We start from the raw sequence: 57478 nt of genomic DNA, 5'->3' as shown, positions 1-57478 counted from the left end.
ACCCCGCCCAACTCCACGTCCTCGGTGGCGACGCGCGGGATGCCGACGCCCTTGCGGAAGGGGATGAAGCGCAGGAGCTCCTCGATCGCGGCCGGAAGGGCCGAGGGGCGCGCGCGGAGCGTGGCGAGCACGTCGGGGCGGGTGAGCAGGGTGTACGCGATGTTCCCGAGCTCGTACGTCGTGGTGTCCTGGCCCGTGATGAGCAGCACCATCGACATGACCGCCAGCTCGTCGTCATCGAGCAGTTCGGCACCGTCGCGGGCGGTCGCCAGCGTACTGATCATGTCGTCGCCGGGGGCCCGGCGCCGCTCGGCGCTGAGCCCGGCGAAGTAGGCGCGCAGTTCCGCCTTGGCGCGGACGGCCGCGTCCCGGTTGGCGGCGCCGACGTCCATCATGGTGAGTGCGTGGGCGCGCAGCCGGGGCCGGTCGTCCTCGGGGATGCCGAGAACCTCACAGATCGTCATGAGCGGCAGCGGCGCCGCCACATGTGCGACGAGATCGGCGGGTGAACCCAGGTCCGTCATCCGGTCGAGCATCAGGTCCACGACGCTCTGGGTGCGTTCACGCATCCGCTCCACATGGCGCGGCGCGAAGCTCTTGGCGACCAGGCTGCGCAGCCGGCTGCTGGTCGGCGGGTCCATCAGGTTGATCGACTCGGACTGCACGATGGGCTCCGGCGTCATCCGCGGGAAGTCGCGGCCCTTGACGGCGCTGCGGCTGAACCGCCGGTCGGTGGTCACCGTCCGCACGTCCTCGTAGCGTGTGACGAGCCAGGCCTCGCCCTCGCCGTACGGCATCCGGATGCGGGCCACTGGCTCGGCCTCCAGCATCTGCCGGAGCTGGGGGTCGAACTCGAGGGCCTCCGCGTAGTCGAAGGGACAGCTCCATACGGTGCCGGTGGTCTCCACGTTGCTCCAGACGGTGTGCGATCGATTTCCGACACATCCCCAACCGGTGGGGCGGTCATGTCCCCATGCGGGTTAATTAACCGATTAGAGGGAGATGCGGACTTCAGCGCGAACACTTCGGAGGAGCGACCTGCGGCGACATCGAATTCGGCGCCGCGTGAGCCGGTCGCGACACCGGTCGCGACGTCGGTGGCGCGGCCTTGCGCAGCGGCCGGAAGTAGTGGCCGAGCGCCCAGTCCCCGACGCGGCTGCCGGCGTCGCACCCGGCGATGTCAGCGCTGCGGAAGTGGATTCCGCCCCACACCCGGGCGTCGACCATGTCCTGGTTGAACCGGTCTGCGTGCTCGTAATGCCGTGCGGTCGCGGTGGCTTCGGACCGGACGTGCAGGTCGATGCGTGAGGTGCCCAGAACGCCGGTCGCCGTGCGCATCACGGCGCCGGCGACGGCCGCGTGACCGCTGATGTAGTCGGGGTGCGGAGGCGTGACGAGCAGCGGCTGCCACTGCGGGTCCGGCTCGGTCGCGGGGTTGCCGTCGGTGTCGGCCAGCTGGATGGCGTTGACCGGCCGCCAGAAGCCGTAGCGCAGCTTGGAGTCCCACGCGGTGATCACCGCGTCGGCCGCCGAGGTGTTGACCGCGGCGAACAGCCGCGCCGTGTCGGCGAGGCCGAGGCGATGCCGGTCGGCGTAGTCCCGGAAGGCCGTCTGCAACTGCACCAGCAGATTGCCGCCGAAGAAGAGGGCGGTCTCGGTCTGGTGCGCGGTTCTGCCCGAGCCCGTCTTGGCGCCCATGGCCTTCACCTCGTTCACGTCCCTCGCGTAGCGGGCCGAGGACAGTGCGGGCGGCGGGCCGGGGCGCGCCTGGTCCGGGGCCTCGAGCAGCAACGGGCGCATCGTGCCGAGCCAGATGTCGAGGTAGGGCTGGTGGGCGGGCGGGGTGGGCCGCCAGACGCCGGGTGCGGGCGGAGGGGTGTACTCGACCGGTTCGTAACGGCCGTCGCCCTCACGGAGCTTGACGATGTGTTCGGCGGCGCGCTTCCCGTAGGCCACGCCCTGGTCCTCGGCGCGGCCGTCGGGGATCTTGGCGAGGGACTTGGCGTACTCGGCGTCGAGCCCGGTCCGGGACGCGGGGAAGTAGGTGAGCAGTACGTGGTGCGCGGCGGTCACGGCCGCCGCCTCGGGGGACGCGGTGGCGGGCCCCCGCGCCTGCCACTTGTAGAGGGCGTACTTCCCCTGGATGCCGACGACGGCGTTGTAGACGGCGGCGGAGACGAACCCGTGCCAGACGGCCACCTGCCCGGAGGGGTGCATGGCGCCGAGGTTGGCGCTGATCGTCTGGGTGGTGATGGCGTTCCAGTCGCGGACCGCCGCGGGGTCCGCCGCGGGGTCCGCCGCGGGGTCCGCCGCGGGCGCCCGGCGGGTGTCGGCGGCGGCCGCGGGTCCGGCCACACCGGGAACGGCGGCGAGTGCGAGCGTCGCGAGCATGCCGACGACGGCGCGTACCCCCGACCGGGACGAGCGGGACGGCACAGGGCAGTTCAGGCGCACAGGGACACTCCCTCGAGCGGTATGACCGGATGGGCACCGGATGAGGTGCTGGATCAAGATCAACCGCTGAGTCCGCCCTCCGCAAGCCGGGGGACGCAATGAGGTGTACGCGCCCGTGAAACGCCCGGGGCCCGGCCTGCGGGAGCAGACCGGGCCCCGGAACGGGACAAGGGGCGGAGCGGGGGCGGGGTCCGTCAGACGAGCGGACGGATCGCCGTCGGGGCGTGGCCCGGCTCGGTGGCCAGCTCTTCCCACTCGTTGACGCCATCGATCTGGACGCCCATCGAGATGTTCGTGACACGCTCCAGGATCGCCTCGACGACCACCGGGACGCGGTACTCGGCGGCGAGCTTCTTCGCCTCCTCGAAGGCAGGCAGCAGCTGGTCCGGCTCGGTGACGCGGATCGCCTTGCAGCCGAGGCCCTCGGCGACCTTGACGTGGTCCACGCCGTAGACGCCCAGCTCCGGGGAGTTGATGTTCTCGAACTCCAGGTTGACCTGGAAGTTGATGTCGAGGTTGCGCTGCGCCTGGCGGATCAGGCCGAGGTACGCGTTGTTCACCAGGACGTGGACGTACGGGATGTTGTGCTGCGCGCCGACGGCCAGCTCTTCGAGCATGAACTGGAAGTCGTAGTCGCCGGAGAGCGCGACGACCGGGGTCTCGGGGTCGGCGGTGGCGACACCGAGCGCGGCCGGGATCGTCCAGCCGAGCGGGCCCGCCTGGCCGCAGTTGATCCAGTGGCGCGGCCGGTAGACGTGCAGCATCTGCGCGCCGGCGATCTGCGAGAGGCCGATGGTGGTGACGTACCGGGTCTCGGGGCCGAAGGCGCGGTTCATCTCCTCGTACACGCGCTGCGGCTTCATCGGGACGTTGTCGAAGTGCGTACGCCGCTGGAGCGTGGCCTTGCGCTCCTGCGCGGAGGCGGCCCACTCGGAGCGGTCCGGCAGCTTGCCCGCGGCCTTGAGCTCCTTCGCCACCTCGACGAAGAGCTCCAGCGCGGCCTTGGCGTCGGACGCGATCGCGTAGTCCGGGGCGAAGATCTTGCCGAGCTGGGTGGGTTCGATGTCGACGTGGACGAACGTGCGGCCCTTGGTGTAGACGTCCAGGCCACCGGTGTGACGGTTGGCCCAGCGGTTGCCGACGCCGAGGACGAAGTCCGACTCCAGGAAGGTCGCGTTGCCGTAGCGGTGCGAGGTCTGGAGGCCGACCATGCCGGCGTTCAGCTCGTGGTCGTCGGGGAGGATGCCCCAGCCCATCAGGGTCGGGACGACCGGGACGCCGGTGATCTCGGCGAACTCGACGAGCAGCTCGGACGCGTCGGCGTTGATGATGCCGCCGCCCGCGACGAGCAGCGGCCGCTCGGACTCGAGCAGCATCGCGACTGCCTTCTCGACCTGCTTGCGGGTGGCCGCGGGCTTGTAGACCGGCAGCGGCTCGTACGTCTCGGGGTCGAACTCGATCTCGGTCAACTGGACGTCGATCGGCAGGTCGATGAGGACCGGGCCGGGGCGGCCGGAGCGCATCAGGTGGAACGCCTGCTGGAAGACGCCGGGGACCTGCGCGGCCTCCAGCACGGTGACGGCCCACTTGGTGACCGGCTTGGCGATCGACGCGATGTCGACGGCCTGGAAGTCCTCCTTGTGGATCACCGCGGTGGGCGCCTGGCCGGTGATGCACAGGATCGGGATGGAGTCACCGATCGCGGAGTACAGGCCGGTGATCATGTCGGTGCCGGCGGGGCCGGACGTACCGATGCAGACACCGATGTTGCCCGCCTTGGTGCGGGTGTAGCCCTCGGCCATGTGGGACGCGCCCTCGACATGGCGGGCGAGCGTGTGGTCGATGCCACCGCCCGCCTGGAGGGCCTTGTAGAACGGGTTGATCGCCGCGCCCGGCACACCGAACGCGTTCGTGACGCCTTCGCGCTTGAGGATCTCGACTGCGGCTCGGGCTGCGGTCATTCGAGGCATCGCGTACTCCTGCTCGGCCAGTCGGAGCGACCTCACCGTTGCGGGCCGGTGAGCCTCACTCCATAGTTTCCATAATGCGGAATTTCAATTCTGCTATACGGAAGCAATCTAAGGTGAGGTCCGGCGCGCGTCAAGGGCGGGCATTGGTTGAAGTCCCTCCCCAACGCCTCGCTCTTGGTGGACGATGGGCGGCATACCGCGGTCACAGGTGCGCAGCCGCACGTACCGCGGTCACCCGCACACGCACGTGCGGCACAGGGACACGCCGACGGTCCGAGGGGGACGGTCATGGGAGAGAACGTGCCGGTGCGCTGCCCGGCATGCCGTCGCCAGCACACCTTCACGCCACCGGTCTTCCCGTGCGCGTGCGGGGAGCCGCTGGCGCCGCCGCTGTTACGGGGCGCGGTCCCGGAGCGGATCACGCACCGCACCTGGACCGACGCGTGGGTGACCGTGCTGTGCGGCTCCTGCGGGCGCCAGGACCAGTGGCCGCAACCCGAGCTGGGGTGCGCCTGCGGCGCGGTCCTGCGCATTCCGGTACGCCCCGTACCGCGCTCCGCACCGCCCGCGCCCACCACCGGCGGCGGGCGGACGCCCGCCCCGGCCGGCGGACGTCCGGCGCACATCCCGCTGCCGCCGACCGCGGCTCCCCCGCGTCCGAAGTTCCGCCCGATGACCATCAGGACCGCGCGGGACGCGGTGACCGCAGCGGCGCTCTACCTCAAATGGCTCGGGTTCCGCGACATCATGCAGTCCCCCGAGCGGCCGGCCTCCGGCATCGACCTGCGGGCGCCGGGAATGGTCGCCCAGGTCGACCCGACGACCCGCCCCGCCGCTCTGCGCGATGTCGAGTGCCTGTGGCTGCACGGGCTCAGCGCGTCCGCCGTGAGCGTGTTCTTCTCCCTCGCGGGGTACGCCGACGACGCGCGGGCCCGCGCGGACACCCTCGGGGTGCCGCTCTTCGTCATGGACCTCACGGGCACGCCACAACCGGTCAACCGCCCGGCGGACGAGCTGATCAGTACCGGCGCCTGAGCGGCGACGGCGGCTCGGAGCCCCACGACAAAGACCGCGACGACGACCGCGACCGGCAGCGATACTCGACCATGCGCATACGTCACGCCACTCTCGCCGAACTCCCCCGCCTCCAGGCGATCGAACGCGCCGCCGGTGAGCCCTTCCGCGCCCTGGGCATGGCCGCGATCGCCGACGACGAGCCGCCCGCCCTCGAGGTGCTGGACGGCTACCGGCGGGCCGGCCGCGCCTGGGTCGCCGCCGACGCCGACGACCGCGCCGACGCGTACCTCATCTGGGACGTCGTGGACGCGGCGGCGCACATCGAGCAGGTCTCGGTGCACCCGCGCGCCTCCCGGCGCGGCCTCGGACGCGCGCTGATCACCCATGTCGCGAGCCACGCCACCGCCGACGAGACACTCACGGCGCTCACGCTCACCACCTTCGCGGAGGTTCCGTGGAACGCCCCCTACTACGCGCGACTGGGCTTCCGGACCCTCGCCGACGCCGAGCTGACGGCCGGGCTCCGGAACATCAGGCGCGAGGAGGCCGCGCACGGCCTCGACCGCTGGCCGAGGGTCTGCATGCGGTGCGAGCTGTGACGGGCGGGGAAGGGTGAGCCCCGGCCCCCACCGGGCCGGGACCGTGTCGCCGTAGGCGCCGACCGCCCGTGACCCGGCCTAGCCCTGGAAGCGCTCCCGCAGTTCGATCTTCCTGACCTTCCCGCTGACCGTCATGGGGAACGCCTCCATGATCTCCAGGCGGCGCGGGATCTTGTAGTGGGCCAGCTGGTCGCGGCAGTACGACGTGAGCTCGTCCAGGGTCGGCGGGTCGTCCTGGTCGCGGGGGACCACGCAGGCCAGGATCTCCTCGCCGTAGCGTTCGTCGGGGAGGCCCACCACCTGGACGTCGGAGATCTTGGGGTAGCCGTAGAGGAACTCCTCGATCTCGCGCGGATAGACGTTCTCGCCGCCCCTGATGATCATGTCCTTGATGCGGCCGACGATCTGCGCGTAACCGTCCTCGCGGATCACCGCCAGGTCGCCCGTGTGCATCCAGCGGCCCGCGTCGACGACCTCCGCCGTCTTCGCCGGTTCGTTCCAGTAGCCGAGCATCACGCTGTAGCCGCGGGTACACAGCTCACCCGCCTCACCGCGCGGCAGCGTCACGCCCGTCACCGGGTCGACGATCTTGATCTCGACATGCGGCAGGACCCGGCCGACCGTGCCCGTACGGCGCTCCAGGTCGTCGTCGCGGCGGGTCTGGGTGGAGACCGGGGAGGTCTCCGTCATGCCGTAACAGATGGACACCTCCGCCATGTGCATCTCCGCGACGACCCGCTTCATGACCTCCACCGGGCATGGCGAGCCGGCCATGATTCCGGTGCGCAGCGAGGACAGGTCGTACGAGGAGAAGTCCGCGAGGCCCAGCTCCGCGATGAACATCGTCGGGACGCCGTAGAGCGAGGTGCACCGCTCCTCCTGGACGGCTCGCAGTGTCGCGGCCGGGTCGAACGACGGGGCCGGGACGACGATGCAGGCGCCGTGGGAGGTGGCCGCGAGGTTGCCCATCACCATGCCGAAGCAGTGGTAGAACGGGACGGGCAGGCAGACCCGGTCCTGCTCGGTGTAGCCGACCGTCTCCCCGACGAAGTAGCCGTTGTTGAGGATGTTGTGGTGGGAGAGGGTGGCGCCCTTCGGGAAGCCGGTCGTACCCGAGGTGTACTGGATGTTCACCGGGTCGTCGCAGGACAACTGTGCTTCGTGAGCGGCCAGTTGGGCGTCGGTGACCCGGCTCGCCGCGGCCGGCAACACGTCCCACGAAGCGTCCCCGATGTAGTGGACCGCCCGCAGCCCGGGGCAGTCGGGCCACACCTGGCCGACCAGGGCGCGGTAGTCGCTCGTCTTGTGGGACTGCGAGGCGAAGAGGACCGAGACCCCGGCCTGGTCGAGTACGTACGCCAGCTCGTGCGCCCGGTACGCCGGGTTGATGTTCACCATGACCGCGCCGATCCGGGCGGTGGCGTACTGCACGAGCACCCACTCGGCGCAGTTCACCGCCCAGATTCCGACCCGGTCGCCCTTGCCGACGCCCGTCCCGAGCAGCCCACGCGCCAACTGGTCGACGGCGGCGCCGAATTCGGCGTACGTCAAGCGGGTCCCCGCCGCCACGTCGACGAGCGCCTCCCGCTCCGGGTACGCCGCGATCGCCCGGTCGAGGTTCTGGCCGATGGTGTCACCGAGAAGCGGCGTGTTGCCGGTCCCGTGCGTGTACGAACTTTTGCGCGTGTGCGTGGTCGTGTGCGCGTTCGTCTGCGTGTGCGTGTTGGCGCTCATCCCAAGTCCCCCTCGTCGTACTCCGCCTCCGAGCCCCTCGCCGTGCGCTCGCGCAGCTCGATCCGACGGATCTTGCCGGACACCGTCTTGGGCAGGTCTGCGAACTCGATCCGCCGGATCCGCTGATACGCAGCGAGCACCGACCGCGAGTGGGCGAAGAGCACCCTGGCAGTGTCGGGCCCCGGCTCCCATCCCTCGGCGAGCACGACGTAGGCCTTCGGCACGGCCAGCCGCACCGGGTCGGGCGCGGGCACGACCGCCGCCTCGGCCACCGCCTCGTGCTCGAGCAGTGCGCTCTCCAGCTCGAAGGGCGAGATCTTGTAGTCCGAGGCCTTGAAAACGTCATCGGATCGCCCGATATAGGTGATGTATCCGTCCGCGTCCCGCGCCCCGATGTCTCCGGTGCGGTAGTAGCCGCCCGCCATGGCCTCCGCCGTGCGCTCGGGATCACCGTGATAACCGGTCATCAGCCCGACCGGCGCCGCGGCGAGATCGAGGCAGATCTCGCCCTCGCTCATGCCCGGCTTCCCCGTCACCGGGTCCAGCAGTTCGACGACGAAGCCGGGGCTGGGCCGCCCCATCGAACCGGCCAGGAGCCGCTGCCCCGGGGTGTTGGCGACCTGGACGGACGTCTCCGTCTGTCCGAAGCCGTCCCTGATCGTCACGCCCCACTCGCGCCGCACCGTCTCGATGACCTCGGGATTGAGCGGCTCCCCCGCCGCGAGGGCCTCGCGCGGCGGCGTGCGCAGTCGGCCGAGGTCCGCCTGGATCAGCATGCGCCAGACGGTCGGCGGGGCGCAGAAGCTGGTGACGCCGGCGCGGTCCATCTCGGCCATCAGCGTGGCCGGGTCGAAGCGTGAGTAGTTGTGAATGAAGACGGTCGCCTCGGCGTTCCACGGGGCGAAGAGGTTCGACCAGGCGTGCTTGGCCCAGCCCGGCGAGGAGATGTTGAGATGGACGTCGCCGGGCTTGAGCCCGATCCAGTACATCGTCGTCAGATGCCCGATGGGGTAAGAGGCGTGCGTGTGCTCGACGAGCTTGGGCCGGGCCGTGGTACCGGAGGTGAAGTAGAGCATCAGGGGATCGTCGGCGCGCGTCACCCCGTCGGGCTCGAAGCCCTGCGCACTGTTGTAGGCATCGGAGTACGACAGCCAGCCTGCGCGGCCGCCCGCACCGCCTCCCACGACGATCCGGCCGTAGACCCCCGGCACGTAGTCGAACTTCGCCGCGTCCTCGTCCCGCACAATCACATGCCGTGCCCTGCCCCGCTCGATCCGGTCCCGCAGATCGGCGGCCCCGAGCAGCGGCGTGGCCGGAATGACCACGGCCCGCAGCTTCATCGCCGCGAGGGCGGTCTCCCACAGCTCGGCCTGGTTGCCGAGCATGACCAGGACACGGTCACCCGCCCCGACGCCCTGCGCGCGCAGCCAGTTGGCGACCTGCCCGGAACGTGCCGACAGCTCCTCGAAGGAGATCTCGGTGCGTCGGCCGTCCTCCTCGACGATGTGCAGGGCGGTCCTGCCGTTGCCCTCGGCGATCCGGTCGAACCAGTCGAGCGCCCAGTTGAACCGCTCGGGACGCGGCCAGACGAAGCCGTCGTACGCCGCCTCGTAGTCCTCCCGGTGCTGGAGCAGAAAGTCCCGGGCCGCCCGGAACTGCTCCGTCGCGTCGCCTCGTGCCACCATGCGTCCTCCTCGTTGCCGGACCATTGCCGGACCGCTCCCTGCCATCGTGTAATCAGTGACCTGGTCTCACTACCCCCGTACGGGGGTGAAGGGAAACTCTCGTGGGGGATGTCGCCGAGGCGGTAGAGATGCAAGCGGCACTGTCTCGGATGTGCCGGGCCTCCGGACTGCCCGTCGCCTTCGGCGGTCTGCTGCCCGCCGAAGGCCGTCGGCTGCGTATCGCCGAGCTGAGCGGTGCGGCGACGCGCGCGCTGCACGGACTCGTCATCGCACCGGGCAATGGGCTCGGCGGGAAGTCCATGGCGCTGTCGCGCCCGTGCGCGGTCACGGACTACCACGCGTCGCGGCACATCAGCCACGAGTACGACGTGGCGGTCGCATCCGAGGGCCTGCGCGCGGTGCTTGCCGTGCCCGTGGTCGTCCGCCGGAAAGTGCGCGGCGTGCTGTACGCGGCCCTGCGCGAGGCGCGACCGCTCGGCGACCGCGCGCTGAACGCGGCGATGGACGCCGCGCGCGAAGTGGAGCAGTCCCTGGTCGTACGGGACGAGGTGCGGCGGCTGCTGGCGGCGGCGAGCGAACCGGTGGCGGGCCCCGGGGCGTGGGAGCTCGTCAGGGGTGCGCACCGCGAACTGCGCGCGCTGGCGCCCCGCGTCGTGGACCCGGCGTTGCGCGAGGAACTGCTCTCTGTCTGCGGCCGGCTCGCGGCCGCGGCCGCGGGGGGCCCGGCACCGCGGCGGGCGCACCAGGTGGCGCTGACGCCGCGCGAGACGGACGTACTGGCGTGCGTGGCGGCGGGCTCGACGAACGCGGTGGCGGGGAACCGGCTGGGCCTGCGCCCCGAGACGGTGAAGGGCTACCTGCGCTCCGCGATGCGGAAGCTGGGCGCGCACACCCGCCTGGAGGCGGTGGTGGCGGCCCGCCGCGCGGGTCTGCTGCCGTGAGACCGGCGCGGCCGGGCCTCCCGGGCGGGGGCCGGCGACGCCGACCGGAAGCCCGGCACGCGCGCGGACCACCCGGCGCACGTGCGGGCACCCGCGGCCGGCTCACCCGGCCCCGCCCCGCGCCGGGAGGTCGCCGAACCGTACGTCGCGCGTACCGGCCGATGTCATGGTCGCGAGTACGTACTCGCCCTCCTCCTCCAGCGCCGCCCGCTGCGCCCGCGTGAGCGGGCCGAGGGGCGCGACCGTCAGTGCGGCCGACGCGCCGTCCTTTGTCTCCTCCAGCCGCCAGATCCCCGCCACGAAGCCGTCGACCAGGAAGGTGGAGTGGCCCTGGTTGCCCCTCCAGATGCGTCCCTTGTACTCCGCCGGCACCACCCGCGTACGGTCCGCGTGGGACAGCAGCAGGTTGTCGAACTCCGGCAGGAAGCGCGGCGGCGCCGGGGTGTCCTCGTCGGGCCGGGGCGCGTCCGGGAGGTCGAAGAGCTCCACGCCGTACGGGTCCCTGAAGGTGATGAGCCGGGGCCGCAGCCGTTCGAAGGCGTCCCGCAGCCGCGTCAGCCCGCACCAGGTCTGCGTGTCCTTGACCGACGCGGGGCCGAACGCCGCGAGGTAGCGCAGTACGGTCGCGTCGGGCGCCGGGACCGGCCCGGACTCCCGCCCGAACCACTGCTCGGCGGTGGTCAACGCCACCTGACCGCTCTTCCGCCACAGCCCGCGCGGCGTGACCTGCACCAGCGGCAGCAGGCAGCGCGCCGCGACGCCGACGGCGAGCGGCTCCGCGTCGGGCCACTCCTTCAGCAGCAGCTCGCGGATCTCCTTCAGTGTCCGGGGCCGCTCCTCGACGAAGTCGCGCGTCATCGCCGCCAGCCGCTCCAGGTCCACGCCCGACAGCCCCTCGCGGAACATCTTCAGCTCGCGGTCGCGCGCCGCCTGGACGAGCGGCCGCAGCGTGAGGCAGTCGTCGGCGGTGTGCGTGTGGATGGTGGAGCGCAGGGTGACGAGGCGCCCCACCTCGCGGGAGGCCATCAGCCCCGAGAGTTCCGCGGGGTCGAAGCCGTCGAGGCGGGCGGCGAGCTGGTAGTACGGCGGCTTGGTGTTCTGCGCCTGGAGGCCGACGAGGTGCGCGACGGCGTCCTTCGCGGACATGGCGGTGCGCCGGAGGAGGAGCTGGCGCGCCAGGGTGGCGCGGTTGAGGGCGCGCGTGCTCAGTACGGTCGGCGCCGGTCCCGGGTTCGTCTTCTGCGAGGCCATGCCCGCACGCTACCCACCCTTGCGGACAGGTCCGGTCCGCGGGGCGGAACGATGCCGATGACATGTGGGCCGTATATCCTGCCGGTGCCCGACGGCGCGCCCGTTCTCGCGCGCCCGGCCGACGCGGGAGGTGCGATCCGCCATGACAGAGCGACGCGTCCGCCCCGCACTGCCTCCCATGAAGCGGCGGAAACAGTCACCGCCACCGGTGGGCCCTCCCGCCGGACCGCCGTCGGGCGGCGACGACCCGGCGGCCTCCCCCGACGGTGTACCGCTCAACGGCGCCAGTGTGGTGCACGCCGCGCTCTACCGCGGCGGCCGCCGCGTCTCCACCCCGGACTCGCTCGCCGAGACGTTCCGCCAGCTGCGCGAGTACCCGTCCGGCATGGCCTGGATCGGCCTGCACCGTCCCTCCGAGGACGAAATCCACTCCCTGGCAGCCGAGTTCGACCTGCACCCGCTCGCCGTCGAGGACGCACTGGAGGCGCATCAGCGGCCGAAGCTGGAGCGTTACGGCGAGACGCTCTTCGTCGTGCTGCGCGCGGCGCGCTACCTCGACGCCCCGGAGGAGGTCGACTTCGGTGAGCTGCATGTCTTCGTCGGCCGGGACTTTGTCATCACGGTCCGCCACGGCGCCGCACCCGATCTCTCCGTCGTACGCCGGCGCATGGAGGACAGCCCCGAGCTGCTGGCGCTGGGGCCGGAGGCGGTGCTGTACGCGATCCTCGACGCCGTGGTCGACGGGTACGCCCCGGTCGTCGGGGGCGTACAGAACGACATCGACGAGATCGAGACCGAGGTCTTCAGCGGCGATCCCGAGGTCTCGCGCCGCATCTACGAGCTGTCCCGCGAGATGGTCGAGTTCCAGCGCGCCACCCGGCCCCTGGTCGCCATGCTGCACAGTCTGATGGCGGGCTTCGCGAAGTACCGCACGGACGAGGAACTCCAGCGTTACCTGCGCGACGTGGCCGACCACGTCACGCACACCAGCGAACGCGTCGACGGCTTCCGCCAGGCACTGGCCGACATCCTCACGGTCAACTCGACGCTGGTCACGCAGCAGCAGAACGCGGAGATGCGGGCTCTCGCGGAGGCGGGCTTCGAGCAGAACGAGGAGATCAAGAAGATCTCGGCCTGGGCGGCGATCCTCTTCGCGCCGACGCTCGTCGGCACGATCTACGGCATGAACTTCGACGACATGCCGGAACTCGGCTGGACCTTCGGCTACCCCTTCGCGGTCGGCCTGATGGGAATCGTCTGCGTCAGCCTGTACATCATCTTCAAGCGGCGCGACTGGCTCTAGGCCCGGCTGATGACGGGTCCGGACCATTGCCCGGCCCCGGCTGACGAGGCCGGCTCACTCGGGCACGAGTTGTCCCCCCGCCGCCGTCACGAGCGGGGTTCGGACTTTTGGTGTTCCGCGTCTGCGTCCGCTTCCGGTTCGTACGCCGAGCAGTCCGGGTTCCGGCAGGGGCCCGGGTGCCAGACGGGTACGAAGACACCGAGGGATTTGTGCCGTTCTATTTCGGACGTGACGGGTTGCTTGCAGACCGGACACACATGCCGGGCCTGCGTTCGGTCTCACGCTCATTACTGCCCATGTCTCCACGTTGTGCCCGCCCCGCCGAATACGACAGGACCGGGATGATCAGCCCGTGGGCCAGGTAGTCGTTGATAGGACTAGACCTACGGATTTCGTTGCTGGGACCCTGCTGCCCCCTCCCCCAGCATTTCGGTCACCCAGCCGTGAAAGGCCCCGATGTGGTGTTCCGCCGGGACCAGGACCCCGCCCTTGCGGTACGCCCGCGACGCCATCGCCGGCTGGGTCCGCTCGCAGGCATCGAAATCCTGGACGTTCACGCGGTGGAACAGCTCGACGGACTTGTCCAGGTCCGCTCCCGATGCCACCACCCCGGGGGCGTACAGCCAGTCGCACTCCACCACCGTGCGGTCGACGGCCAACGGGAACATCCGGTGGACGATCACGTGGTCGGGCACCAGGTTCACGAAGACCTGCGGCCTGATGGTGACCGCGAAGTAGCGGCGGTCCTGCTCGTCGGTGATGCCCGGCAGCCGGCCGAAGCCCGCGCTGCCGTCGACGGTGAAGCCCTGCGTCTCCTCGCTGAACTCCGCGCCGTGCCCGACGTAGTACTGAGCCGCCAGGCCGTCCGCGAACTCCGGCAGTACGTGGGTCAGTTCGGGGTGGATCGTCGCGCAGTGGTAGCACTCCATGAAGTTCTCGACGATCAGTTTCCAGTTGGCGGCGACGTCGTAACGGACGCGCCGCCCCAGGGTCAGGCCTTCTGTCTCGTACCGCTCGATCGTCACGGTGTCGCCGAGCCGCTCCACGACGGCGCCGATCACGGTGTCCTCGAAGGACGGCGGCTCGTCGGCGAGGCAGATCCACGCGTAGCCGAGCCATTCCCGCAGCGCGACCTTCACCAGGCCGTATTCCGTACGGTCGATGTCGGGCATCTTCTGGAGGTTCGGGGCGGCGACCAGTGTGCCGTCCAGTGCGTAGGTCCAGGCGTGGTAAGGGCATTGGAGGTTGCGCCGGACCTGCCCCGCGCTCTCGGTGCACAGCCGGGCGCCGCGATGGCGGCAGACGTTGAGGAAGGCGCGCAGCTCGCCGGTGCGTGTGCGTGTGACGAGTACGCTCTCCCGGCCCGCCTGGACCGTACGGAAGGCGCCGGGACGGTCGAGATCGGCGCTGCGTACGGCGCAGTACCAGAGCGACTCGAAGATCGCCTCCTGCTCGCCGCGGAAGATCTCGGGGGCGGTGTAGAAGTGCCCGGGCAGGGTGGCCAGCAGGCTGGCGGCCGTGGTGGTGGTCATGGAAGCGGGCTGCCTCTCGGCTCAGGCGATGGGCGCGGCGGTGAGCCGCCCGGGGTGGAAGAGCTCGATGGGGTGCTCGGTCTCGCCGGTGAGCGCCAGGTCGGCGACGATCTCGCCGACCACGGGCACGAACTTGAAGCCGTGCCCGGAGAATCCGCAGGCGACGGTGACGGAATCGGTGTGCGCCGGGTGCCGGGCGATCACGAAGTGCTCGTCGGGGGTGTTGGAGTACATGCAGGTGGCGGCCTTGAGGAAGGTCCCGGGCAGATCGGGGATGTGGCGGGAGACGCGGCTCGCCATGGCGGCCACCTCGTGGCCGTGCACGGTCCGCTCGATCGTCTCCGGCGTGCAGACCGTGCCCTTGCGGAAGAACGCCACCTTCGCGCCGAGCGACGGGCCGTCGATCGAGGGGAAGCCGTAGACCTGCTCCCCCTCCGCGTCCTCCCAGATGTAGATGGGGTGGTTCTCGGGGAGGAAGGGCTGGACGCCGCCGGTGGGCTGGAACCAGTACATGACCTGCCGCTCGATGGTGAACGGCACCCCGATGTCGGTGAGCAGCCGCGGCGCCCACGCGCCGGGGCAGACGACGAGGTGCCCGGCCGTGTACGAGTCCTCCGCGGTGTGCACCCGCACGCCCCGGCCGCCTTCGAGTGCCTCCCAGCGGATCATCGGCTCCTCGAAGTGCAGGTCGGCGCCACCCTGGGTGGCGAGCTGGACGTGCGCGGCGACGGTGTTCTCGGGCCGGACGAGGCCGGCCCGCTCCTCGTGGAGCGCCACCTCGTCGTCGCGGGGGGTGAGGGTGGGGAAGCGCCGGCGGATCTCGGCCGCGTCGAGCATCTCGTGGGGCAGGTCCCACTGCCGGGCGGAGAGCAGCGAGCCCGCGACGGTGCGGGATTCGGGGCGGCCGACCATGACGCCGCCGCAGAGGGTGGCGACGTCGCGGCCGGTTTCGCGCTCGAGCTGCTCGTAGAGCTCGTACGAGCGCAGCAGGAGCGGTACGTACGCCGGGTCCTCGAAGTACGACTGCCGGATGATGCGCGAACCGCCGTGGCTGGACCCCTTGTTGTGGACCGGGCCGAACTTCTCGAGTCCCAGCACGCGGGCGCCGCGCGCGGCGAGATGGTGGGCGGCGGCGCTGCCCATGCCGCCGAGGCCGACGACGATCACGTCAAAGGTGGGTGGCATCTCGCGGGACCTCGCTCACTTCAGGATGTGGGTCATCTGCGGATCGAAGAGCGGCTCTTCGGCGACGGTCGCGGCCGTCTTCCCGCCGAAGTAGGCGATGTGGACGGGTGTGCCGGGGGCGAGGGCCGGCAGCCAGGCGTAGGCGATGCAGCGGCCCAGGGTGTAGCCGTAGCCGGCGCTGGTGACGTAGCCGGCGGGGCGACCGGTCCCGTCGGCGAACACGGGTTCCTTGCCGAGCACTACGGCACCGGGGTCGTCGAGGGTGAGGGCGGTGAGCCTGCGGGCCGGCTCACCGAGTGCCGTGAGCGCTTCGAGAGCCGAACGGCCGGTGAAGTCGCCCTTGTTCATGCGGACGGCGAAGCCGAGGCCCGCCTCGTACGGGGTGTGTTCGGCGGTCATGTCGTGGCCCCAGGCCCGATAGCCCTTCTCCAGGCGCAGGCTGTTGAACGCCGAGCGGCCCGCCGCGACGACGCCGTACCGCTGTCCGGCCTCCCAGAGGGTGTCCCAGAGCCTGAGGCCCAGGTCGGCGGTGGTGTAGAGCTCCCAGCCGAGCTCGCCGACGTAACTCAGCCGCATGGCGGTGACGGGGACGTGGCCGATGTGGGTCCGGCGGGCCTTGAAGTAGCCGAGGCCCTGATGGGAGAGGTCGCCCGGGCTCAGCGGCTGGACGAGGTCCCGGGCGAGCGGGCCCCAGACTCCGATGCAGCACGTGCCCGCCGTGATGTCGCGGATCTGTACGTCGTCGGGGGCGCCCCGGAGCAGCAGGTCGAGATCGGCGGGCGAGTTCGCGCCGATCTGGAAGTGGTGTTCGGCGAGGCGGGCGACGGTGAGGTCGGAGAGGATGCCGGCGGCTTCGTCGAGGAGCAGCGTGTAGGTGACCGCACCGGGCTTCTTGGCCAGGTTGTTGGTGGTCGTCCGCTGGAGGTATCCGAGGGCGCCGGGACCGGTGACTTCGAGGCGCCGCAGCGGCGTCATGTCGTACAGGGCCACCTTCTCGCGGGTCGCCTTCGCCTCCGCGGCGGCGACCGGCGACCAGTGGGTTGCGGACCATTCGTCGCGCGCGGGGAGGGTCAGGGAGGCGGCGAGGGGGGCGTTTGCCTCGAACCAGTGCGGGCGTTCCCAGCCGCCGCCCTCCAGGAAGTGGGCGCCGAGCTGGAGCTGGCGGGCGTAGAAGGGGCTGACGCGCAGGGGGCGGGGCTGCTCCGGAGGCTGGAGCGGATGGATGATGTCGTACACCTCGACGAACTGCCGCGCCGCCCGCTCCTCCACGTACGCCGGTGAGCGCTGCGCCGTCTCGAAGCGGGTCAGCTCGCATTCGTGCAGGTCGATCGAGGGCCTGCCGCCGGTCATCCACTCGGCGAGCGCCTTGGCGACACCGGCGGAGTGGGTGACCCAGACGGCTTCCGCGAGCCAGAAGCCGCGCAGTTCGCGGGTCTCGCCGAGGACCGGCATGCCGTCGGGGGTGAAGGAGAAGACGCCGTTGAACCCTTCGTCGACACGGGTGGCGGCGAGGGCGGGGAGCAGCGCCTTGGCGTCCTCCCAGCTGGGGGCGAAGTCGTGCTCGGTGAAGGGGTACGAGGACGGCATGACGGGGGCGTCGTCGTAGCGCGGGACGGTGAACGGGTCGACGGGCAGCGGGCGGTGGGCGTACGAACCGATGCCGATGCGGTCGGCGTGCTCGCGGAAGTACAGGTCGCGGTCCTGGTGGCGCAGGATCGGCCGGGTGGCTTCCCGGACGGCGCCGGCCAGCTCGTCGAGCGGGGTCGTCCGTGCGTACTGGTGGGCGAGCGGCAGCAGCGGGACGTCCACACCGGCCAGGCGTCCGATCACCGGGCCCCAGAAGCCGGCCGCCGACACGACATGGTCGGCGGGGAAGGTGCCCCGGTCGGTGACGACGCCGGTGACGCGGCCGCCGCGCTGCTCGATGCCGGTGACGGTCGTACCGCCGAGGAAGCGGGCGCCGCGCGCGGTGGCCGCTTCCCGCTGTGCGTGGGAGGCGGGCAGGGCCCGGGCGAGGCCGTCGCCCGGGGTGTGGAAGCCGCCGAGTACGAGGTCCGGATCGAGGAAGGGCCACAGCTTGAGGCACTCGTCGGGGCCGACGACCTCGCCCTCGACACCCCAGGAGGCGGCGAGTCCGGCCCTGCGGTGGAGGTCGGCGAGGCGGGCGGGGGTGGTGGCGACTTCGAGGCCGCCGACGGCCTCGAAGCAGGCCCGCCCGTCCCGCGCCCGCAGCCCGGTGAACTTCTCCACCGTGTAACTTGCCATTTCTGTGAGGCACTTGGACGGGTTGGTGCGGAAGACGAGCCCCGGCGCGTGCGAGGTGGAGCCTCCGGGGGCGGGCAGCGGGCCCTGTTCGAGGACGGTTACGTCGGTCCACCCCCGGGCGGTGAGTTCGTCGGCGAGCGAGCAGCCGACGATTCCGGCGCCGACGACGACCACCCGCGGAACGGCTCCGGCCGGCGCCATCAGAGCACCACCACCGAGCGGAGCACTTCGCCGCGCCGCATCTTGGCGAAGGCCTCCTCGACGTCGTCGAGGCCGATCGTCTCGCTGACGAACGCGCCGAGGTCGAGCTTGCGGCTGAGGTACTGGTCGATGAGGATCGGGAAGTCCCTGCTGGGCAGACAGTCGCCGTACCAGGACGACTTGAGTGCGCCGCCGCGCGAGAACAGGTCGATGAGCGGGATCTCCAGCCGCATCCCGGGGTCGGGCACGCCGACCTGGACGAGCACCCCGGCGTGGTCGCGCATGTAGAAGGCCTGGCGGTACGTCTCGGGGAGGCCCACGGCGTCGATCGCGACGTCGACGCCGAAGCCCCCGGTGAGTTCGCGCACCGCCTCGACGGCGTCCGTGCCGCGGGAGTTGACGGTGTGGGTGGCGCCGAAGCGGGTCGCGCCGTCGAGTTTGGCGTCGTCGATGTCGACGGCGATGACGCGGCGGGCGCCGGCGAGCGCGGCTCCTGCGACGGCGGCGTTGCCGACCCCGCCGCAGCCGATGACGGCGACGGTGTCGCCGCGGCCGACGCCGCCGGTGTTCACGGCGGCTCCGTACCCGGCCATGACGCCGCAGCCGATGAGACCGGCGGCTTCGGGGCGGGCGGCGGGGCTGACCTTCACGGCCTGGCCGGCGGCGACGAGCGTCTTCTCGGCGAAGGCGCCGATGCCCAGGGCCGGGGTGAGGGGTGTGCCGTCGAGCAGCGTCATCGGCCGGGCCGCGTTGCGGCTGTCGAAGCAGTACCAGGGGCGGCCCCGGCGGCAGGAGCGGCAGTCGCCGCAGGGGGCGCGCCAGGCGATGACGACGTAGTCGCCGGGGGTCAGGTCCGCCACGCCCTCGCCGACGGCTTCGACGATGCCGGCGGCCTCGTGGCCGAGCAGGAACGGGAAGTCGTCGTTGATCGCGCCCTCCCTGTAGTGCAGATCGGTGTGGCAGACCCCGCATGCCTGGACGCCGACCAGGACCTCTCCCGGGCCGGGGTCGGGGACGGTGATCGTCTGTATCTCGACGGGTGCGCCCCTCTTGGTGGCGACGACCGCACGGACCTCATGAGGCACGATCCGACCCCTCTCTTGTTGCGCATTGCACGACTGGTTGCGCGATGAGAGACATACTGGGAACGCGATCCCCGGGCCGTCAAGGGGGCGGAGCGACCACGGGCCAGCCCGCCGTCCCGCGGGCTGGTCCGCACACGCCGGACGGGCTGAATACCGCCTCGAAGAGGCGGTATTCAGCCCGTCCGGTGCTCAGCGGGGGACCCGAGGTGGAGTGACGTCAGGTCCGGTACCCCATGCGGTACGAGAGCTCCCCGGCCGCGTCGACCGCCAGCTTCGCCAGTTCCTCCAGCCGCGCCTCGCTCATGCGGTACACCGGCCCCGACACGCTCACCGCGCCGATCACCTGGCCGTCGTGCGCCCGCACGGGCGCCGCCACCGCGCTCAGTCCGACCTCCATCTCCTCGGCCACGACGGCGTACCCCTCCGACGAGATCTCCGCCAGCTGCGCCCGGAGTTCGGCCGCCGAGGTCACGGTGTGCTCCGTGAATCTCGGCAGCCTGCGGGCCAGGAAGACCTCCTGCATCGCCGTCGGGAGTCCGGCGAGCAGCACTTTTCCGCTGGACGTGGCGTGCAGCGGCGTACGGCGCCCGAGCCAGTTCTGCGCCGTGACGGACGCCGCGCCGCGCGCCTGCATGACATTGACCGCAGCGTCGTCGTCGAGGACGGCGATGTTGACGGTCTCCCCCGCCTCGTCGGCGAGTTGACGCACGACGGGCGCGCTCTCCTGCGAGATGTCCAGCCGTCCCGCCGCGGCACCGGCGAGTCTGAGCACTCCGGCGCCCAGGTAGTACTTCCCCCGGTCCTTCGCCTGCCCCACGAGACCACGGTTCTCCAGCACCCCGAGCAGCCGGAACGCGGTCGACTTGTGCACGTCCAGCTCGTCGGCGATCTCGGTGACCCCCGCCTCACCGAGCCGCGCCAGGATCTCCAGCACACTCACCGCGCGGTCCACCGACTGAACGGAACTCGCGCCTCCCTTGGCCCTCTTCGCCTCGTCCGGCTCCCCCGGCTCCCCCGTCATCTTCCTTGTGCTCGCCATCTGTCCGCTCTCACCACCTGACGGCCGATTCACGGCCGACTTCCATGGGGCCCTTGACGCAGCGGCTCCCGATCCGGATTGTGTTCCGCATCTGTTGCGCATCACGCGCCTCGATGCGCCATCTGGAACATCATGTTACCGAAGAGCGAACTCAGGGGGCTGTGGTGATTCCTGTCTGCCACCTCGACGACCTGCCCGAGGGCAAGTCCGTACGTCTCTCCACCGAGCCGCCGATCGCCGTGTTCCGCACCGGGGGCGCGCTCTACGCGATCGACGACACCTGCTCCCACCAGGACGCCTCCCTCTCCGAGGGCTGGCTGGAGGGCTGCTTCGTCGAATGCCCGCTGCACGCCGCGATGTTCGACCTGCGCACCGGCCGACCGAGCTGCCTGCCCGCCCGCCGCCCGGTCCGCACCCACCGGGTCTCGGTCGACGACAGCGGCTTCGTCCACGTCCAGCTGGCGGCCGACGCCGAGGCGGCCAGGGAAGGCAGCGCCGCGTGAGGACCGTGGCCGTCGTGGGAGCCTCGCTGGCCGGACTGTACGCCGCGCGGGCGCTGCGCGCCCAGGGGTACGACGGCAGGCTGGTGATCATCGGCGATGAGATCCACCGGCCGTACGACCGGCCCCCGCTCTCCAAGGAGTTCCTCACGGGCGCCATGGACGAGGACCGACTCGCCCTGTCCGACCCCGAGGAGGAGGCGGAACTGGACGCCGAGTGGCTGCTCGGCGTACGCGCCCGGGGGCTCGATGCCGGGGGCCGCACACTGCTGCTGGACGGCGGCCGTACGGTCGCCGCCGACGGCGTGGTCGTCGCCACCGGCGCCGCGCCGCGCCGGCTGCCCGGCGCCGCCGGGGTGGGCGGCGTACACACCCTGCGGACCCTCGACGACGCGCGGGCGCTGCGCGCCGCACTGACGGGGCCGCAGCCGGTACGCGTCGTGGTCGTCGGCGGAGGGTTCATCGGCTCCGAAGTCGCCTCCTCCTGTATCGCGCTGGGCCACCACGTGAGCGTCGTGGAGGCCGCGCCACTGCCGCTCCTGCCCCAACTGGGCGAGACCATGGCCACCGTCTGCGCGTCGCTGCACGCCGACCGGGGGGCCCGTCTCATCACCGGTACGGGGGTGGCAGCCCTGCGCGGCGCCGGCACGGTGACCGGCGTACAGCTGGCCGACGGCCGCCTCCTGCCCGCCGATGTGGTCGTCGTCGGCATCGGCGCCGTACCCGGCACCCGTTGGCTGGAAGGCTCGGCGCTCGCCGTCGACGACGGTGTGCTGTGCGACGACGGCGGTGTCACCACCCTGCCGCAGGTGGTCGCGGTGGGCGATGTGGCGCGGGTGGGCGGCACCCGCGCCGAACACTGGACCAGCGCCACCGAGCAGCCCGCCGTGGCCGTACGCAACCTGCTCGCGGGCCGCACGGTGGAGTCGGCCCGCGCGCTGCCCTACTTCTGGTCCGACCAGTACGGCGTCCGCATCCAGTTCGCCGGCCGGCGGCTGCCGGACTGCACGGTACGGATCACCGACGGTTCACCGGAGGAACGCAGCTTCCTCGCGGTCTACGAACGCCCCGACGGCACCCCGGCCGCCGCACTCGCCCTCAACCGCCCGCGTTCCTTCATGCGCCTGCGGAGGGAGCTCGCCTCGGGCGTACCGACAACGCCGGGAAGCCGTTCGCGCTGAGCGTTCGCGCCCGGTCAGTGCGGCATGATCTCCGGGGTCGCGAGCCGGACCAGCTCCACCGCCTGCTCGGGGAACCACACGCCCGCCTTCGGGTCGACCGCGCCGCGCTCGGGGTCCTCGGGCCCGGCCGTGCCGCGCAGGCACTCGCCGTCGGACTCCCCCGGGGTCTTGATCCACAGGTTGGCGTCGTTGAGCGGGTCCCCGGTGCGGGTGGTGGGGCGGGCGCCGAGGCCGCGGGCCGGCGGGTTGCACCAGTCCTGGGCGTCGCGGTACTTGCCGACGGGCGGGGTCCAGGGGCCCTGGCCGTTGCGGCTGGTATCGGTGACGAAGTGCTTCATCCGGCCGGCGGCCAGGGGCACATGACGGTCGAGCCAGCGCTGGGCGTCGCCGCGCTGCCACTTCTGGGTGGGGCAGGCAGCCGCCTTCCCGCCCTTGTCGACGAAGGCGAGGCAGGACGAGACGAGCTTGCCGTACCAGGCGTTGGCATCGTCGGTGCTGTAGTTGGACACGTTCACGGAGAAGCCAGCGGCGCGTTCGACCCCGCCCTTGATCAGCCGGGGCACGATGCTGTCCACGGTGTGCCAGGCGGGGTGCCCCGCGTCGACGTACACCTTCGTGCGGGGCAGCGCGGCGAGGGTCGTGACCGCGTCGGAGAGCTGGGCGTAGCGTGCGGCGGTCGCGGTGGCCCTGGCGGCTTCGGCGTCCTTGGCGTCCTTCGCGTCCTTCGCGTCCTTCGCGTCCTTCGCGTCCTTGGCGCCGCCGCCGGGGCAGTCGGACGGCACCAGCGCCAGCGCGTCGGGTTCGAGGACCACGAGCGCCGGGCTGTCGCCGACGCCCTTCGCCACGGCGCCGACCCAGGCCCGGTACTCGGTGGTGTCGCGCAGACCGCCCGCCGAGTACAGGGAGCAGTCGCGGCCGGGGACGTTGTAGAGCACCAGCGTGGGCGTCGCCCTGCGGCGGGCCGCGTCGCGGACGACATCGCGCGTCTCGGTTCTCACCTCGTCCGGCGTACGGCCGGCCAGCCAGACGGCGTGCGGCGTACGGGCCATGGCCCGCAGACCGGCGGCCTCCCGCGGCTGCTTCTCCCGCGCCAGCTCGTCGGCCTGGCGGTACGCCTCCGGGTTGGCCTCGGGGACGTAGAGGCCGACGGCGTCGACGGGGTCTTCGGTCGCCGTGGCGGTGGGCAGGGCGCCCAGGAGCCACGCCGACGCCAGGCCGGTGGTCACGGTGAGGGCCAGAGAGGTGACGACGATCGGTCTTCTGCTGCGCACGGGTTCACTCCTGGGTCGCGGGGCGGCGACGGCGGGCTGTGAGAGAGCTGCCACAGCCGCTTCGCCCGGCCTCGTGGGTCGTGGTCCAAGGCGTGGCCGGCGGCTGCCGCGTCACTACGCGTGGCGCAGGCCGTCCGGCCGGGGCACCACGGTGCGTATGAGGAGGAAGAGGCCCGCACCCACGGCGTACCAGAGCAAATCGGGGGCGTTGAAGGTCGAGCCGAGCACGAGCCGGGCGAGGACACTGCGTTCGGCCAGCTCGGCGGGCACGCCGGTGAGCTGGGCGCATTCGACGGCCCAGCTCAGAGCGAGCCCGATACCGCCGGCCACCCGCGGGCCCGTCGCGGGTGAGAGGAGGACGACGAGCGTGCACAGCAGGATGGTGTAGAGCGCGTCACCCGCGTACTTGGCGGCCTCGCCGTCCGCGACACCCCGCACGGCGAGCCCCGCACACAGCACGAAGCCCGCGGCCACGGCCGCGAGCAGGCGGGTGCGGGCCCGGGCCCGGCGCAGGGGGTCGCTCACGCCCGACACTGTACGTCCGTACCACGGTCAGGCGACGGAACCTATCCGGCCGGCCGGTGCCTGCGGGCCCTCGTGGTGGATCGGAATGTGCGCGCCGGTGAGGGACACGCCGCTGCCGCCGCGCCGGGCCGCGACGATCTCCGCGGCGATGGACAGCGCGGTCTCCTCGGGCGTGCGCGCGCCGAGGTCGAGGCCGATGGGGCTGCGCAGGCGGGCGAGTTCGAGTTCGGTGACTCCCACGTCGCGCAGCCGCCTGTTGCGGTCCTCGTGGGTGCGGCGGGAGCCCATCGCACCGACGTACGCGACCGGAAGGCGCAGTGCCCGCTCCAGCAGGGGTACGTCGAACTTGGCGTCGTGGGTGAGGACGCAGAGCACCGTACGGCCGTCGGTCCCGGTGGACTCCAGGTAGCGGTGCGGCCACTCGACGACGATCTCGTCGGCCTCGGGGAAGCGCGCGGCGGTGGCGAAGACGGGCCGGGCGTCGCACACGGTCACGTGGTAGTTCAGGAATTTGCCGACGCGCACCAGCGCGGAGGCGAAGTCGATGGCACCGAAGACGATCATGCGCGGGGCGGGGACGCTCGACTCGACGAGGAGCGTCAGCGGACGGCCGCAGCGCGAGCCGTCCTCGCCGATCAGGACCGTTCCGGTCCGGCCCGCGTCGAGCATGGCGCGGGCCTCGCCCGCCGCCGTACGGTCCAGCTCGGGGTGCCCGCCGAGGGCGCCCTCGTACGAACCGTCGGGGCGGACGAGCAGAGCGCGGCCCATGACTTCGGCCGGCCCGTCGGTGATCCGCGCGACCGCCGCCGCATCCCCACACGCGGCGGTGGCCAGCGCTGCCGCGAACACCTCCCCGCCGGGAGTGTGCGCGCGTACCGGGGTGACGAGGATGTCGATCACGCCGCCGCAGGTCAGACCCACGGCGAACGCGTCCTCGTCGCTGTAGCCGAAGCTCTCCAGGACCGTTTCGCCGTCCTCGAGGGCCTGCCGGCACAGTTCGTACACCGCGCCCTCCACACACCCGCCGGAGACAGACCCGATCGCCGTGCCTTCGGAGTCGACCGCTAGGGCCGCTCCCGGCTGCCGGGGCGAGCTGCCGTGTGTCGCCACGACCGTGGCGACGGCGAAGTCGCGTCCCTGCTCGACCCACCGGTTGAGTTCTTCGGCGATGTCCAGCATGACTGTCTCCTTACGGGGTGCGGAGGGCGGGCTTCGGGATTAACCGACGCCCAGCCAGGACTCGATGGGATGGATCGCGAAGTACACGATGAAGATCGCGGTCAGGCCCCACATGAAGGCGCCCACCTCGCGGGCCTTGCCCTGCGCCACCTTGATGACGACGTAGGAGATGACACCGGCGGCCACACCCGTGGTGATGGTGTACGTGAACGGCATCAGGACCACGGTGAGGAACACCGGGATGGCAACGGCGCGGTCGCCCCAGTCGACGTGCCGGGCGTTCTGCATCATCATCGCGCCGATGACGACCAGGGCCGCGGCAGCGACTTCCTGCGGCACGATCGCGGTGAGCGGGGTGAAGAAGAGACAGGCCGCGAAGAACGCGCCGGTGACCACCGAGGCGAGACCCGTACGGGCACCCTCGCCGACGCCGGTGGCCGACTCGACGAAGACGGTCTGGCCGGAGCCGCCGACGCCGCCGCCGATGACACCGCCCGCGCCGTCGATGAAGAGCGCCTTGGACAGGCCGGGCATGCGCCCCTTGTCGTCGGCGAGCTTGGCCTCGCTGCCGACACCGATGATGGTGGCCATGGCGTCGAAGAAGCCGGCCAGCACCAGGGTGAAGACGATCATGGTAACGGTGATGTAGCCGACGTCACCGAGGCCGCTGAAGGACACCTCGCCGATCAGCGAGAAGTCCGGGGCGGACACGGCGCTGCCGTCCAGCTCGGGCGCGCCGGAGAACCATGCCTTGCCCGGGATGTCGGCGACCGCGTTGAGGACCGCCGCGATGACGGTGCCCGCGACGATGCCGATGAGGATGGCGCCGGGGATGTTGCGGGCCTGCAGGGCGAAGATCAGCAGCAGGGTGACGGCGAAGATCAGGACGGGCCAGCCCGCCAGTTCACCGACCGGGCCGAGGGTCACGGGGCCGCCGCCGGGGGACGGGTTCTCGTGCACGAACCCGGCCTTGACCAGGCCGATCAGCGCGATGAAGAGGCCGATGCCCATGGTGATGCCGTGCTTGAGGGCGAGCGGGATCGCGTTCATGATCAGCTCACGGAGGCCGGTGACCACCAGGAGGCAGATCACCGCACCGTAGGCCACACACATGGCCATGGCCTGCGGCCAGGTCATGACCTGGATGACCTGCGACGCGAGCACACCGGAGACGCTGAGACCGGCCGCGAGGGCGAGCGGGACCTTGCCCCAGAAGCCCATGAGCAGGGTGGTCGCGGCGGCGGCGAGAGCAGTCGCGGTGATGAGGGCGGGCTGGCTGAGGACGTTGCCGGCCACATCCTTGCCGCCGAGGATCAGCGGGTTCAGCAGCAGGATGTACGCCATCGCCATGAAGGTGGTGATGCCGCCCCGGACCTCGGTCGCGACCGTGGATCCTCTGTCGGTTATGTGGAAGTACCGGTCGAGCCAGGACCGGCCGGCGGGCTGGCGCGTTCCCGCGCCGGCGTCCTCCGCCGTGGTCGTCGGCTCTGTGGACTGCTGGGTCATGGTGCCTGTCTCCCAAGGTTCAAAGGGGCACCCGCATGAAGATTGGAGACGCGGGATTTGGGATGCTGCGAGGGCTGCACGACCCGGGGGACGGCCCGAGACGAACTGAATTGTGATGCTGTGAGCGGAAACTGCGGATACTGCGAGGACCGCGAGCGGTGCGGTACTTGAAGACCCCGGGCGGTGTCAGGCGGGGGAAGTGTGACGTTCCTTGGAGGCACGGCACCGCCCGGGGAGCTGGAGGGAACTCAGGTACCGGTGAGGTGCTCGGGCCGCACCGGCGTCCTGTTGAGTTCCAGACCCGTCGCGTTCCGGATCGCCGCGAGGACGGCCGGGGTGGACGACAGGGTCGGGGCCTCGCCGATGCCACGCAGACCGTACGGCGCGTGCTCATCGGCAAGTTCGAGTACGTCGACGGGGATGGTCGGCGTATCGAGGATGGTGGGGATCAGGTAGTCCGTGAAGGAGGGGTTGCGCACCTTCGCGGTCTTCGGGTCGACGATGATCTCCTCCATGACCGCGACGCCCAGGCCCTGGGTGGTACCACCCTGGATCTGGCCGACCACGGACAGCGGGTTGAGCGCCTTGCCGACGTCCTGCGCGCAGGCCAGCTCGACGACCTTCACCAGGCCGAGCTCGGTGTCCACCTCGACGACCGCGCGGTGCGCGGCGAAGGAGTACTGGACGTGGCCGTTGCCCTGTCCCGTACGCAGGTCGAACGCCTCGGTGGGGCGGTGCCGCCACTCGAGCTCCAGGTCGACCGACTCGCCTTCGAGTACGTCGACCAGGTCGGCCAGTACCTCACCGCCGTCGGTGACGACCTTGCCGCCTTCGAGCAGCAGCTCGGCGGTGGCCCAGGCGGGGTGGTAAGAGCCGAACTTCGCGCGGCCGATCTCCAGGACCTTCTCGCGGACGTTCTCGCAGGTGTTCTTGACGGCGCCGCCCGTGACGTAGGTCTGGCGGGACGCGGACGTGGAGCCCGCCGAGCCGACCTGGGTGTCCGCCGGGTTGATCGTCACCTGCGTGACGCCGAGCTCGGTGCGGGCGATCTGCGCGTGGACGGTGACACCGCCCTGGCCGACTTCCGCCATCGCGGTGTGCACGGTCGCGACCGGCTCGCCGTTGATGACCTCCATGCGCACGCGGGCGGTGGAGTAGTCGTCGAAGCCCTCGGAGAAGCCGACGTTCTTGATGCCGACCGCGTAGCCGACACCGCGTACGACGCCTTCGCCGTGCGTGGTGTTCGACAGGCCGCCGGGCAGCGCGCGGACGTCGGCCTGCTCACCGGCCGCCAGCCACTGCTGCTCGGGCGGCATCGGCATGGCCTTGATGCGACGCAGCAGCTCGGCGACGGGCGCCGGGGAGTCGACCGGCTGGCCGGTCGGCAGGAGCGTGCCCTGCTCCATGGCGTTGAGCCGGCGGAACTCCACGGGGTCCATGTCGAGCTTCGCCGCGAGCTTGTCCATCTGCGCCTCGTAGGCGAAGCACGCCTGGACCGCGCCGAAGCCGCGCATGGCGCCGCAGGGCGGGTTGTTCGTGTAGAGCGCCAGCGCCTCGATGTCGACGTCTTCGATGACGTACGGGCCGACGGAGAGGGACGACGCGTTGCCGACGACCGCCGGGGAGGCCGACGCGTAGGCGCCGCCGTCCAGCACGATCCGGCACTTCATGTGCGTGAGCTTGCCGTCCTTGGTCGCGCCGTGCTCGTACCAGAGCTTCGCCGGGTGGCGGTGCACGTGGCCGAAGAAGGACTCGAACCGGTTGTAGACGATCTTGACCGGCTTGCCGGTGCGCAGGGCGAGCAGGCAGGCGTGGATCTGCATCGACAGGTCCTCGCGGCCGCCGAAGGCACCGCCGACGCCGGAGAGCGTCATGCGGATCTTCTCCTCGGGCAGGCCGAGGACGGGGGCGATCTGGCGGAGGTCCGAGTGCAGCCACTGGGTGGCGACGTACAGGTCGACGCCACCGTCCTCGCCGGGTACGGCCATGCCGGACTCGGGGCCGAGGAACGCCTGGTCCTGCATGCCGAAGACGTACTCGCCGGAGACGATGACGTCGGCGCGCTCGGCGGCCTCGTCGGCGTTGCCGCGGACGATCGGCTGGCGGTGCACGATGTTCGGGTGCGGGACGTGACCGATGTGGTGGTCGTCGCGGCCCTCGTGGATCAGCAGCGCGCCGGGCGCGGTCGCCGATGCCTCGTCGGTGATGACGGGGAGCTCGGCGTAGTCGACCTTGATCTTGGCCGCGGCGCGGCGGGCCGTCTCCGGGTGGTCGGCGGCGACGATGGCCACCGGCTCACCGTGGTGGCGGACCTTGCCGTGGGCGAGCACCGGGGTGTCCTGGATCTCCAGGCCGTAGTTCTTCACCTCGGTGGGCAGGTCGTCGTACGTCAGCACGGAGTAGACGCCGGGCAAGGCGAGCGCCTCGGACGTGTCGATCGACCGGATCTCGGCATGCGCGGTGGTGGAGCGGAGCGTGTAGCCCCAGAGCATGTCCTCGTGCCACATGTCCGAGGAGTACGCGAACTCGCCGGTGACCTTCAGGGTGCCGTCGGGGCGGAGCGTGGACTCGCCGATGCCGCCCTTGGTCTTCGAACCCTGGTTGATGCTGGTGGGGGTACCTGTGACGCCCATGGATCAGACCGCGCCTTCCTGGAGTCCTTGGCGGTCCTGGCGCGCGGCCGCGAGGCGGACGGCGTCCAGGATCTTCTCGTAACCGGTGCAGCGGCACAGGTTGCCCGAGAGCGCCTCGCGGATGTCCGCGTCGGACGGCTCGGCGTTGCGCTCGAGCAGCTCGTCGGCCGCGACCAGCAGACCCGGGGTGCAGAAACCGCACTGCACGGCGCCGGCGTCGATGAACGCCTGCTGGATGGGGGCGAGCTCCTCGCCCTCACCGGTCTGCGAGTCGGTCCCCTTCTGGGCAGGACGAGCCTGCCACTGCTGGGCCTCCTGCAGGGAAGTACCACCGCAGGCACCCGTCGCGCAGCCCTCCTCGCGCTGCTTGGCGAAGTCGGCGAGGCCCTCGACCGTGACGACCTCGCGGCCCTCGACCTGGCCGGCGGCGACGAGGCACGCACAGACGGGGACACCGTCGAGGCGGACCGTACAGGAGCCGCATTCGCCCTGCTCGCACGCGTTCTTGGAACCCGGGAGGCCCATGCGCTCGCGCAGGACGTAGAGCAGGCTCTCGCCCTCCCAGACGTCGTCCGCTTCCTGCTTACGGCCGTTGACCGTGAAATTCACGCGCATTGCTATGCAGCTCCTTCAAGCGTGCGGCCGGTGCCGCGGTACTGCTCCCAGGTCCAGCCCAGCGTGCGGCGGGCCATGATCCCGACCGCGTGGCGGCGGTACTTCGCGGTGCCGCGCACGTCGTCGATCGGGTTGCAGGCCCCGGAGGCGAGCTCCGCGAACTGCTTGGCGATCGAGGGGGTGATGATCTTGCCGCTCTCCCAGAACCCGCCCTCTTCTAGCGCGGCGTTCAGGAAGTCCTCGGCGGCGCGGGCGCGCAGCGGCGTCGGGGCGGCCGAACCGATGCCCGTCTTCACCGTGCGGGTCTGCGGGTGCAGCGCGATACCGAACGCGCAGACCGCGATGACCATCGCGTTACGCGTACCCACCTTGGAGAACTGCTGCGGTCCGTCGGCCTTCTTGATGTGGACGCGCTTGATCAGCTCGTCCGGCTCCAGGGCGTTGCGCTTCACGCCGGTGTAGAACTCCTCGACCGGGATGAGACGCGTGCCGCGCACCGACTCGGCCTCGACCTCGGCGCCCGCGGACAGCAGGGCGGGGTGCGAGTCACCCGCCGGGGAAGCGGCACCGAGGTTTCCGCCGACGGAGCCGCGGTTGCGGATCTGGGGCGATCCGACGGTGTGGGCGGCGAGCGCGAGGCCAGGGAGTTCCGCCCGCAGGTGGTCCATGATCTGGGTGTACGGGACGGAGGCACCGAGCTGTACCGTCTCCTCGCCAACCTCCCACTCGCGCAATTCGCCGATGCGGTTCAGATCCAGGAGGTACTCGGGGCGGCGGTGGTCGAAGTTGATCTCGACCATGACATCTGTGCCGCCCGCGATGGGCACAGCCGTGGGGTGCTCGGCCTTGGCGGCGAGCGCCTCCTCCCAGCTGGCGGGGCGAAGGAAGTCCATGAGGCTCTCTTCTTCTCAATCGGGTGGTTCGCGTATCGCTGGGGCTGGAGACGGCCAACCGCCGGCTGTCGACCTGGTTGTTCTAAGCCGTTCTGGGTCGCTCTGGGGCGTTCATCTGCTGTTCACGTGGCTTGGCCCAAGTACACCTCCGGGGCTTCGCCTGGTGCAGTCACCGAAACCATGAAGGAGTTGGCTGGTGGCCGCTCACGTCTTGTAGATTCGAACGAAAGGCGGGGCTCGGCACCCCCACGGTTTCCTTTGGAAAACCACAAGCACGGCCCTGCGGGAACCGCAAACACATTCCATCCACATCTAGAGACAGATCGGCGGCGACCACCCATGCGGCTGCGCGCACTGCTTGAGACCGACGCGCTGGGCCTGCGGCTGCTCGGCGGCGAGGAAGAGCTCGACCGCACCGTGCGCGGTGTGATGACCACCGACCTGCGGGACCCCAGCCGCTATCTGTCCGGCGGCGAGCTGGTGCTGACCGGTCTCGCCTGGCGGCGCACCGCCGAGGACTCGGAACCGTTCGTACGCCTCCTGGCCGGCGCCGGCGTCGTGGGGCTCGCGGCGGGCGAGGCGGAGCTGGGCGCGATCCCGAGCGACCTGGTCGAGGCGTGCGTACGCCACCGGCTGCCGCTCTTCGCGGTCAGCGAGGCCGTCGCCTTCGCCACCATCACCGAGCACGTGGTGCGCCAGGTGTCCGGCGAACGGGCCGGTGACCTCGCCGCGGTCGTCGACCGGCACCGCAGGCTGATGACGTCCGGCCCGGCGGGCGGCGGCCCCGAGGTGGTGCTCGACCTGCTCACCTCCGACCTCGACCTGCGCGCCTGGGTCCTCTCGCCCACCGGCCGCCAGATCGCGGGCGCCGGCGACCCGCTGCCGCCGGCCGTGGGAGCCGTCCTCGCGGGCGAGCACCTTGCCGCGAGCCGCACCGGGCGCCGGGCGCCGCACCGGGCCGCCGTGCACGGCACGACGTACTCGCTGTTCCCGATCAGGAGCGCCGGACGGGGCGCCGCCGCCGCTTCCCGCGACGTACGCGAGAGCGTGCTCTCGGACTGGCTGCTGGCCGTGGAGGCGGACGCGGGCGACTGGCCCGCCGCCCGTCTGGACCTGCTCCAGGGGGTGACGCAGCTGATCGCCGTCGAACGCGACCGGCGCGACGCGGCCCGGACGGTACGCCGCCGGCTCGCCCAGGAGGTCCTGGAGCTGGTGCAGACGGGGGCCGCGCCCGCCGAGATCGCGGCCCGCCTGAGGGTCGCCGCGCCGGTGCTGCTCCCCGGGCTCGGGTCGGCGCCGCACTGGCAGGTGGTCGTGGCGCGGGTGGACTGGCTGGAAGGGGGGCCCGGCGGGGCGGGCGGCCCGGTCGGTTCGGCCGCCGCCATCCAGTCCGGGCCCGTAGCACAGACACTGCTGGAGGAAATACTGGTCGACCCGGCGGTGGCCGGTTCCGACTCCTCGGACCGGATCGCGGTGGCGCACGCGGGCGACGAGGCGATCGCGCTCGTACCGCTGCCGGCCGTCGCGCCGGACGGGGACGGCGAGGACGGCGAGGACGGGGCCGACGCCGCTTCCCGTGCGGGTCTGCACGCCGACGTACTCCTGGAGGCGGTGCGCGCGCCGCTCTCCAGCGGCCTCGCCGACGACGGGCGGCTGACACTGGGTGTCAGCGCGGCCGTGCACTCGGCGGAGGGGCTGCGCGGAGCGCTGGAGGAGGCCCGGCACGCCCGCCGGGTGGCGGCGGCGCGCCCCGGGCGGGTCTGCGCGGCGGGCCACCACGAGCTTGCCTCGCATGTGCTGCTGCTGCCCTTCGTGCCGGACGACGTGCGCCGGGCGTTCACCGCGCGGCTGCTGGATCCGCTGCGGGACTACGACCGGCGCCACCGGGCGGAACTCATCCCCACCCTCGAAGCGTTCCTCGACTGCGACGGTTCTTGGACCCGCTGCGCCGCCCGGCTGCATCTGCACGTCAACACCCTGCGCTACCGGGTGGGCAGGATCGAGCAACTGACGGGTCGTGACCTGTCGCGTCTTGAGGACAAGCTGGACTTCTTCCTCGCCCTGAGGATGAGCTAGCGCGGGCAGGAAGAGGTCTCCTCCATGAGCCAGGGCACCAGCCACGGCAAGCGGTCCCTTTCGGTCACCGAGGTCGTCGGCGCGGCGCCGCAGCGGATATTCACGCTGCTCGCCACGCCGGCCAGACACGCGGAGCTGGACGGTTCGGGGATGCTGCGGGGCCGGCCGCAGGGGCCGGATCTGCTGACCGGGCCGGGTGACCGCTTCTCGATGGGCATGAGTCAGCGCGGCATCGCGTACCGGTCGGTCAATGTCGTGGTGGAGTACGAGAAGGACAGGCTCCTCACCTGGGAGACCTGGGGCGAGGTGGGCGGGCGCCGGCTGGTGGGGGGCCAGCGCTGGCGGTACGAGCTGGAGCCGGAGGGTACGTCGTCGACCAGGGTCACCCACACGTATGACTGGTCGCGGGCGCGCTTCCCCCGACTGGTGGTAGAGCTGTCCGGATTCCCCAGGCGGATGGGGACGGCAATGACCGCGACTCTCGGCCAACTGGCCGCCCTGACCGGCCGATTGTGAATTCATTCACCTGAGCTCTTGGCCCGGAGTGCCATTCCGTGCTGAGATTCGCCCACTGCGCACGACCGATAATCAGAGCTCGATCACTCACGGCTCCATCACTCACAGCTCAATGACGTGCTGCTCGGGGAGGGCAATGTGGCGCATTCCGCCATGTCTGGTTCCGGAACGACCGCAGGGGACGGAAGCCCACTCCAGACCGCGGTATGGCGGCTTCGCTCGCGCGGCTGCTGGACCGACGCGGCGGCCCTGCTCGAACCACATGGGGGCGCCGCCCCGACGCCGGCGGCCGCACTCCAGCGGGCATCGCTGCTCGTGGAGCGCTGTCTGTTCACGGAGCGGGGCTGGGCGGAGGCCGAGGACGCCCTGCGGACGGCGGAAGCGGTCGCCCAGAGCGACGACGAGCGGGGCGCGGCGGCGTGCGAGCGGGGCCAGCTGGCGTACGCGTCGACGGTGCTCGGCGCCCGCGACCGCGCCGACGAGGCCCGCTCCGCGCTCGGCAGAGCGGCGGCGCTGCTCGCCCCGACGGCCCCGGGCCGCCCGCTCCTCGACTTCCGGCGCGGACTGGTCGCCGAGCACATCTCCGACTCCCCGGAGTCCGCCCGCGCCGCCTACCGCCGCGCGCACGCGGGCGCGACGGCGCACGGCGAGACACTGCTGCTGTCCTTCACGTGGCGCCATCTGGCCGGACTCTCCCTGCGCGAGGGCGAGTTGGCGGACGCGCGGCACGGCTTCGCGGAGTCCCTGCGGATACGGGAGGAACTGGGCTACCTGGTCGGCACGGCCCCGGCCCTGGCAGCCCTCGCCGACGCGGAACCGGAACCGGAGGCGACCCGCCTGCGCGCGGAGGCGGGCCGCCTCTTCCGCCTGCTGGACGGCGTACCGACGTGGCTGGCGGCCCAGCTGGCACCGTCGGCGGTGTGAGGCGGGCCTGACGACCACCGGCGGCGAACTCGCTCTCCCGGTCGCGCAGACGGTCGAAGCACTGGGCCGCCGCACGGCCGCGGTCCACCGCTTCCACCGGGCCACGGCGGCGATCGTCGCCGCCCCCGGTCAGCGGTCCGCGCCCGCGAAGTGCTCGCGGACCAGGGACTGAACCACCGTCAGGTCCTGCGCCGCCAAGGCGTCCAGGAGGGCCAGGTGTTCGGCCGCGTCCGCCAGGAGGTCCGCACGGCGGCCCAGGGGGTCGCCGGTGAGCAGGGGCCACTGGGAGCGGCGGTGAAGGTCGTCGGCGACGGTGACCAGCTGGTGGTTCCCGGCGAGGGAGAGGACCGCTCGGTGGAACGCGCGGTCCGATTCGGCGTACGCGGCCCGGTCGCCCGTCGCCGCCGCCGCCGTGGTGGCTTCCGCCAGTGGACGCAGCTCGCACCAGCGGGCGGCCGGGACCGTACGGGCCAGCCGGAGCATGACCGGCACCTCGATCAGGGAGCGCACCTCCGCCAGCTCGGCCAGTTCCGTCGCGCTGCGGACCGTGACGCGAAAGCCCCGGTTCGGTACGACCTCCACCGCGCCTTCCAGCGCCAGCTGCTGCATCGCCTCGCGCACCGGGGTCGCGGAGACGCCGAAGCGGGCGCCGAGGGCGGGGCCGGAGTAGACCTCGCCGGGGACCAGCTCGCCGCTGACGAGGGCGGCGCGCAGGGCATCGAGGATCTGACCGCGGACCGAGTGGCGCTGGACGAGGCGGGGGGCCGGGGGCTCGCTGTGGGTGTGTTCGCCGCGCACCTGCTCCGGAAGGCGCATGAAAGGCGGCGCCTGCGCGGCGGCGGGCACGTGCCCGTACGCCGCCTCGCGCGGTCTGCCCTGCTGCTCCATGGATCCCTCCGGTGCTGTGTCCCATATGCACGATAGGCGGGCAGGGGCACAGTTCAAACATCGCGCCGATCGGGTAAGGTAAGGCTTACCTGCCAACGATCGCGATTCGGTGGTCCCCTGCATGACCGTCCCCGCTCCTTTCCCCGGTGTCGCCGCTTCTCCCTTCGCGGCCTCGTACGCCCGCCTCACCGAGGTCTTCTCCGGACTGCGCATCGACGAGCAGGCAGACGGCGAGCAGGCACCCCGGGGCGGCGGCTGGGTCGGCGCGGCGGAGCTCGCGGCCGGCGGCGCCTCGCTCGACGCCTTCCTCGCCTGGGACAACGCGCAGGTCCTGCGCGACTACGGCCGGCAGGCCCGCCCGGACGTCGTCGCCAGTTTCGGTCTGCACCGGTACGCCTGGCCCGCCTGTCTGCTGGTCACCGTCCCCTGGTTCCTGCACCGCCGGGTGCCGCGCGTGCCCGTCGAGGACGTCGCCTTCCAGCGGACCCTGGGCCGCATGACCGTCCGGGTGCGGGAATTCGCCTGCCTGCCCGGCGACCCGGCCGCCGCTCTGCCCGGCGCCCGCGTCGTACCGGACGAAGAGGCTCTTCGCGGTGAGGTTCGGGACGCCGTCGCCCAGCACCTCGGGCCCGTGCTCGACGGCTTCGGCCCGCGCATGCGGCGCGGGAAGCGGGCACTGTGGGGCATGGCGACGGACGAGATCGTGGAAGGGCTCTGGTACATCGCGCACCTGCTCGGCGAGGAGCGCCGCGCCATGCGGGAGCTGGAGGAGCTGCTGCCGGGCACGACCAAGCCGTACGCCGGAACGGCCGGCTTCCGCGAGCTGAAGGGGCCGAACGGCGAATCACTGCCGACCCGTGACCGCGCCAGCTGCTGCCTCTTCTACACGCTGCGCCCCGAGGACACCTGCGTGACGTGTCCGCGTACGTGCGACGCCGAGCGCGTACGGAAGCTGAGCGAGGAAGCCGCGGCGACCGCGGCGTCCGCCGTCGCCGCTGTCTGACGCGGAGCACCGGCACGCCACCCGATCAGGTGGCAAAAATCGAACTCGGCAAGCCGTCTCCGTACGGTGGTTCGACCAGATCGCACCTATTCGCGTGCCGCAGCACTCCCTTGGCGTCCTCTTGCACCGAAAGCCTCTGTGGGCCACTTGGATTCCGCCAATATGGCGCCCGATACGCCCTACCGCGATGCAAGGGACACCGCAATGAGACTGACCGACATATCGCTGGACTGGCTGCTTCCGGGTGGCGTGATGCTCGCGGGGGTCCTGGCGGCGGTTGCGGTGCTCGCGCGCGGCAAGCGCGCCGGTGGCAAGGCCGCAGCCGACGACTCCTGGGAACGTACGGAGGAGCGGCGCAGGCGAAAGGAAGCGGTTTACGGCACCGCTTCGTACATGCTGCTCTTCTGCTGCGCCGCGGTCGCCGCCGCCCTCTCCTTCCACGGGCTGGTCGGCTTCGGCCGGCAAAACCTCAGCCTCACCGGCGGCTGGGAGTACCTCGTCCCGTTCGGCCTCGACGGCGCCGCCATGTTCTGCTCGGTGCTCGCCGTGCGCGAGGCCAGCCACGGTGACGCGGCGCTCGGCTCGCGCCTGCTGGTGTGGACGTTCGCCGGTGCGGCCGCCTGGTTCAACTGGGTGCACGCGCCCCGGGGTCTGGGCCACGACGGCGCCCCGCAGTTCTTCGCCGGGATGTCACTCTCGGCCGCCGTACTGTTCGACCGGGCGCTGAAGCAGACTCGCAGGGCCGCGCTGCGTGAGCAGGGCCTCGTGCCCCGCCCGCTGCCGCAGATCCGGATCGTCCGGTGGCTGAGAGCGCCCAGGGAGACCTTCGGTGCGTGGTCGCTGATGCTCCTGGAGGGCGTGCGGACGCTGGACGAAGCGGTCGAGGAGGTCCGGGAGGACGTCCGCGAGAAGGAGCAGAACCGTACCCGTCGGCGCGACCACCAGAAACTGGAGCGCGCCCAGTTGAAGGCCATCAACCGGCAGCACCGGGCCTGGGGGCGCGGTCGTGGCGGCCGGCAGGTCGTCGAGGTTTCCGCCATCGCGTCCGGCCCGGGCTCCGCACCGCCGCAGGCGGTCGCGGAGCCCGCCATAGCAGAACCCGGACAACTGCCGCTTCGACAAAGGCCCTCCCTTCAGGCCGTGAAAGGCGCTGAGAGGTCGATGACCGTCGATCTCACCGCCGAGGACGACACGCAGGCTCTGCCACGGCTGGACTCGCTCGAGCGCAAACTCAAGGACCTTGAGCAGCAGTTCGGCTGAGCGGCGGGGACGTCGTGATGGCGGCGGGCCGGGTGAATTACGCCGGCCCGCCGCCGCACATGTCGAGTTCGAACCAGACCACTTTTCCTACGCCTTGCGCCCGTACGCCCCAGGCGTCCGAGAGTGCCTGCACCAGGACGAGGCCCCTGCCGTGCGTACCGTCGTGGGCGATCGGTACGCGCAGTTGCGGGTGGCGGGCGGCGAAGTCCCGTACCTCGACGCGGAGCCGGGAGGCGGCGACGGTGGCGGTGATCTCGGCGTCGTGCTCCGTGTGAACGAGGGCGTTGGTCACCAGCTCGGTGGTCAGGAGCTCGGCGACGTCCGTACAGCTCTGGCCTCCCCGTTGCCGCAGGAGTTCGCGCAGAGCGCGCCGCACCTCCGGGACCGCTGTGAGATCCGCATGGCCCAGTCTGCGCCGCAACTGAATGAGTGCCCCGTCCCTGTCCGTCTCCCCCTCCCCCTCCGTTGCCGCCGGTGCCCCCGACGGTCCTCGCGCGGCGGCACCACGTCCGCTCGCCTGCTGCCCTGTCATAGCCCCCACCCGCACGCTGGATCGGCCCTTCCTCTCGAACAGGTTCACGGGATGCATGCCCCGCAGGCGCAATGGCACTCATGTCCAATAGTCAATTAAGCGGAGTGGGCGGTATTTCCGGATCCGCGTGAGCGCCGGCGGCCGCCGGCGCGCCGGCCGATGTCGTTCACCGGCCGGCCAAGGGCCTCTCGTCATGCCGTGCCGGAGCGATGACGTACGAGAAGGCGCCGACCTGACGATCAGCCCTGGCGGCCCAGGGCATGTCGCGGGACCAGTTGGGGTTCGCGAGGGAACGCACGCGCAGGTACCCCAGGGGGTCCCGCCAACGGCGGTTGTGCCACTTGGGCGATTCGGCCGGCGGCAGGCCGGGAGGCAGATCCTTCACCCGGCCCGTCCTGCCGGGCGTCGGCATCCGGGACTACGGGGTTTCCGCCCGGACCGGCTCGAGTCGAGTCGGCCAGGCCTGTCTCTCGGCCGGCCGCCGTTCCGGTCACACCGCCGCCCGCGCACCACCGGGTCCGGGGCTCGGCTCAAGGCCCAGCTCCGCGTCCAGGCCCAGCGCGAACGCGAGGTCGACGTCCAGGTCCACGTCTGCTTCGAACGTCGCGTCGATGCCCGTACTGCCCGCACGCGCACCTGCACCTGCTCCCGCTCCCGCGAACACCTTCACCCCCAGCCCACTGTCGATCCGCGCCCCCGCCGCCTCGTCCAGCACCAGTCGCCCGCCCATCGCGATGTTTGCGCCGCCCGGCCCCGTGCGCGGGAGGAGCCTCGTCGTGGTGCCCTGCAGTACGCCGATCCGGGCAGGGGCCCTGCCCTCCCCGACCGTGGCAGTCACGACGTGCGTCCTGAGATCCACGGCGAAGCCCTTGACGGTGACGGCGGCCCTGTCGCCCTTCGAGAACCGGACGCCGCCGTCGAGCGCGACCTTGCCGCCCAGCAGTTCCCTGCCCCCGTGCGCGATCCGGCCACCGTCACGGGCCGCGAGGCCGACCGCGCCCGGGGCCGGCTGGACCGCCCCCTCGACGGGAGCCACCGCGACGCCTTGCCCCGCCGGGCCGAGCGCCGCGCCCAGGTCCAGCCTCAGCAGCCCGGCCCTGATCGGGGTGCCGGGCGCCGGGGCGCCCGCCTCGGCCCCGGGGGGCGCCTTCGCGGCCTCCTGCCGGGTCACGGAGCCGAAGACCGAGGTGACCGCGTCCGGGAGGGCGGCGATCGCGGCGGGCGTGGCGATGACGACGGCCGCCGCGACGGCGGCGGAGATACGGCCGCGGCCGACGCGGCGAGGGAAAGACATGCGCGAAGACATGCGCGTCACAGGCCCTTTCGCTGGCTGGGGTGGGTAGCAGTCGGTCGTCGTGACACCTTCCGCGACACGCCGCGTGCGCCTCGCTCCGGCCGCTCATTCCACTCGTACGGACCTACGGTCTCGGCACATTGCGCAGGTTCGAGCGGGCCATCTGGAGCATCCGTCCCACGCCTCCGTCCAGCACCATCTTGCTCGCCGACAACGCGAAGCCGCTCACCATCCCGGCGCGGATCTTCGGCGGGATCGACAGGGCGTTCGGGTCGGTGACCACGTCCACGAGCGCCGGGCCCTTGTGCTTGAAGGCGTCCTTGAGCGCCCCGGCCAGGTGCTTGGGCTTCTCCACCCGTACGCCGTACGCCCCGCAGGCCCGCGCGACCGCCGCGAAGTCCGGGTTCTTGTTCGCCGTCCCGAACGACGGCAGGCCGTCGACCAGCATTTCCAGCTCCACCATGCCGAGGGAGGAGTTGTTGAAGAGGACGACCTTCACCGGCAGGCCGTACTGCACGAGGGTGAGGAAGTCGCCCATCAGCATGCTGAAGCCGCCGTCGCCGGACATCGCGATCACCTGGCGGCCGGGGTCCGTGAACTGGGCGCCGATCGCCTGCGGCACGGCGTTGGCCATCGAGCCGTGGGTGAAGGAGCCGATGATGCTGCGGCGGCCGTTGGGGGTGATGTAGCGGGCCGCCCAGACGTTGTTCATGCCGGTGTCGACGGTGAACACGGCGTCGTCGTCGGCCAGTTCGTCAAGGACGGAGGCGACGTACTCGGGGTGGATCGGGACCCGCTTGTCGGCCTTGCGGGTGTAGGCCTTCACCACTCCCTCAAGGGCGTCGGCGTGCTTCTTCAGCATCCGGTCGAGGAACTTGCGGTCGGACTTGGCCTTCACGCGCGGCGTCAGGCAGGTCAGCGTCTCGCGTACGTCGCCCCAGACGGCCAGGTCCAGCTTGGAGCGCCGGCCGAGGCGTTCGGGCCGTACGTCGACCTGGACGATCTTCACGTCGTCGTCGTTCGGCAGGAAGTCGTAGTACGGGAAGTCGGTGCCGAGAAGGATCAGCAGGTCGCATTCGTGCGTGGCCTCGTACGCCGCGCCATAGCCGAGCAGCCCGCTCATGCCGACGTCGTACGGGTTGTCGTACTGGATCCACTGCTTGCCGCGCAGCGCGTGCCCGACGGGTGACTTGACGCGCTCGGCGAACTGCATGACCTGCGCGTGCGCGCCTGCCGTGCCGCTGCCGCAGAACAGCGTGACGCGTTTGGCCTCGTCGACCATGCGGGCGAGCTTCTCCAGTTCCGCCTCTCCGGGGCGTACGACAGGGCGCGACGTGACCAGCGCGTGTTCGCCCGCCCGTTCGGGGACCTGCTCGGACGCCACGTCGCCGGGCAGCGCCACGACGCTGACGCCACTGCGCCCGACGGCGTTCTGGATCGCGGTCTGGAGCACGCGCGGCATCTGCTTGGGGCTGGAGATCAGCTCGCAGTAGTGGCTGCACTCGCGGAACAGCTGGTCGGGGTGCGTCTCCTGGAAGTACCCCAGGCCGATCTCGCTCGACGGGATCTGCGAGGCGAGGGCGAGGACCGGGGCCATGGAGCGGTGGGCGTCGTACAGGCCGTTGATCAGGTGCAGGTTTCCGGGGCCGCAGGAGCCCGCGCAGGCGGCGAGCCGCCCGGTGATCTGGGCCTCCGCGCCGGCGGCGAAGGCCGCGGTCTCCTCGTGCCTGACCTGGATCCAGTCGATCCCCGGGGTCCGGCGGACGGCATCGACGACGGGGTTGAGACTGTCGCCGACCACACCGTAGAGGCGTTGCACGCCGGCTTTGACGAGGATGTCGACGAACTGCTCCGCCACCTTCTGCTTGGCCATGGGATGCGCACGCCTTTCGGGAGACGGTCGACCGGTCGCGCACGGTGCTGGGCCCGTGCTGTGCCGAGTCCATCAACCCACGCGGTACGCCGTTACGCCTCCCAGACCGCCACCGCCGTACGGTCGTCGGCGTACCCCTTCACCCTCAGGCTGGTGTCCGCGAGGTACTCGGCGAGGCCGGGCGGTTCGGCGGGAGCCCAGCGTTCGGCGAGTTCCTTGGCAAGGGCGGGCTCGCCGCGCAGCGGGTCGGCGAGGCCGCCGGTGCACAGCAGGAGAGTGTCACCCGGGCGGGCCACCGAGGCGCGGAAGCGGAAGGGCTCGGTGGGCGGCGGGACGCTCTCGACGTACGGGGAAGGGGGCGTCGGGATGCCGAGGTCCATGGTGAGGCGGTCGCCCTCGGGGGTCTCGGACGGCACCGCGCCGAGGCCGCCGGACGGGACCGACCCGAAGCCGACCACGGGCGCGCCGGTCACGGCGGCGGGCTCGGGGACGGCGGGCTCGATGTCCTGCCAGGCGCCGCCGCGCAGCCGGAACAGGCCGCCGCCGCCGATGCCGAAGAAGACCCTGGTGCGGCACTTGGGGTCGGCGGGGAGGAGGAGGCAGCGCAGGCTGACCGTGTACTCCTCGGGCCGCAGGCCGAGCTCGGACGCGCGGGCGCGCAGCTTGCCGTAGCCGCGGTCGGTGAGGCGGTGCAGGCCGGACTTGAGGTCGCCCCTGCGACCCGCCCTTATGTCGTCGGCGAGACGGGCGTGGCTGCGGCCGACGGCTTCGCCGATCCAGCGGCAGGCGTCGGCGGCGGCCAGGTGCGCGCTCTCGGCGGCCCGCGCCCCGCCGGCCACCGCGACCAGGACGAGGGCGTCCTCGCCGCGGCCGAAGCGGGCGGTGAGCAGGGCGTCGCGGCGGGGTTCGCCGCGGTAGCGGGCGGAGTCACCGCGGACGGAGGCAGCGCGCAGGGCGTACGTGCCGTACCGGGCGCCGTCGAGCACGGTGTCGGCGACCAGCGCGCCGAGCTCGTGCGGGTCGGCGGCGGGCAGCGCGGTGGGCTCGGCGTCGTAGGTCGGCGGCCGGTCCCCGACGAAGCCGGCGCGGGGCGGGTGATGAACCTGGCCTCCCGCCCTCGCCCCGCTGCCGTCCGCCGCTGCCTCCGATGCCTCCGCCGACCCGGCGTACGGGGGTGCGGACGGCGGCTCCGACGGCTGATCGGGGTACGGGGGCGCGGAGTGCGGGGACTGGGGAGGTACGGGTGCCGAGGGTGCTGCGGCGTCCCGCGGGCTGCGGGACTGTGGCGTGCGGGGGAACCGGAACGCCTCCCGGGGCTTTCGGCCGTTCGGGGGCTCTGGGGCCGGCTCACGGCGGGCGGAAGGCACTTGGGGCACGTCGGGCGGCTCCCAGGGGGCGCGTTGGGGGGCGATGACGGGCGGCGGCGCGGGCGGCGACACCGGGGCGGATTCCGGCGGAGCCGGTGGGGGCACCGCTGGGGCGATCCGTGGCTCGGGCGGCTCGGCCTGCCGTGGCCGGGGCGGACTCGGGTCGGGCCCCGGCGCCGACGGAGCCCGCCGCTCCGGGGGCCGCTCTCCCGGTGAACCCGGACCCCGGTCCGGCGCCGGAAGCCGCGGCCCCGAGTGGCGTGTCTCCGGTGCGCCAGGGGGTGGTTCGGGGGCTGCCGTCGGCGGCGGGAGCGGGGGCCGCGGGGCCGGGGGGCGTTTCGAGGCTGCGGTGGGCCGGTCCCTGTCCCACCAGGGCGGCGGCTCAGTGGGGGCCCTGGGTGCGGCTGTTCCCGGGGCCGGTTCGGGGTCCCGCGCGGCCGACGCGCTCGCCTGAGGGGATGCGTCCGTCGGGGCGGTCACCCCCGGCGCCTCCGGACTCCGGTCCTCCGCCCCGAGCGTCGGCCGTGCGGGCGCCGGTGGCGGTGGCGGTGGCGACAGCGTGTCCGCCGCCGAGTCGAAACGGGCGTCCAGCGTGTCTTCCCCCCGCGCGCCGCCCGTGCCCGGGACGGCCTCGTCGTCGTACAGCCGGCTCCACCACTCGTCCTCGTTCGTGGTGCGCCTCTCCCCCTGCTGGCTCATGCCCCTATTGTCCACCTCAAGGGCCGTACGAAAACGGGGCATCGGGAAAAATAAGTCCGCCGGGCGACCCCACCCCCCACGGGAAGGACGCCCGGCGGACAGTCTTCGGCTGCCGCGGCCGGCTAGCGCACGTCGTACGCCCGCGCCACGACCTGCGTGACGGAGTTGCCCTTCGCGTCCGTCAGTTCGGTCCTCAGCGTGACCGGCTTGCCCGCCGCGCCCGCGTGGTCGACCGTCGCAGTCCAACTTCCGGATTTCTGGCCGACCTTGGCGTCGGTCCAGGTTTCACCGGCGTCGTACGAGTACGACAGCTTCGCGGCGGTGAGCGCGCCCGGCGTGTAGCCCGAGTGCCCCGTCGCGCTGAGGCCAATCTTCTGGCCGTCCGCGGCAGGCAGCGTCTTCAGCCCGTCCTCCGGGAGGTCGTAGCGGGGGAAGAGCAGCGCGATGCCCTGCGAGTACACGCTCTCGTCGAGCGCGGACCGGAACGTCCAGCTGGTCCGCACCTCCTGCGAGCGCATCCAGACGTCGGCGGGCTGGCCGACCTTCATGGTGTTCATGGTGAGTTCGTACGTGCCCTCCCGCGCCGGGACCTCGAACACCCCGAACGGGTAAGGACTCTGGCCGAGCGTCTCGCCGTCGCGCTTGAGCGTCATGTTGCCGATGTCACCGAAGGACCCGGCCGTGCCGCCGTGCTCGCTGTCGGCCCAGAAGGCCGGGGCGGCGCCGATCAGATTGCCCTGGCGCTCGGCCGCGAGGCCCGCCCTGCCGGAGGCGTCGCGCGGTGCGGCCGGGGCGAGCACACCGCCGTACCACGTCTCCTCGCGCTGCTGCCCCGCGACGTACTCGCGCTTCTTGTCGTCCAGGAACTCGCCCCAGGGGAAGCTGGACGAGATGTAGTGCTCCCAGCCCGTGCTGTCCGCCGAGTAGTACTCGGTACGGGTCCCGGGGACGCCGACCACGTCGAAGGGGCCGGCCGAGAAGCGCCCGCCGTGGGGGCGGTTGAGGACCAGGCTGTCGACGTAGTCGGAGGCCACCCCCATCGCCCGGTACGTCGCCGTGGTTTTCCCGAGCCGGGAGTCCCGTACGCGGTAGGTCCGGTCGGAGGTGACCGGGCCGTTTTCGGGGAAGGCCAGGGTGTAGACGAACGGGCTCTTGGCCGTGGCCTTCCAGCGCAGCGTCACCGGACCGGCGGCCAGCGCGTCGAGCAGCGTATCGGCCTCGCCCGCCTCGACGGCGACGGCGGGCAGCGGCGCGGACCCGTACCCCACGGAGGGCAGCCAGCGGCCGGCGGCGGCGCGGTGGGCGACGATGCCCTTCGCGCCGGCGGCCGCGGCGGCCAGCGCCTGCTGGCGTACGGACGTGCTGTCGTCAGCGAGCCGCACCAGCGCGATCCTGCCGCCGACGTCGGCCTTCTTCAGCTCCTCGGGGGTTCCCGTCCCCGCGTCGGCCAGCCTCGCCTCACCCGTGCCGTCGAAGTTGACGGAGCCGAGGCCTGCGGTGACGGGGTGCAGGTCGGCGCCGCCGACGACCGAGAACTTCTCGATCTGCGGGGCGTACGCCCGCCAGTGACTGCCGAACTCGAACTCGCCCTCGTGCGCGCGTCCTTGGACGTCGGCGTAGTACTCCTCGATGATCCGGGAGCCGGAGACGGACCCGGAGTGCAGCCAGGTGTCGTCCCAGCTCCGGCCGAAGGCGAGGGTGGCTCCGCGCGTCTCGGACGTGCGGTCCGTCGTCTTCACGGAGAGGCGGCCGGCCTTGCGGGCGTCCAGGACGACCGTGGTGTCCTTCTTCAGTTCCACCTGCGGACGGCCCAGGTAGGCGACCGAGCCGACGAGCCTGCCGGTCGCGTCACCCGTGTCGGGGGAGATCACGAAGGAGGAGAGGAAGTACGAGCCGGGGCGCAGCCGGTAGACCTGGTCGGCCGCGCCTTCGTTGAAGCGGCGCTCGCCGGTGGCGTCGTCGGTGCCGATGACGTCCAGGGACGACGAGCCGTCGGCGGGTTTGCCGGTGCGGTCGACGAGCTTGACGCGCAGGGTGACCGTCGCGGGCTCGACGTAGAGGGCGAAGGGGGTCGAGACACTGACTCCCCTCGCCGTGGCGAGGACGCGGCCCGTGACATCGCCGTACTGGCCGCGTTCGAGCCGCGCCGCCGGGTCGATGGCGAGGGGCACCTCGACGGTGGCGCCGGCCGGGACGGTGACGCTGCGCGCGCCGAGCTTCGCGACGGCGGAGCGCACGCGCGAGCCGTCGTTGCCGGTGACGCCCGCGACGGCGAGGTCCAGCCGTACGGGCCGGTCGCCGGTGTTGGTGTACGGCACGTCGACGGTCGTACGGTCGCTGCTGTCCTGCGGCCAGTCGAAGGTGCCGCCCTGGACGGCGGGGGCGCCGGTGACCGTCGTGGTGACCGCCGCCCCGAGGTCGAGGCGGCCGCCGCCGGTCTCCCGTACGTCGCCGGGGGTCCGCGCGGCCGAGGAGACGAGCGCGGCCTTGATCTGCTGTGCGGTCCAGTCGGGGTGGCGCTGCTTGAGGACGGCGGCGGCGCCCGCGACGTGCGGGGTCGCCATCGACGTACCGGACATGGACCGGTACGCGTAGACGCCCCTGCCGCCTGCCGCGGCGGCTGAGATCGCGACTCCGGGGGCGGCGATCTCGGGCTTGAGGGTGTGGGTGCCGACGGCCGGGCCCCGGCTGGAGAACTGCGCGGTGGAGTCGTCGCGGTCGACGGCTCCGACGGTGAGGACGCCCGGCGCGCAGCCGGGCGAGGAGACGGTGTTCAGGGACGGGCCGGTGTTGCCCGCCGCGACGACGAACAATGTGCCCTTGTTCTGGGCGAGTTCCTCGGCGGCGACGCTCATCGGGTCGGTGCAGTCCGTGGGGACGGGGCTGCCGAGGCTCATGGAGACGACGTCGGCGTTCTGGTCGACGGCCCACTGCATGCCGGCGATGATCCACGAAGCGGCCCCGGAACCACCGTCGTTGAGGACCTTGCCGTTGAGGAGGTCCGCGCCGGGTGCGACGCCCTTCTTCCTGCCGTCGCTCGCGGCTCCGCTGCCGCCCACGGTGGAGAGGGTGTGGGTGCCGTGGCCCTGGCGGTCGTCGGTGTCCGGCGAGTCGGTGAAGTTCTTGGCTGCGGTGATGCGGCCCGCGAGGTCGGGGTGTCCGGTGTCGGCGCCGGTGTCGAGTACGGCGACCTTGGTGCCCTTGCCGTCGTAACCGGCGGCCCAGGCGAGGCCGGCGCCGACCTGCTTCGTCGAGCGTTCGAGATTCGCTTCGACCTTGCGGTCGAGCCAGAGCTTCTCGAGGCCGGAGGCGGCGCGCGAGCGGGAGCCAGTGATGTCCTGCCAGAAGTCGGCCGTCTTCTTCTTGTCGGCCTTGAGGGCGAGACCGTCGACCGGTTTCAGTACCAGTCCGCGCTCGGCGCCGCGCGGGAGGACCGGGGCGCTGCGGGTGACGTCGCCGCCGTACACCGCGATCAGCGGCAGGGACTGAGTACGGGAGTCGTCGTAACCCTGGCGGATGAGCCCCGTGACGTTGAAGAGTTCCTCGTCGACCTTGCCGGAGGCGAGGGCCCGCGTCGCGCTCTGCGGGTAGACGTACAGGTCCCGGCCGGACTGCCGGGTCTGGACGAGGGGTACGGTGCCGTCCTCGCGGGGCAGGGCGACAGCGGCGGCGGTCCCCGAACCGTCCGTGCTGACCAGTACCTTGTCGCCGGTGACGAGGGTGACCGTCCTGTCGCCCTTCGCCCCCGCCCTCCCTGCGGCCTCGCTGCCGACCAGCGGTCTCTTCCCCGTCGTGTCGTCCTGTGGCCGGGCCACGGACGGCGCGACCGCGGTGACGGCGAGGACGGCGGCGGTCGCCGCCCCCAGTGCCGTGCGCGATATCGGGCGCATCGCTCTCCCCTGATGAATCCGGCACAAAAGTGCTGTTGCCGGAGGCTGTTGGTGCTGCGGTGGCGCCACATTGGCAGAGTGACGGGTGGTGCAGGGATGATGCGTCCGGCGGGTTTACGCCGTGGCCGCTTCCCGCCAAGTGCCAGTGGGCAAGATCGGGGCGCGGGTGCGGAACCGAAGCGTCCGGGGAGGGGTGTGGAGGGGTGCTGGGAGCCATTGGTCTCGACGAGGCCCAGGAGTCGACGTACCGTGCGCTCGTCGCGCTCGGAGCCGCGGAGGTCCCCGACCTCGCGCACCGACTGACGCTTCCGGAGGCGGATACGGAGCGCGCGCTGCGGCGCCTGGAGCGGCAGGGGCTCGCGGCCCAGTCGTCGGCCCGGACGGGCCGCTGGGTGGCCGCGCCGCCGGGGGTCGCGCTGGGCGCGCTGCTGACCCAGCAGCGGCACGAGCTGGAGCAGGCGGAGCTGACGGCGGCGCTGCTCGCGGAGGAGTACCGGGCGGAGGCGGCCGAGCCCGCCGTGCACGATCTGGTCGAGGTGGTGACGGGCGCGAGCGCGGTGGCGCACCGCTTCGTACAGCTTCAGCTCGGCGCCACCGAGGAGGTGTGCGCGCTGGTCACCGGGAATCCGATCGCGATCAGCGGCATGGACAACGAGGCGGAGGAGCGGGCGGCGACGCGGGGCGTGACGTACCGGGTGGTGCTCGAACGTGAGGTCCTCACGCTGCCCACCGGGATCATCGAGCTTTCGGCGGCGCTGGGGCGCGAGGAGCAGGTGCGGGTGGTGGAGAAGGTGCCGACCAAGCTGGTGGTCGCGGACCGGACCATCGCGATGGTGCCGATGACGGGGCGCGGCGCGGAGCCGGCGGCGCTCGTGGTGCACGCGAGCGGGCTGCTGGAGTCGCTGACCGGGCTCTTCGAGGCGGTGTGGCGGGAGGCGCTGCCGCTGCGGCTGGGGGCGGACGGGGTGGTGTCGGAGGAGGGCCTTCCGGGCCCCGACGCCACGGACCTTCAGGTGCTGTCGCTGCTGCTGGCCGGGATGACGGACGCGAGCGTGGCGAAGCAGCTGGAGCTGGGGCTGCGGACGGTGCAGCGGCGGGTGAAGGGCCTGATGGAGCTGGCGGGCGTGACGACACGGCTGCAGCTCGGCTGGCACGCGTACGAACGGGGCTGGGTGGCCAGACGCTGACGGACTGGGCGGGGGCCGGGGGTGCGGTTGCCGGGGGGGTGCTCGGAGCCCGGGTGGTCCGAGGCTGGGCCGTGCCGTCGCGGTGTTCGCCTCGGGCGGTCCCTCCGACCTGCGGTGCCAGGCGACGTCCCGCACGCTGGACAGATGGGCGTGTGGCAGCTCCTTCTGGTCGGCTTCGTCATGCTGCTCGGCCTGGTCGGCGTACTCGTGCCGGGCGTGCCGGGGCAGGCGATCGTCTGGGCGGTCGTGCTGTGGTGGGCGCTGGAGGACAAGACGGTGCTCGCGTGGGGCGTGCTGATCGGCGCGACCGCCCTGTTGCTGCTCAACCAGGCGCTCAAGCCCCTGCTGCCGGCCCGCCGCCGCCAGGAGTCCGGTGCCCCGCTGCGGACCCTCATGGTGGGCGGGATCGCGGGGATCGTCGGGTTCTTCCTGCTGCCGGTGGTGGGCGGGATCGCCGGATTCGTCGGCGGGATCTACGGGCTGGAGCGGGCGCGGCTCGGCAGCCACGGAGGCGGCTGGGCCTCCACCCGTACGGTCATGCGGGCCATCGGATACCCCCTGCTCGTGGAGCTGTTCGCGTGCCTGCTGGTGGTCGGCACGTGGGCGGGCGTACTGATCTGGGGCTGAACGCCTCCCGCGAGGGAGCCGTGCGACGGGGCGCTCACTGCGTCGCGGCGAGCACGGGGCGGGGCCGCACGGCGCCACACGGCACCGAGGTGGCCGCCCGACGGTCCGGCCCGCGCACCGGACGGAAGCGCTCCACGCCGGGGGCTTCGCGTTCGAAGTCGCGCGCCGTCCTGCGGAAGTCCCAGGCCCTCGTGCCGATGTGCGGGGCGGGTCGCGCGTGTGAGGCTGGCGGCATGACCGCATTCAGCGATGCCGAGCGCGCGTACCTCAGGACGCAGCGCCTGGGACGGATGGCGACCGTCGACCCGAAAGGCATGCCGCAGGCGAACCCCGTCGGCTTCTTCCCGCAGGACGACGGGACGATCCTGATCGGCGGTCACGCCCTCGGTACGACGAAGAAGTGGCGCAACCTCCAGGCGAACCCCAGAGTCGCGCTGGTGGTCGACGACATTGTGAGCCTGAAGCCGTGGGCGGTGCGCGGCGTGGACATCCGGGGCGAGGCGGAGCTGCTGAGCGGGCCGCACGAGCTGGGGCCGCACTTCAGCGAGGAGCTGATCCGGATCCATCCGCAGAAGATCCACAGCTGGGGTCTGGGCTGAGTCCCGGAGGCGGTACGTCCGCGGGCGTGCGCGGGTGTGCGCGGGTTACGCCGTCCAGAGGTGCCGCACGGCGTACGACCGCCAGGGCCGCCGGCTGCCGGCCGCCGCCTCCCCCTCCGCCTCACCGGCCGGTGCCACATCCGGGTCCCCCAGCGCCCGCATCCGGATCAGTCCCGCCGTCCTGGCGGTGATCCCCGGCAGCGCGCGCAGCGCCCGCTCCGCCTCGTCGCGGTCCGCGCCGGGATCGAGGCGTACGTCGCCGTCGGCGAGCGCGGCCGCCAGCGCCCGCAGCGCGGGGTCCCCGGCCCCGGTGAGGGCGCCCGGCTCGGGGAAGACGTGCGTCAGCGTGCCGCACGGCTGGTCGAGGACCTTCCCGTACGCCTCGATGAGCCCGGTTGCGGTCTCCCGGCCCACCAGCGCCCGTACCGCGTACTCCTCGGGGTCGGCGGCGCCCGGTGAGCGCAGCCCCGGCCGGGCGGCGACCAGGGGCGCCAGCGCCGGGTCGGCGGAGAGCCGCTCGTCGACGGCGTACGGGTCGGCGTCCAGGTCGAAGAGCCGCCGCAGCCGCTGGACGGCTGTGGTCAGGTCGCGCAGGTCGGTGAGGTGGATGCGGGCGTCGAGCCAGCCGCTGTGCGGCGCCTCGTCGACGGCGGCGATGCCCGTTCCGTACGGCAGTCGCAGGGTGCGCCGGTACGTGCGGGCGCCTGGCTCGCCGGCCATCTCCTCGACGCGCGGCACGGCCTCGCTCGCGAGCAGGTCGAACATCTCCCTGGCGGCGTAGGTCCCACGATAGGCCAGTCGCAGCGGGATTCCGGCGGCGAGGGCGGGGCTCGCACCGCTGCGGGGGCGGGCGCCGGAGCCGATGCCGGTCGCGGCGCCCGTGCCCGCCGTCCTGGTTCCGGACTCCGTCCGCAGCAGGCTGGGCGTGCGGGCGTAGATCTGGCGGATCGTGTCGTTGAACTGCCGCACGCTCGCGAAACCCGAGGCGAACGCGATCTCCGTGACAGGCAGCCGCGTGGTCTGGAGCAGCACACGGGCGGTGTGCGCGCGCTGGGCGCGGGCGAGGGCGACGGGGCCCGCACCCAGCTCGCCGGTCAGCTGGCGCTGCACCTGCCGGGTGCTGTAGCCGAGCCGGCCCGCGAGGCCGGGCACGCCTTCGCGGTCGACGATTCCGTCGCCGATCAGCCGCATCGCGCGGCCGACGACGTCGGCGCGGGCGTTCCAGTCGGCGGATCCGGGTACGGCGTCGGGGCGGCATCGGCGGCAGGCCCGGAAGCCGTTGCCCTGGGCGGCGGCGGCGGTGGGGTGGAAGCGCACGTTCTTGCGCTTGGGGGTGACAGCGGGGCAGCTCGGCCGGCAGTAGATGCCGGTGGTGGTGACGGCGAAGAAGAACTCGCCGTCGAAGCGCGCGTCGCGGCTGGCCACCGCCTCGTACATGCTCTCTTCGTCCATCACACCGCCCAGTGTGCGCCGGCGGTGTGACGGCGGGCTGGCGGAATTCGGACATGGCGGCCGGGCGTGAGTCCGCGGAAGGATCGACGCGGTCCGGCGATCGAGAACGGGGGGCGCGGGGCAGCGCCCCCCGTCGCGGCGGAGCCGCCCGGCCACGGTCCCGTCCGCTAGCGCCGGCCGCCGCCGCGCTTCGCCTCCATGCTGGCGCGCCCCTGGGCGCTCTTCAGCCGCCACTCGCGCCCGATCTCCGCCCGCAGCCTCGCGTCGGTCTTGGCGACGATGCGCCGGTTCTCCCGCAGCAGTTTGCGGTAGCTCTCCAGCCGCCGAGCCGGGAGCGAGCCTTCCTCCAGTGCGGTCAGCACGGCGCAGCCCGGCTCCGTCTCATGGGCACAGTCGTGGAACCGGCACTGGGACGCCAGCTCCTCGATCTCGGAGAAGACCTGTCCGACACCCGCCTCGGCGTCCCACAGCCCGACCCCCCGCAGCCCGGGCGTATCGATGAGGACTCCCCCGCCGGGCAGTGCGAGGAGGTTGCGGGTGGTGGTCGTGTGCCGGCCCTTGCCGTCGACGTCACGGATGGCTTGCACATCCATGACGTCCTCGCCGAGCAGTGCGTTGGCCAGCGTCGACTTGCCCGCACCGGACACCCCGAGCAGCACGCTCGTACCGCCCGAGACGACGGCGCTGAGTACGTCGATGCCGTCGCCCGTCGCGGAACTGACGGGCAGTACCTGCACGCCGGGCGCGGTGGTCTCCACGTCGTCGACGAGGTACGACAGCCCGGTGGCGTCCGGCACCAGGTCCGCCTTGGTCAGGACGACCAGCGGCTGCGCACCCGACTCCCAGGCCAGTGCCAGGAAGCGCTCGATCCGGCCGAGGTCCAGCTCGACGGCGAGCGAGACCGCGATGACCGCGTGGTCGACGTTGGCCGCGAGGATCTGCCCCTCGGACCGGGTGGAGGAGGTGGAGCGTACGAAAGCGGTGCGGCGCGGCAGGTACGCCCGGACGAACTGCGGGTCGCCGACGGGGTCGACGGCGGCCCAGTCACCGGTGCAGATGACCCGCAGCGGATCGTGCGGGGTCACGTAGGTGGTGTCGCCGCGGATGACGCCGTCGGCGGTGAGGATGTCGCACTGGCCTCGGTCGACCCGTACGACACGGCCGGGCAGCAGACCCTGCGCGGCGTACGGAGCGAACTCCGCTTCCCACGCCCCGTCCCAGCCGTAGGGGGCCAGGGGGTGCCGAGCATCAGAAGTGGTGGAAAGCGATGTGTTGAGCGAAGCGTTGAACAAGGGAGACCCTTCGAAGGGCGGCCCCGGCGGCGCGCTGTGCGCGCGGAAGTCGAGTGAGTGTCAGCCGGAAGCCACAGGGGTGGAAACGATGATGAACTCCTGAATGCGGGCAGCGCCCGTCACCGTGACAGTCATCAATGTCCTCACCTCCTGCTTCCTCAACGGACCGACATGTCCCCGTCGGACGCGGCGCACGGCCGCGTCCCCGGAACGAGCAGAACCATAACCCCGCCGTGGAAGGCGGCGCCAGCGATTAATGCGTGGCAGGGACGGCACACGGGTGGGTGACGACATGTCAGGAACCGTCGAGTGGTTCAACGTCCGGGCATCATGCCGTCGGAGGGAAGGCCTGTTCGGTCCAGATCGTCTTGCCGGAGCGGGTGTAGCGCGTGCCCCAGCGCTGGACGATCTGGGCGACGATGAACAGGCCGCGGCCGCCCTCGTCGTCGTCGCCGCTGTGGCGCAGGTGCGGTGAGGTGTGGCCGGTGTCCGCGACCTCGCACAGGAGCGTGCGGTCGCGGATGAGGCGCAGGTGGAGCGGTCCGGCGGCGTATCTCACCGCGTTGGTGACCAGCTCGCTGACGACCAGCTCGGTCGTGAACGACAGGTCCTCCAGGCCCCAGTCGTTCAGCTGCCGCGTGGCCAGCTCCCGGGCGCGGCTCGCGGCGACCGGTTCTGCGGGCAGTTCCCATTCCGCGACCTGCGAAGTGCCCAGTTCGCGGGTACGGACCAGCAGGAGAGCCGTGTCGTCGGCTGTGGTGCCGTCGGGCAGGAGCCGAGCCACCGCGCGGTCGCAGAGCTCTTCGAGCGAGGCATCGCGGTCCGCGAGTACCTGTCCCAGCGTGTCGAGTCCCTTGTCGATGTCGCGGTCGCGGGCTTCGACGAGGCCGTCGGTGAAGAGCGCCAGCAGGCTGCCCACCGGCAGCTCGATCTCCATGGACTCGAACGGCAGGCCGCCGAGGCCCAGCGGCGGGCCGGCCGGCAGGTCGGGGAAGGACAGGCGGCCGTCCGGGTGTACGACCGCCGGCGGCAGGTGCCCGGCCCGCGCCATGACGCAGCGTCGTGAGACCGGGTCGTAGACCGCGTAAAGACAGGTCGCCCCGGTGGTCACGTCGTCGAAGCTGCCGTCGAGGGTGCCGAGCTCGCCCCACTGCTCCTCCGCCGACTGTCCCACCAGGTCGTCGAGCCGCGTCAGCAGCTCGTCCGGGGCCATGTCCAGCTGGGCGAACGCGCGCACGGTCGTGCGCAGCCGTCCCATGGTGGCGGCCGCCTGCAGGCCGTGGCCGACCACGTCACCGACGACGAGTCCGACCCGGGTTCCGGACAGCGGGATGACGTCGAACCAGTCACCGCCGACCCCGGACAGGTCGTCCGCAGGCAGGTAGCGGTACGCCAGCTCGACCGCCGACTGCTGCGGCACGTGCTGCGGCAGCAGCTGGCGCTGCAGGGCGAGGGCCGCGGTGCGTTCGCGGGTGAAGCGGCGGGCGTTGTCGATGGACACGGCCGTACGGGCGACCAGCTCGTCGGCCAGCGCGATCTCACCGTTGTCGAAGGCGGCCGCATCGGTGCCGCGGACGAAGGTGACCAGTCCCAGCGTGCTGTTCCCGGCCCGCAACGGCACGACCAGGGTCGCGTCGTCCATGACGAGTCCGCCCGAGGCGAGGCTGCGTTCCTGCGGCGAGTCCGGCGGGTAGGCGACGACGGGAGGCGGCCCCTGCCCTTGCCACTGCGGCTCCTCCGGCCCGGCAGAGCGGCGGGCGACCCGTACGAGAGGCATCCCGAGAGAGCCTCCGGTGCCCGGCACCTCGCCCTCCAGTACCGCCGTCGCGACGTCGACCGTGACGGTGCCCGCGAACTCCGGCACCGCCATCTCGGTGATCTTCTCGGCGGTGACCCGCACGTCGAGCGTGGCGCCGATGCCGCGGCCCGCCTCGACGAGCAGGGCCAGGCGCTGCTGGGCCTTGTAGCGGTCGGTGATGTCGAAGGCGTCCTCGCACACCCCGAACACGTGTCCGTCGGCGTCCTGGAGCCGGTAGTAGGAGCAGGACCAGAGGTGGTCCTGCTCCGGGTCGCTCGGGGGCCGGCCGAGGAAGTGCAGGTCGAGAATGGGCTCCCCGCTGTCCAGCACGTGGTGCATGACCGCGTCGAGTGTGCGCCGATAACCCTGGGTGACGAACTTGCCCTCGGAGTACAGCTCGTCGGCCCTCATGCCGCTGAACGCGGCGAACGGCTGGCCGATCTCCCGTTCGTACGCCGCGTTGCACCAGGTCAGGCGCAGAGTGGTGTCGTAGATGGCCAGGCCGACGGGTGACTGGGTGGCCAGTCCGTGCAGCAGCGCCAGCCGGGTCTCCCACTCCCGGAGATCCTTCAGCTCCGTCGCCACGATGACGCGCTCCGCCGTGCCGGGGCCGGGCAGCGGGCACACCGCGGTCGCGACCAGCACCTCGTGCCCGTCCCGGTGCCGGGCGACGCGGATCTCGTTGCCCCGGAACGGCGGGACCAGCGCCGCGGCGGGCTCCTCCCCCACAGGGGGAGGGGAAACCGGCCGGGACGGCAGGAACGTGCCCAGCGGCTTCCCGACGATCTCGTGCGGCGGGTAACCGAGGAGCTCCTCGGCCCCGGGACTCCATCCGATGACCGTGTCGTGGGCGTCGACGATCGCCGTGGCCGCCCTGGTGACGTCGAGGGGACCACGGAAGTCGGCACTCTGTGCCGCGTTCCACGCACTCATGGCGCCACACCAGCCCGGTTCATCCCCTACAGAATCCGCCGTGCCGGGGGACCGCACAACCGCGGTGCGCCCGCACAACGGCCCGCGCGGCGGCGGGCTCGCCGCAATATACGACGCCCTGCCACGGGTCCGCGCCCGTTCCGACGGACGCGATCAGCCGGTTCAGCCGGTACGGCCGACTATCAGCCACTGCGCGGGCAGCTCGATGCGGCTGCCGTCCGCCCGGAACTCCGTCTGGGCAAGAGTGGTGCGGCCGTCCGCCAGGACGGTGAGTCCGCAGGCGCGCAGCAGATCCGGTACTTCGCTGTCCTCGGACTCCGCCGGTTTCAGCCCGTGCGCGAAGACCCGGGCGAGCTTCGGCGGCGGTCCGCCCGGCTCCCGCGCGATCTCCCGCAGTACGGTCTTCGCCCCGGCGGTCAGCTCCGCCACGAAGGCACGCCCACGCTCCCCCACCAGCTCGGCAACGGCCGCCGCGACCAGTGGCCGGTCCGGCGGATCGCTCTGGTGGATGACGGCCCGCAGGTAGACGTTGCTGTCACCGAGCCGCTCGTGCAGCTCGCGCACGGCGAGGGCGTCGGTCGCGTCGAGCTGCCGGAACTCGACCGTCCCGGCGGTGTCCGCCCGCCGCGCGTGGGCCGTCGCCGCGTGGGAGACGTCGAGGCCCACCGCCCGGGCGAAGTGGCGTGCCAGGTAGCGGGTCTGCGTGCCGTTCCCGCATCCGATGTCGACCACGGGCAGCTCCGCGTCGGCGTGCGGCGCGAACAGCTCGAGGTGGGGCGCGGCGGACAGCGATGGATCGCTGTCCCAGATCGCTTCCCCCGGGGTGTCCGGGGTGTCCCCCCAGTAGCTCTCCCATGCGTGCACGTAACGGCCGGTCAGAGTCATCGCATGCCCCCGGTGCGGACGGAAGGACGTGGAATGGCGGAACGACGTACGGACGGGTGAACGACACGGTCGTACCGCCCGGGCGCCGCGATGCGCCTCACGCCCGGTTCCTACCCCGGTGCCACCCTCCCGGACACCCCGGACGGCGGTCATCCGCTCCGTGTGCCGCAGCGCGCTCGTGCCGGCAGTGCCTGCTCGAACCAGACCACCTTGCCCGGGCCGAAGCGGCTCGCTCCCCACCGGTGGGCGAGCCGGCTCACCAGGCGAAGGCCCCGCCCGCACTCCTCCTCCGGCGCCGCGTCCCGCAGTACGGGCAGCCTGTGGTCCTCGTCCGACACCTCGCAGAGCAGGGTGTCCGCGCGGACCAGACGCAGTTCCAGGGGGCGTCCGCCCGCGTGGAGTACCGCGTTGGTCACGACCTCGCTCACCAGCAGCCGGGTGGTGTCGGTCAGCTCCGGCAGTCCCCAGCGCGCCAGCTGGCCGGCCACCAGCCGCCGGGCCCGCCCCACGTCGGCCGGCGTGGGCTCCAGCCGCCAGGTCGTCGTGTCCTCGGCCGGCATGCCGTTCAGCCGGGCCATCAGCAGTGCGAGGTCGTCCTTGCGCCCACCGGACTCCGCGGCCGCCGGGCCGGCCAGCGTGCGGACGACGGTGTCGCACGCCTCGTCCATGGAGGCGGCCGGCCGCGCCGCCGACACGCACAACGCCGCCAGGCCGGTCGCGATGTCCTCGCCGCGCACCTCGACCAGCCCGTCCGTGCACAGCACCAGCCGGTCCCCCGGCGACACCCGTACCCGCGCGGTGGCGAACGGCACACCCCCGACGCCGATCGGCGCGCCGCCGGGCACGTCGAGCAGCTCTCCGCGACCGGTCTCGGCCCGTACGAGCACGGGAGGCAGATGGCCCGCACTGGAGATCAGCAGCTCGCAGGCGACCGGGTCATAGACCGCGTACAGGCAGGTGGCGAGATAGTGGTCGCCGAGCCGGCTCGCCAGATCGTCGAGATTGCGCAGCAGTTGCGCCGGGGAGATGTCCAGCACGGCCATGGTGTGTACGGCGGTGCGGAGCTGGCCCATCATGGCCGCCGCGTTCAGTCCGTGCCCCATGACGTCACCGACGACCAGGGCCGTACGGGAGCCGGGCAGCCGGATGGCGTCGAACCAGTCGCCGCCGATCCGGCCCAGCGCGGTGCCCGGCAGGTAGCGGGTGGCGATGTCACAGCCGGCCATTCGGGGTTCGACCTGCGGGAGCATGCTCTCCTGCAAAGCCTCGGCCGCCTGCTGCTGGTGGGTGTACATGCGGGCGTTGTCCAGGACGAGGGCGGCCCGGGCGGCGAGCTCGGCACCGGTTCTGCGGTCCATGTCGGTGAACGGCTCGCGGCCCGGGCGGCGCATCAGCACCATGAAGCCCAGAACCACCGTGCGCGCCGTCAGCGGGACGACCAGCAGCGACCGGCCGCCGATCAGGGGGCGCAGGTCCCGCTTCTCGAACTGGGCGGAGATGCGCTCGCTCAGCTCGGTCCCGATGTGCGGGATCAGCACCGGTTCACCCGTCACCATGCACTGGAAGAACGGCGTCTTGCCGGGGAACGTCATCTCCTCCCCGACGGGGACGGTGTCGTCCCAGCGGCCCGGCTCGTCGTTGTGCTCCACCCAGACCCGGCGCCAGGCGGTGGTCGCGTCCGGCGGACCGTCAGGGAACCCCTCCCCGGCGAGGATCTGCACCCGCAGGTGGGTGCCCGCGAAGTCCGCGAAGCGGGGTACGGCGGCGCTGGTGACCTCGCGGATCGTGCGGGCCAGGTCGAGTGAGCTGCCGATGCGGC

At 72.1% G+C, this 57478-nt stretch carries 45 protein-coding genes (2 of these 45 only partly in view); 14 read left to right on the top strand and 31 right to left on the bottom strand.

Features of this window, described 5'->3' with window-relative positions:
* From ACWIHY_RS01625 to gcl, 3 genes are all read right to left on the bottom strand, one after another.
* Nucleotides 1–908, bottom strand: the 5' portion of a protein-coding gene (locus ACWIHY_RS01625) for a cytochrome P450 (RefSeq protein ID WP_454373538.1). It extends 298 nt beyond the left edge of the window; the window shows 908 of its 1206 coding nt (coding positions 1–908); it begins with the start codon at nt 906–908; its stop codon lies beyond the left edge, outside the window.
* A 103-nt stretch (nt 909–1011) separates the two neighbouring features.
* Nucleotides 1012–2454: a vanadium-dependent haloperoxidase gene (locus ACWIHY_RS01620; RefSeq protein WP_454373537.1), complete on the bottom strand. Its 1443-nt coding sequence runs from the start codon at nt 2452–2454 to the stop codon at nt 1012–1014.
* Nucleotides 2455–2648: 194 nt separating this feature from the next.
* The gene (gcl, locus tag ACWIHY_RS01615) at nt 2649–4424 is read right to left on the bottom strand and encodes a glyoxylate carboligase (RefSeq protein WP_454373536.1); all 1776 of its coding nucleotides are present in this window, start codon (nt 4422–4424) and stop codon (nt 2649–2651) included.
* A 288-nt stretch (nt 4425–4712) separates the two neighbouring features.
* On the opposite strand from gcl, the gene ACWIHY_RS01610 reads away from it, so the two are divergent.
* Together ACWIHY_RS01610 and ACWIHY_RS01605 are read left to right on the top strand one after the other, a co-directional pair.
* Nucleotides 4713–5459 (top strand): hypothetical protein, encoded by a 747-nt coding sequence (locus ACWIHY_RS01610; RefSeq protein ID WP_454373535.1) that lies wholly within the window; start codon nt 4713–4715, stop codon nt 5457–5459.
* A 71-nt stretch (nt 5460–5530) separates the two neighbouring features.
* Nucleotides 5531–6040, top strand: a complete 510-nt coding sequence (locus tag ACWIHY_RS01605; RefSeq protein WP_454373534.1) for a GNAT family N-acetyltransferase — start codon at nt 5531–5533, stop codon at nt 6038–6040.
* A 78-nt stretch (nt 6041–6118) separates the two neighbouring features.
* On the opposite strand, the gene ACWIHY_RS01600 is transcribed toward ACWIHY_RS01605, so the two are convergent.
* Nucleotides 6119–7774, bottom strand: a complete 1656-nt coding sequence (locus tag ACWIHY_RS01600; protein WP_454373533.1) for an AMP-binding protein — start codon at nt 7772–7774, stop codon at nt 6119–6121.
* On the bottom strand, nt 7771–9459 hold the full coding sequence (locus ACWIHY_RS01595; RefSeq protein WP_454373532.1) for an AMP-binding protein: 1689 nt from the start codon (nt 9457–9459) through the stop codon (nt 7771–7773). The genes ACWIHY_RS01600 and ACWIHY_RS01595 overlap by 4 nt, the downstream gene beginning before the upstream one ends.
* 128 nt (nt 9460–9587) lie before the next feature.
* On the opposite strand from ACWIHY_RS01595, the gene ACWIHY_RS01590 reads away from it, so the two are divergent.
* On the top strand, nt 9588–10400 hold the full coding sequence (locus ACWIHY_RS01590) for a response regulator transcription factor (RefSeq protein WP_454373531.1): 813 nt from the start codon (nt 9588–9590) through the stop codon (nt 10398–10400).
* 102 nt (nt 10401–10502) lie between these two features.
* Here the strand turns inward: ACWIHY_RS01590 and ACWIHY_RS01585 are convergent, their stop codons facing one another.
* Nucleotides 10503–11651: a winged helix DNA-binding domain-containing protein gene (locus tag ACWIHY_RS01585; protein WP_454373530.1), complete on the bottom strand. Its 1149-nt coding sequence runs from the start codon at nt 11649–11651 to the stop codon at nt 10503–10505.
* 142 nt (nt 11652–11793) lie between these two features.
* Between ACWIHY_RS01585 and ACWIHY_RS01580 the strand changes: the two genes are divergently transcribed.
* Complete coding sequence (locus ACWIHY_RS01580) at nt 11794–12954, top strand: magnesium and cobalt transport protein CorA (RefSeq protein ID WP_454373529.1); 1161 nt, start codon at nt 11794–11796, stop codon at nt 12952–12954.
* A gap of 383 nt (nt 12955–13337) precedes the next feature.
* On the opposite strand, the gene ACWIHY_RS01575 is transcribed toward ACWIHY_RS01580, so the two are convergent.
* The 5 genes from ACWIHY_RS01575 to ACWIHY_RS01555 all read right to left on the bottom strand — a co-directional run bounded on the left by ACWIHY_RS01575 (nt 13338) and on the right by ACWIHY_RS01555 (nt 20243).
* On the bottom strand, nt 13338–14486 hold the full coding sequence (locus ACWIHY_RS01575) for an aromatic ring-hydroxylating oxygenase subunit alpha (protein WP_454373528.1): 1149 nt from the start codon (nt 14484–14486) through the stop codon (nt 13338–13340).
* A 21-nt stretch (nt 14487–14507) separates the two neighbouring features.
* A complete protein-coding gene (gene solA / locus ACWIHY_RS01570) occupies nt 14508–15671 on the bottom strand; it encodes an N-methyl-L-tryptophan oxidase (protein WP_454373527.1) in 1164 nt (387 codons plus the stop codon).
* A gap of 15 nt (nt 15672–15686) precedes the next feature.
* Nucleotides 15687–18137 (bottom strand): GcvT family protein, encoded by a 2451-nt coding sequence (locus ACWIHY_RS01565; protein ID WP_454373526.1) that lies wholly within the window; start codon nt 18135–18137, stop codon nt 15687–15689.
* On the bottom strand, nt 18137–19222 hold the full coding sequence (locus tag ACWIHY_RS01560) for an S-(hydroxymethyl)mycothiol dehydrogenase (RefSeq protein ID WP_454373525.1): 1086 nt from the start codon (nt 19220–19222) through the stop codon (nt 18137–18139). Before ACWIHY_RS01560 ends, ACWIHY_RS01565 begins: the two co-directional genes overlap by 1 nt.
* Before the next feature lie 217 nt (nt 19223–19439).
* The gene (locus ACWIHY_RS01555) at nt 19440–20243 is read right to left on the bottom strand and encodes an IclR family transcriptional regulator (RefSeq protein ID WP_454373850.1); all 804 of its coding nucleotides are present in this window, start codon (nt 20241–20243) and stop codon (nt 19440–19442) included.
* Between the two features lie 182 nt (nt 20244–20425).
* On the opposite strand from ACWIHY_RS01555, the gene ACWIHY_RS01550 reads away from it, so the two are divergent.
* Together ACWIHY_RS01550 and ACWIHY_RS01545 are read left to right on the top strand one after the other, a co-directional pair.
* Nucleotides 20426–20764, top strand: coding sequence for a bifunctional 3-phenylpropionate/cinnamic acid dioxygenase ferredoxin subunit (locus tag ACWIHY_RS01550; protein ID WP_454373524.1), 339 nt, complete (start codon nt 20426–20428; stop codon nt 20762–20764).
* The gene (locus ACWIHY_RS01545) at nt 20761–21942 is read left to right on the top strand and encodes an NAD(P)/FAD-dependent oxidoreductase (RefSeq protein ID WP_454373523.1); all 1182 of its coding nucleotides are present in this window, start codon (nt 20761–20763) and stop codon (nt 21940–21942) included. Before ACWIHY_RS01550 ends, ACWIHY_RS01545 begins: the two co-directional genes overlap by 4 nt.
* 14 nt (nt 21943–21956) lie before the next feature.
* On the opposite strand, the gene ACWIHY_RS01540 is transcribed toward ACWIHY_RS01545, so the two are convergent.
* The 7 genes from ACWIHY_RS01540 to ACWIHY_RS01510 all read right to left on the bottom strand — a co-directional run bounded on the left by ACWIHY_RS01540 (nt 21957) and on the right by ACWIHY_RS01510 (nt 30564).
* Nucleotides 21957–23213: a glycoside hydrolase family 6 protein gene (locus ACWIHY_RS01540; protein WP_454373522.1), complete on the bottom strand. Its 1257-nt coding sequence runs from the start codon at nt 23211–23213 to the stop codon at nt 21957–21959.
* Nucleotides 23214–23327: 114 nt separating this feature from the next.
* A complete protein-coding gene (locus ACWIHY_RS01535) occupies nt 23328–23738 on the bottom strand; it encodes a ribosomal maturation YjgA family protein (protein ID WP_454373521.1) in 411 nt (136 codons plus the stop codon).
* Between the two features lie 27 nt (nt 23739–23765).
* Nucleotides 23766–24917 carry an XdhC family protein gene (locus ACWIHY_RS01530; protein WP_454373520.1) on the bottom strand — a complete coding sequence of 384 codons (1152 nt, stop codon included), beginning with the start codon at nt 24915–24917 and terminating at the stop codon, nt 23766–23768.
* Nucleotides 24918–24956: 39 nt separating this feature from the next.
* Entirely contained in the window at nt 24957–26423 is a 1467-nt protein-coding gene (locus ACWIHY_RS01525; RefSeq protein ID WP_454373519.1) for an NCS2 family permease, read from the bottom strand.
* 248 nt (nt 26424–26671) lie between these two features.
* Nucleotides 26672–29056: a xanthine dehydrogenase family protein molybdopterin-binding subunit gene (locus ACWIHY_RS01520; protein WP_454373518.1), complete on the bottom strand. Its 2385-nt coding sequence runs from the start codon at nt 29054–29056 to the stop codon at nt 26672–26674.
* Between the two features lie 3 nt (nt 29057–29059).
* Nucleotides 29060–29671: a (2Fe-2S)-binding protein gene (locus tag ACWIHY_RS01515; RefSeq protein WP_454373517.1), complete on the bottom strand. Its 612-nt coding sequence runs from the start codon at nt 29669–29671 to the stop codon at nt 29060–29062.
* Nucleotides 29672–29673: 2 nt separating this feature from the next.
* Entirely contained in the window at nt 29674–30564 is an 891-nt protein-coding gene (locus ACWIHY_RS01510) for an FAD binding domain-containing protein (RefSeq protein ID WP_454373516.1), read from the bottom strand.
* Between the two features lie 339 nt (nt 30565–30903).
* Between ACWIHY_RS01510 and ACWIHY_RS01505 the strand changes: the two genes are divergently transcribed.
* From ACWIHY_RS01505 to ACWIHY_RS01495, 3 genes are all read left to right on the top strand, one after another.
* Entirely contained in the window at nt 30904–32640 is a 1737-nt protein-coding gene (locus ACWIHY_RS01505; protein WP_454373515.1) for a PucR family transcriptional regulator, read from the top strand.
* A gap of 24 nt (nt 32641–32664) precedes the next feature.
* Nucleotides 32665–33156, top strand: coding sequence for an SRPBCC family protein (locus ACWIHY_RS01500; RefSeq protein WP_454373514.1), 492 nt, complete (start codon nt 32665–32667; stop codon nt 33154–33156).
* Between the two features lie 153 nt (nt 33157–33309).
* On the top strand, nt 33310–34080 hold the full coding sequence (locus tag ACWIHY_RS01495; RefSeq protein WP_454373513.1) for a hypothetical protein: 771 nt from the start codon (nt 33310–33312) through the stop codon (nt 34078–34080).
* A gap of 129 nt (nt 34081–34209) precedes the next feature.
* Here the strand turns inward: ACWIHY_RS01495 and ACWIHY_RS01490 are convergent, their stop codons facing one another.
* Nucleotides 34210–34968: a GntR family transcriptional regulator gene (locus ACWIHY_RS01490; protein ID WP_454373512.1), complete on the bottom strand. Its 759-nt coding sequence runs from the start codon at nt 34966–34968 to the stop codon at nt 34210–34212.
* A gap of 121 nt (nt 34969–35089) precedes the next feature.
* Here ACWIHY_RS01490 and ACWIHY_RS01485 point away from each other — a divergent pair, with 121 nt between their 5' ends.
* Entirely contained in the window at nt 35090–35971 is an 882-nt protein-coding gene (locus ACWIHY_RS01485; protein ID WP_454373511.1) for a (2Fe-2S)-binding protein, read from the top strand.
* 204 nt (nt 35972–36175) lie between these two features.
* Nucleotides 36176–37231: a DUF2637 domain-containing protein gene (locus ACWIHY_RS01480; RefSeq protein WP_454373510.1), complete on the top strand. Its 1056-nt coding sequence runs from the start codon at nt 36176–36178 to the stop codon at nt 37229–37231.
* 37 nt (nt 37232–37268) lie between these two features.
* On the opposite strand, the gene ACWIHY_RS01475 is transcribed toward ACWIHY_RS01480, so the two are convergent.
* The 6 genes from ACWIHY_RS01475 to ACWIHY_RS01450 all read right to left on the bottom strand — a co-directional run bounded on the left by ACWIHY_RS01475 (nt 37269) and on the right by ACWIHY_RS01450 (nt 46886).
* Complete coding sequence (locus tag ACWIHY_RS01475) at nt 37269–37763, bottom strand: ATP-binding protein (protein WP_454373509.1); 495 nt, start codon at nt 37761–37763, stop codon at nt 37269–37271.
* 166 nt (nt 37764–37929) lie between these two features.
* Nucleotides 37930–38148: a hypothetical protein gene (locus ACWIHY_RS01470; protein WP_454373508.1), complete on the bottom strand. Its 219-nt coding sequence runs from the start codon at nt 38146–38148 to the stop codon at nt 37930–37932.
* Nucleotides 38149–38253: 105 nt separating this feature from the next.
* On the bottom strand, nt 38254–39057 hold the full coding sequence (locus tag ACWIHY_RS01465; RefSeq protein WP_454373507.1) for a hypothetical protein: 804 nt from the start codon (nt 39055–39057) through the stop codon (nt 38254–38256).
* A gap of 124 nt (nt 39058–39181) precedes the next feature.
* Nucleotides 39182–40930 (bottom strand): pyruvate dehydrogenase, encoded by a 1749-nt coding sequence (locus tag ACWIHY_RS01460; RefSeq protein WP_454373506.1) that lies wholly within the window; start codon nt 40928–40930, stop codon nt 39182–39184.
* A gap of 92 nt (nt 40931–41022) precedes the next feature.
* Nucleotides 41023–42996, bottom strand: a complete 1974-nt coding sequence (locus ACWIHY_RS01455; RefSeq protein ID WP_454373505.1) for a protein phosphatase 2C domain-containing protein — start codon at nt 42994–42996, stop codon at nt 41023–41025.
* Nucleotides 42997–43118: 122 nt separating this feature from the next.
* On the bottom strand, nt 43119–46886 hold the full coding sequence (locus ACWIHY_RS01450; protein ID WP_454373504.1) for a S8 family peptidase: 3768 nt from the start codon (nt 46884–46886) through the stop codon (nt 43119–43121).
* A gap of 203 nt (nt 46887–47089) precedes the next feature.
* Between ACWIHY_RS01450 and ACWIHY_RS01445 the strand changes: the two genes are divergently transcribed.
* Complete coding sequence (locus ACWIHY_RS01445; protein ID WP_454373503.1) at nt 47090–48073, top strand: helix-turn-helix domain-containing protein; 984 nt, start codon at nt 47090–47092, stop codon at nt 48071–48073.
* 144 nt (nt 48074–48217) lie between these two features.
* Nucleotides 48218–48700, top strand: coding sequence for a DUF456 domain-containing protein (locus ACWIHY_RS01440; RefSeq protein WP_454373502.1), 483 nt, complete (start codon nt 48218–48220; stop codon nt 48698–48700).
* Nucleotides 48701–48734: 34 nt separating this feature from the next.
* Here ACWIHY_RS01440 and ACWIHY_RS01435 read toward each other — a convergent pair whose 3' ends face one another.
* Nucleotides 48735–48935 (bottom strand): hypothetical protein, encoded by a 201-nt coding sequence (locus tag ACWIHY_RS01435; protein WP_454373501.1) that lies wholly within the window; start codon nt 48933–48935, stop codon nt 48735–48737.
* Here ACWIHY_RS01435 and ACWIHY_RS01430 point away from each other — a divergent pair.
* Nucleotides 48934–49299 carry a PPOX class F420-dependent oxidoreductase gene (locus tag ACWIHY_RS01430; protein WP_454373500.1) on the top strand — a complete coding sequence of 122 codons (366 nt, stop codon included), beginning with the start codon at nt 48934–48936 and terminating at the stop codon, nt 49297–49299. The genes ACWIHY_RS01435 and ACWIHY_RS01430 overlap by 2 nt on opposite strands.
* Nucleotides 49300–49344: 45 nt before the next feature.
* On the opposite strand, the gene ACWIHY_RS01425 is transcribed toward ACWIHY_RS01430, so the two are convergent.
* From ACWIHY_RS01425 to ACWIHY_RS01405, 5 genes are all read right to left on the bottom strand, one after another.
* A complete protein-coding gene (locus ACWIHY_RS01425; RefSeq protein ID WP_454373499.1) occupies nt 49345–50751 on the bottom strand; it encodes a DNA-3-methyladenine glycosylase 2 family protein in 1407 nt (468 codons plus the stop codon).
* 167 nt (nt 50752–50918) lie between these two features.
* A complete protein-coding gene (gene rsgA, locus ACWIHY_RS01420; protein WP_454373498.1) occupies nt 50919–52043 on the bottom strand; it encodes a ribosome small subunit-dependent GTPase A in 1125 nt (374 codons plus the stop codon).
* Between the two features lie 328 nt (nt 52044–52371).
* Entirely contained in the window at nt 52372–54774 is a 2403-nt protein-coding gene (locus tag ACWIHY_RS01415; RefSeq protein WP_454373497.1) for a SpoIIE family protein phosphatase, read from the bottom strand.
* A gap of 162 nt (nt 54775–54936) precedes the next feature.
* Nucleotides 54937–55659: a class I SAM-dependent methyltransferase gene (locus ACWIHY_RS01410; protein ID WP_454373496.1), complete on the bottom strand. Its 723-nt coding sequence runs from the start codon at nt 55657–55659 to the stop codon at nt 54937–54939.
* Nucleotides 55660–55808: 149 nt separating this feature from the next.
* A protein-coding gene (locus ACWIHY_RS01405; protein ID WP_454373495.1) for an ATP-binding SpoIIE family protein phosphatase crosses the window boundary here: on the bottom strand, nt 55809–57478 show its 3' portion. The gene runs 880 nt beyond the window's last position; the window shows 1670 of its 2550 coding nt (coding positions 881–2550); its start codon lies off the right edge, out of view — the gene reads right to left on this strand; its stop codon occupies nt 55809–55811.

The sequence above is a fragment of the Streptomyces sp. NPDC055287 genome (assembly GCF_053646035.1).
This window is presented reverse-complemented; position numbering and strand designations above follow the sequence as displayed.

What these genes read in the sequence shown, in the direction of transcription:
- gcl (WP_454373536.1), bottom strand. Translation starts at nt 4,424, where the DNA reads ATGCCTCGAATGACCGCAGCCCGAGCCGCAGTCGAGATCCTCAAGCGC.
- ACWIHY_RS01610 (WP_454373535.1), top strand. Translation starts at nt 4,713, where the DNA reads ATGGGAGAGAACGTGCCGGTGCGCTGCCCGGCATGCCGTCGCCAGCAC.
- ACWIHY_RS01605 (WP_454373534.1), top strand. Translation starts at nt 5,531, where the DNA reads ATGCGCATACGTCACGCCACTCTCGCCGAACTCCCCCGCCTCCAGGCG.
- ACWIHY_RS01600 (WP_454373533.1), bottom strand. Translation starts at nt 7,774, where the DNA reads ATGAGCGCCAACACGCACACGCAGACGAACGCGCACACGACCACGCAC.
- ACWIHY_RS01595 (WP_454373532.1), bottom strand. Translation starts at nt 9,459, where the DNA reads ATGGTGGCACGAGGCGACGCGACGGAGCAGTTCCGGGCGGCCCGGGAC.
- ACWIHY_RS01590 (WP_454373531.1), top strand. Translation starts at nt 9,588, where the DNA reads ATGCAAGCGGCACTGTCTCGGATGTGCCGGGCCTCCGGACTGCCCGTC.
- ACWIHY_RS01585 (WP_454373530.1), bottom strand. Translation starts at nt 11,651, where the DNA reads ATGGCCTCGCAGAAGACGAACCCGGGACCGGCGCCGACCGTACTGAGC.
- ACWIHY_RS01580 (WP_454373529.1), top strand. Translation starts at nt 11,794, where the DNA reads ATGACAGAGCGACGCGTCCGCCCCGCACTGCCTCCCATGAAGCGGCGG.
- ACWIHY_RS01575 (WP_454373528.1), bottom strand. Translation starts at nt 14,486, where the DNA reads ATGACCACCACCACGGCCGCCAGCCTGCTGGCCACCCTGCCCGGGCAC.
- solA (WP_454373527.1), bottom strand. Translation starts at nt 15,671, where the DNA reads ATGCCACCCACCTTTGACGTGATCGTCGTCGGCCTCGGCGGCATGGGC.
- ACWIHY_RS01565 (WP_454373526.1), bottom strand. Translation starts at nt 18,137, where the DNA reads ATGGCGCCGGCCGGAGCCGTTCCGCGGGTGGTCGTCGTCGGCGCCGGA.
- ACWIHY_RS01555 (WP_454373850.1), bottom strand. Translation starts at nt 20,243, where the DNA reads ATGACGGGGGAGCCGGGGGAGCCGGACGAGGCGAAGAGGGCCAAGGGA.
- ACWIHY_RS01530 (WP_454373520.1), bottom strand. Translation starts at nt 24,917, where the DNA reads ATGCTGGACATCGCCGAAGAACTCAACCGGTGGGTCGAGCAGGGACGC.
- ACWIHY_RS01525 (WP_454373519.1), bottom strand. Translation starts at nt 26,423, where the DNA reads ATGACCCAGCAGTCCACAGAGCCGACGACCACGGCGGAGGACGCCGGC.
- ACWIHY_RS01520 (WP_454373518.1), bottom strand. Translation starts at nt 29,056, where the DNA reads ATGGGCGTCACAGGTACCCCCACCAGCATCAACCAGGGTTCGAAGACC.
- ACWIHY_RS01515 (WP_454373517.1), bottom strand. Translation starts at nt 29,671, where the DNA reads ATGCGCGTGAATTTCACGGTCAACGGCCGTAAGCAGGAAGCGGACGAC.
- ACWIHY_RS01510 (WP_454373516.1), bottom strand. Translation starts at nt 30,564, where the DNA reads ATGGACTTCCTTCGCCCCGCCAGCTGGGAGGAGGCGCTCGCCGCCAAG.
- ACWIHY_RS01505 (WP_454373515.1), top strand. Translation starts at nt 30,904, where the DNA reads ATGCGGCTGCGCGCACTGCTTGAGACCGACGCGCTGGGCCTGCGGCTG.
- ACWIHY_RS01500 (WP_454373514.1), top strand. Translation starts at nt 32,665, where the DNA reads ATGAGCCAGGGCACCAGCCACGGCAAGCGGTCCCTTTCGGTCACCGAG.
- ACWIHY_RS01495 (WP_454373513.1), top strand. Translation starts at nt 33,310, where the DNA reads ATGTCTGGTTCCGGAACGACCGCAGGGGACGGAAGCCCACTCCAGACC.
- ACWIHY_RS01490 (WP_454373512.1), bottom strand. Translation starts at nt 34,968, where the DNA reads ATGGAGCAGCAGGGCAGACCGCGCGAGGCGGCGTACGGGCACGTGCCC.
- ACWIHY_RS01485 (WP_454373511.1), top strand. Translation starts at nt 35,090, where the DNA reads ATGACCGTCCCCGCTCCTTTCCCCGGTGTCGCCGCTTCTCCCTTCGCG.
- ACWIHY_RS01480 (WP_454373510.1), top strand. Translation starts at nt 36,176, where the DNA reads ATGAGACTGACCGACATATCGCTGGACTGGCTGCTTCCGGGTGGCGTG.
- ACWIHY_RS01475 (WP_454373509.1), bottom strand. Translation starts at nt 37,763, where the DNA reads ATGACAGGGCAGCAGGCGAGCGGACGTGGTGCCGCCGCGCGAGGACCG.
- ACWIHY_RS01465 (WP_454373507.1), bottom strand. Translation starts at nt 39,057, where the DNA reads ATGTCTTTCCCTCGCCGCGTCGGCCGCGGCCGTATCTCCGCCGCCGTC.
- ACWIHY_RS01460 (WP_454373506.1), bottom strand. Translation starts at nt 40,930, where the DNA reads ATGGCCAAGCAGAAGGTGGCGGAGCAGTTCGTCGACATCCTCGTCAAA.
- ACWIHY_RS01455 (WP_454373505.1), bottom strand. Translation starts at nt 42,996, where the DNA reads ATGAGCCAGCAGGGGGAGAGGCGCACCACGAACGAGGACGAGTGGTGG.
- ACWIHY_RS01450 (WP_454373504.1), bottom strand. Translation starts at nt 46,886, where the DNA reads ATGCGCCCGATATCGCGCACGGCACTGGGGGCGGCGACCGCCGCCGTC.
- ACWIHY_RS01440 (WP_454373502.1), top strand. Translation starts at nt 48,218, where the DNA reads ATGGGCGTGTGGCAGCTCCTTCTGGTCGGCTTCGTCATGCTGCTCGGC.
- ACWIHY_RS01430 (WP_454373500.1), top strand. Translation starts at nt 48,934, where the DNA reads ATGACCGCATTCAGCGATGCCGAGCGCGCGTACCTCAGGACGCAGCGC.
- ACWIHY_RS01435 (WP_454373501.1), bottom strand. Translation starts at nt 48,935, where the DNA reads ATGCCGCCAGCCTCACACGCGCGACCCGCCCCGCACATCGGCACGAGG.
- ACWIHY_RS01425 (WP_454373499.1), bottom strand. Translation starts at nt 50,751, where the DNA reads ATGGACGAAGAGAGCATGTACGAGGCGGTGGCCAGCCGCGACGCGCGC.
- ACWIHY_RS01415 (WP_454373497.1), bottom strand. Translation starts at nt 54,774, where the DNA reads ATGAGTGCGTGGAACGCGGCACAGAGTGCCGACTTCCGTGGTCCCCTC.
- ACWIHY_RS01410 (WP_454373496.1), bottom strand. Translation starts at nt 55,659, where the DNA reads ATGACTCTGACCGGCCGTTACGTGCACGCATGGGAGAGCTACTGGGGG.